Genomic DNA, 54686 nt, shown 5'->3' with positions numbered 1-54686 from the left:
GACGGCACGACGACCGCAACCGTTCTGGCCCAGGCGATCGTTCGCGAAGGCCACAAGGCCGTTGCCGCCGGCATGAACCCGATGGACCTGAAGCGCGGCATCGATCTCGCCGTTGCCGAAGTCGTCAAGGATCTCCAGGCCAAGGCCAAGAAGATCAACACCTCGGAAGAAGTCGCCCAGGTCGGCACGATCTCCGCAAACGGCGACAAGCAGGTCGGTCTCGACATTGCCGAAGCCATGCAGAAGGTCGGCAACGAAGGCGTCATCACGGTTGAAGAAGCCAAGACCGCCGAAACCGAACTCGAAGTCGTCGAAGGCATGCAGTTCGACCGCGGCTACCTGTCGCCCTACTTCGTGACCAACCCGGAAAAGATGGTCGCCGACCTCGAAGACGCGTTCATTCTCCTGCACGAGAAGAAGCTCTCGAACCTCCAGGCGATGCTGCCGGTTCTCGAAGCCGTCGTCCAGACCGGCAAGCCGCTGGTCATCATCGCTGAAGACGTCGAAGGCGAAGCGCTTGCGACCCTCGTCGTCAACAAGCTGCGTGGCGGCCTCAAGATCGCTGCCGTCAAGGCTCCGGGCTTCGGCGACCGCCGCAAGGCCATGCTGGAAGACATCGCCATCCTGACGGGCGGCACGGTCATCTCCGAAGACCTCGGCATCAAGCTCGAAAACGTCACGCTCGACATGCTCGGCCGTTCGAAGAAGGTTTCGATCTCCAAGGAAAACACGACGATCGTCGACGGTGCCGGCCAGAAGGCTGAAATCGAAGGCCGCGTCGCGCAGATCAAGGCCCAGATCGAGGAAACCACCTCCGACTACGACCGCGAGAAGCTGCAGGAACGTCTTGCCAAGCTCGCTGGCGGCGTTGCCGTGATCCGCGTCGGCGGCTCGACGGAAGTCGAAGTCAAGGAAAAGAAGGACCGCATCGACGACGCCCTCAACGCGACGCGCGCTGCCGTTCAGGAAGGCATCGTACCGGGCGGCGGCGTTGCCCTGCTGCGCTCCTCCGTCAAGATCACCTCCAAGGGTGAAAACGACGACCAGGAAGCCGGCATCAACATCGTTCGCAAGGCGCTTCAGTCGCTGGTTCGCCAGATCGCCGAGAACGCCGGTGACGAAGCTTCGATCGTCGTGGGCAAGATCCTCGAGAAGAACGAAGACAACTACGGCTACAACGCCCAGACCGGCGAATACGGCGACCTGATCGCACTCGGCATCGTCGACCCGGTCAAGGTTGTCCGCACGGCTCTGCAGAACGCGGCTTCGGTTGCTTCGCTGCTGATCACGACGGAAGCCATGATCGCCGAACTGCCGAAGAAGGATGCACCGGGCGGCATGCCTGGCGGCATGGGCGGCATGGGTGGAATGGACATGATGTAAGACCTTCGGGTCTTATATCTGAGCCATCCGGTTCAGTTCGGAAAGGGCGGTCTTCGGGCCGCCCTTTTTGTTTTTCCGGCAAAGCGGCGCATTTCAAAGAGGTTGACCGGACTGTATCGTTTCCGTGAAAAGAATTTTTCCATTTGTACAATAATTCTCAAAAAGCCGTTGCTGGCATCAAAAAACCAATTATAAAGACGCCCCAAGTGGACTGTAAGATTCACCCGGGGTTCAGGTGCTGGTTTTCGACAGAAGCATGTCGAACGACCGCGCGGCCAGTCGTCCCTGAAATATCGATAGAACTGCCGGAAGACTTGAAAGAGGGGTCAGCGGCGGTTTTTGCGCGTACGTCCGACCCGATACATACAGGTGGATCCGGACGAAGTTCAGTACATGGGAAAGTGGTTCGGCGAACTTCAACGGTTCTCGCCGGCGCTCTCTTTTAGCGTGTCGCGTGCCCGAAACGGGGCGCGACATGTCGGCCAAATTCGAGCAACTGCCTGAGGTCGTAGGTGTTCAAGATAATCAAGACTGATCTCTCGTCGCCCTTTCTTCCGGGCTCGATGGGGTTCGATGAGACGGACAACGAACTGCTGACGCAATATTGCGTGACGGAGCGCTGGACCGGCGATCTTTCCAATGGCCTTTTCACGCTTGGCGACAAGGCGACGCAGGCCCATGGCCTGCCGCAGCGCGCCTGCGGGCTGCTGAACCTCATCCGCTGCTACGAGCCGCTCGACCGCACGCGCGTGCTCGAGCTCTTCGAGCAGGCGGCCTCCTCCTCGTCGTCCTTCTGCTTTTCGACGACGATCCATCTCGACGGCGCGCCGCGCCAGCCGGTGTTCTGCGTCGGCGAATCGACGGGTCTCGAGGAGAAATATGCCGGCACCATCATCGGCGTCTTCATCTTCCCCCGCTTCCAGATCGACCTCGCCGGCCGCCGTTTCAAGCGGCAATAGGCCGCCTCAGGCGGCCTTGCTGGCCTCATTGCCGGTGCGGATGTTTTCCACCGGCATCGGGCGACCGAGGAAATAGCCCTGCGCTTCGTCGCAGCCTTCGTCGAGCAGGATGGCGAGCTGGGCGCTCGTTTCCACGCCTTCTGCCAAGACCGGCACGCGCAACGTCTGGCCGAGCGCCAGGATGGCGCGGATGATGGCCTTGGCCTGCGGGCTTGCCTCCACCTCGCTCATGAAGCTGCGGTCGAGCTTGATCTTGTCGAAGGGGAAGGCGCGCAGCGTTTCCAGCGACGAATAACCGGTGCCGAAATCGTCGATGGCGATGGTGACGCCGAAGGCCTTGATGCGGCGCAGCGTCTGGAGCGCCCGCTCCTTGTCGGCGATGATGGTCGATTCGGTGATTTCAAGCTCCAGACGGCGGGCGTTGAGACCCGTTTCCAGGAGCACCCGGTGCACGAGGTCCGCGACGTCGGCGTTGCCGAGCTGGATCGGCGACAGGTTGACGGCGATCTTGTGGTCGTTGTCCCAGGTCGCGGCCTCGCGGCAGGCCTCGCGCAGCACCCATTCGCCGATCGGCAGGATGGCGCCGCATTCCTCGGCGATCGGGATGAATTCCGACGGCGGGATGGTGCCGCGCAGCGGATGGTGCCAGCGCAAGAGCACCTCGTAGCCGATCGTATCGCCGGAGGTGACGGCCTTCTGGACCTGATAGTGCAGTTGCAGTTCGTTGCGCTCCACGGCCTGCCAGAGGTCGTTGGCGATGAGGCGGCGGCTGCGGGCGGCCTCGTCCATCGAGACCTCGTAGAAGCAGACCGTCTGGGTCAAGGCGTCCTTGGCGCGGTACATGGCAAGGTCGGCATTGTTGATGAGCGCCTCGACCGTGTCGGCATCCTGCGGATAGATCGCGACGCCGAGGCTGGCGCCCGGCTTGATATCGTAGCCATCGATGCGGATTTCCGCGTTGAGGCAGGTTTCCAGCCGCTGGATGAAGTCGGTGAGTTCAGCCACGTCCTCGAAACGCTTGGCGGCGGCAAACTCGTCGCCGCCGAAGCGGGCGACCGTCTCGTCGGCCTCCAGGCAGGCCTGCATGCGCTTCGACAGCGTCATCAGCACTTCGTCGCCGGCCGCGTGGCCGCGCGTATCGTTGATTTCCTTGAACTTGTCGAGGTCGATGCCGATCGCCGCGACCTTGCCGCCGGAGCGGCGCGCAAAATCGAGGTCTGCTTCGAGGCGGCTGTTGAAGTTCGAGCGGTTCGGCAGACCGGTCAGGCTGTCATGGCGGGCGAGGAAGGAAATCTGCTCCTCGGAGCGCAGGCGCTCGGAAATATCCTCGTAGGTCGCGACCCAGGCGCCATCCGGCAGCGTGCGATAGCGCAGTTGCACCGAGGTGCCGCTCGGCAGCTTCTCGACGATCGCGCCGCCGTCATTGGCGAGGATCGCGGCGCGGCGGCGCGCATAGACGTCGCGGGCCTTCTGCTTGCGGACTTCCGGATCGGCAAACAGGTGCATGACGCCCTCGTCGACGATTTCGCGCAGCGTCATGCCGGGCGTGATGCGGCCTTCCGGAAAACCGAAGATCTCGCTGTAGCGCTTGTTGGCGATGAGCAGCCGCTCGTCCTTGTCGAACAGGCAGAGGCCTTGCGACATGTTTTCCAGCGCGAGGTCGAGGTTCTTCGTCACCGCGGCGAGGCGGTCGGCATCGGCCTTTTCCTTCGTCACGTCCTTGGTGATCTTGGCATAGCCGACGAGCACGCCGCTCGTATCGTAGATGGCATCGATCATGACATTCGCCCAGAAGCGATCGCCGTTCTTCTTGTAGCGCCAGCCCTCGCTCTCGTGTTTACCCTCCTCGCGCGCAATGCGGAGCGCGCGCTCGGGCAGGCCGGCTGCGCGGTCCTCCTCGCTAGAGAACTGCGAGAAATGCCGGCCGACGATCTCGTGCGCCTTGTAGCCCTTGTTGCGCTCGGCGCCCTCGTTCCAGTTGGCGACGCGGCCTTCCGGATCGAGCATGTAGATGGCGTAATCCTTGACGCCCTGGACGAGCATGGCGAACCGGCGCGTGCTTTCGCTGGCGGCAAGCTCCGACTGCCGCGCGAAGACGGCCGCCGTCAAGCCGCCGAAGAGCAGCGAGAAGGCGACGACGGCGATCAAGGGCACCATCAGGCTGGCGGAGATCAGCGTGTCGTCGCTGACGGGCATCAGGCCCGGCTCGATCGTCACCGCCGTCATCGCGGTGAAATGCAGCGAGACGACGCCGAGCGCCATCAGCATGGTGGCAATTGCCCGGCCCCGCGCACCGAGCCACGGGCGCATGCAGACGTCGAGCGCCAGCGCACCGAAGAGGCCGGCGCAGACGACGGAAGCCGCCACATAGCTCTTGTCCCAGAGGATACGGCCCGGCAGCTCCAGCGCCGACATGCCGATATAGTGCATGGAGGTTATGCCCGCGCCGAGCAGCAGGCCGCCCGCCACGACCGCGCCGCGACCCGGAATGTAGCTCGCCACCGCAAGCCCGATCGCCGTGACGACGATGGCGACGGCGAGCGACAGCAGCGTCGGCTCCATGGCGAAACCCATGACGACGCCGGGATCGTAGGCCAGCATGGCAATGAAATGGGTGGCCCAGATGCCGAAACCGCTCGACGCGCCGGCAGCACTCAGCCAGAGGATGCGCGCCCTGCCCTTCGAGACCTGCGCCCTCTGCGTCAGCGAGACCGCCACATAGCAGGACAGGAAACATATCAATGCCGCGAGCAGGACGAGACGGAGGTCGTGCTCGACGGCAATGCAGGTCAGAATACGGAGCATCAGGGACACCGGGGTGAGAGCGAAGTGGCCCCACTCAGCCGGAGAACCTTAAAAAATGCGTGAATTCAGAAAGCTTAATGCCGAACCACTATATTTCACATCAGTTCATGCTTAACAAAAGTCAAAACAGCACAACTGTTTCATTCAGCAACGAAAATCCGGCTCAACTTTCGGGCTGTATGCGCGCTCACAGCGTCAAGGCCTTGAGGTCCGTCGCCGGGTCTTCCAGCGCCGCCCGTTCGGGCGTACGGCCCATTTCGATCAGCTTCTTGCCCACCACATAGGCCTTGGCATCGTTAACCGCATCGACCGCAATCAGCCGGCCCTCGCGAAAATACCAGACGGAGACGCTGCCCTCGCGCTGGCCGGGGCGCACGAACGTCTCGTCGAAACCCATGCAGAAGCCGGCGATCTGCAACTTCACGTCATACTGGTCGGACCAGAACCACGGCCGCGGCACATAGGGCGCATCGCCGCCGGCGATGACGGCGGCGACGGCCTCGGCCTGGTCCACGGCGTTCTGTACGGATTCGAGCCGCACGCGATTGCCCTCGAAGGGCAGCACGGCGCAATCGCCCATGGCGAAGATCGCTGGGTCGGAGGTGCGGGCATGGGTATCGACGACGATGCCATTGGTGACTTCGAGGCCGGCATCACGGGCGAGCCCGTCATTTGCCGCAACGCCGATGCCGGCGATCACCACGTCGACGGGCAGCACGAAGCCGTCGGAGAGTTCCGCGCCGGTGACGCGGCCGTTTTCGCCCAACAGGCGGACGAGGCCGGTCTTTTCGCGCACGTCGACGCCGCGCGCCGTGTGGATCGCCTTGAGGATGGTAGCGGTCGCCGGCGAGGCGACGCGGGCGAGGATGCGGTCGGCCATCTCGATGACCGTGACGTGCAGCCCCCGACCCCGCGCAACGGCCGCAGCCTCCAGGCCGATATAACCGCCGCCGACGACGAGCGCGCGGCGGCCTTCCTGCATTTCGGCGCCGAGGCGGTCGGCATCGCGGTAGTCGCGCACCGTGAACACGCCGTCGAGGTCGCCGCCGATCTCTGCCGGCAAGCGGCGCGGGGTGGCGCCGGTGGCAAGCGCCAGACAGGCGTAGTGCAACGCCGAGCCGTCGCTGAGCGTCACGGTCCTGGCCGTGCGGTCGATGGCGGTGACCTCGGTCGACAGGCGGATTTCGACATTGTTGTCCGGATACCAGCTTTCCGGGCGGAACTTCAGGCGTTCGAGATCGGCCTCGCCGAGCAGGTATTTTTTCGAGAGCGGCGGTCGTTGGTAGGGGTGGCTCGCCTCGGCGGCGATGATCGTGATCGGCCGCTCGTCCTTGAGCGCGCGCAATTTGGCAACGAGGGCAAATGCGGCCTGACCGCCGCCCACAACAACCAGTCTTCCCGTCACGATGTTTCCGTCCCCGTCTTGGTTTTAACGAGAGGTAGCGCGCCGGGACCGGCGGCGTCAACTCATCGCCGCGCCGCCGGATTTTTCGTTTGCGTCAGACTTTTGCGGGAATATCGAAGCCCTTCCGCGCCGCCGGGCGGGCGGACGCGCGTTCAACCCAGTCCACGACGGCCGGGAAGCTCGCATAGTCGAGCGCCTCGCGGCCGCCATAGAAGATGTCCGCGCCGCGGATCCACGGATAGGTCGTGATGTCGGCGATGGTGTATTCGTCGCCCATGATCCACGGGCGATCCTTGAGGCGGTCTTCGAGCACCGAAAGCAGGCGCTTCGATTCGTCCCGGTAGCGCTCCGTCGGATAGGAATTGTTGGCGACCTTGTCGGCGGCGAATTTGTAGAAATGGCCGAACTGGCCGAACATCGGCCCGACGCCGCTCATCTGGAACATCACCCAGGAGAGCGTCTCATAGCGCAGCGCCGGATCGGCGGGGATCAGTTTTCCCGTCTTTTCCGCAAGATAGACCAGGATCGCGCCCGATTCGAAAAGGCCGATCGGCTTGCCGCCCGGGCCGTCCGGATCGATGATCGCCGGGATGCGGCCATTGGGATTGAGCGAGATGAATTCCGGCGACTTCACGCCCTCCGGCCCGAACTCGATGCGGTGCGGCTCATAGGCGAGGCCGAGTTCTTCCAGCGCGATCGACACCTTCACGCCATTCGGCGTCGGCAGCGAATAAAGCTGGATGATATCGGGGTTCTTGGCGGGCCACTTCTTGGTGATGGGGAAGGACGACAGATCTGCCATGGAGGACTCCTTGCGATGGGAGTTCATAGATAGGCAGGCTGTCGGGCGATGTCAGGGTGGAGCGCTGGAATTTTCCCGTTGGAGCAAGTGGTCGCCCCTCATCCCGCTGCCGCGACCTTCTCCCCGCAAGCGGGGCGAAGGGGGATGCTGCATCGGCTTCGTTCCAATTCAACCGTGCGTTCCGGCAAAGCGCTTCGGCCCGGTTCCTTCTCCCCGCTTGCGGACAGAAGGTGGCCGGCAGGCCGGATGAGGGGCAATTCTGCCCCCTCACAGCGCCTTGCGCACCGCCTCGATGATTTCCGCCACCACCGTGTCACCCTCATGCTCCGGCTTGCGGGCGCGCACCAGGCAGGCTTCGGACTTCAGGATCACGCCGTCCGAAAGGATCTTCAGGTGGTTGGCGTGAAGCGTCGAACCCGTCGAGGTAATATCGACGATGATGTCGGCCGAACCGGAGGCGGGGGCGCCTTCCGTGGCGCCGAGGCTTTCGACGATGCGGTAGAGCTGGATGCCGTGGTTGCCGGAGAAGAACTGCTGGGTCAGCCGCCAGTATTTCGTGGCGATGGTGAGCCTGCGGCGGTGGCGGGCGCGGAAATCGGCGGCGACGTCGCCGAGATCGGCCATGGTATCGACGTCGAGCCAGATTTCCGGCACGGCGACCACGACATCCGCATGGCCGAAGCCGAGGCGGGCGCAGAATTCGACGCGGGCATCCGCCTCCGCCAGTCCCTCGCGCACGAGATCCTCGCCGGTCACCCCGAAATCGACGGTGCCGTTGGCGATCTCGCGGGAGATTTCGGAGGCCGACAGAAAGGCGATTTCGATATCGTCGCGCCCTTCGACGCGGCCGCGATAGGAGCGGTCGTTGCCGACGGCGACGACGGAAAAGCCGGCGCGGGCGAGCACGGCGGAGGAATCCTCCTTCATACGGCCCTTGGAGGGCAGGCCGATGGTGATGGTCATGCGGCGGCTCCCTTCACGCTCGCGATCCGGTCGAGCCAGAGCGAGAAGCCGACCGCCGGAATGCGTTCCCTCGCGCCGAGCAGCGTCAGCAGCCGGTCGAAACGGCCGCCGCCGGCGAGCACCAGCGCGTCACCGTCCGGCGTGATCTCGAAGACGAGGCCGGTGTAATAATCGAGCGGGCGCCCGAAGGCGGCGCGATAGGTGATCGTCGTCGGATCGACGCCGATATCGCGCAGGGCTGCCACGCGGCTTTCGAAGCGGGCGAGTGCCTCGCCGAGCGAAAGGCCGGCCTTTTGCGCGAAGGCGGCGAGCGCCTGGGGGGCTTCCGCAAGGCTGAGTTCGAGGGCCAGGAATTCGCGCAGCAGCGCCAGCGTGCGGTCGTCGAGCCGGGTGTTGGCGAGCTCCATTTTTTCGCGCAGGCGCCTGGCGATATCGGCGGGGCTGCGGCTGGCATTGGTGGAATAGCCGGTCGCTTCCATGGTCTGGTCGATATGGGCGACCAGCGTCGCCTCGTCGTCGAGTTTTCCCAGAATGGCGAGGCGCTCGACCTCCGGGCCGAAGACGCCGGAGGGGGCCGGGTCGGACAGATCGGCCATCAGCTTCTGCAATTGCGCCTGGTTACCGAAGGCGTGCACCAGCCGCTTCTGCCAGCCCACCGGCAGGCCGCAGGCGGCGACGACCGCCTCGAACACCGACTGGTCGCCGAGCACGACCGAAAGGCCGACGCCCGGCAGGCGGTTGTTCAGGACGGAAAGCGCATCGCAGACGGCGCGCGCGTCGGCGCGGGCGACATCCTGTTCGCCGAGGTCTTCGATGCCGGCCTGGTAGAACTCGTTCGAGCCCTCGCGGCGCTGGCGGAAGACTTCACCGAGATAGGCGTAGCGCTTCGGCGTGCCGGTCGCGGTCTCGATGTGGCGGAGGCAGACGGGAATGGTGAATTCGGGGCGCAGGCACAGACTCTTGCCCGTCTCGCTCTCCGTCATGAAGATGCGCCGCCGCAGATCCTCGCCCGCCATGTCGAGGAAGGGTTCGGCCGGCTGGATGACCGGCGTATCGACGCGCTCCGTGCCGAGCTTTTCCAGATCGGCGATGAGGTCGGGCGCGAAAGCCGGGAGGTTGATCAGGGGCATGAGACTTTACCCCCCTCTGTCCTGCCGGACATCTCCCCCTCAAGGGGGGAGATCGACAAGACGCAGGACCATTGCCCAGATCGCGCCGTCCATGATGGGCAAAGCGGTGCTCCATCCAATCTCCCCCATTGAGGGGGAGATGTCCGGCAGGACAGCGGGGGGTGCGGCAGAAAAACGCCCATCGCCGTCAGCCAGCCCGTGCCCGGTCTTCGGCCTGCGCCGCAAGAATCTCGCGGACCCTTGCCACCAGTTCGCTCTCCGGCACGGAGACCTGCGCGACGCGGGCCTCGCGCCAGGAGGTGTTGTCCTCGATCTCGCCGGACAGGCGCTTGCCTTCGATCAGGTCCTTGATCTGCACGAGGCCTTCGGCACGCTCGTCGCCGCCCTGGATGATCGCGACGGGCGCGCCGCGGCGGTCGGCATATTTCAGCTGGTTGCCGAACTTCTTCCAGTTGCCCTGGTACATTTCGGCGCGGATGCCAGCGGCGCGCAGTTCCTGCGTGAAACGCTGGTAGCGGCCCATGCTGTCGATATCGCCGTCCATGACGGTGACGAGCACGGGAGCGACCACTTCATTCTGGCCGAGCTTGCCGAGGTTCTTCAGCGCCGTCATCAGGCGCGAGACGCCGATGGAGAAACCCGTCGCCGGCACCGGCTGGCCCATGAAGCGGGAAACGAGGCCATCATAACGACCACCGCCGCCGACCGACCCGAAGACGACCTTTTCGCCTTTTTCGTTGGTGACGGAGAACTGCAACTCGGCTTCGAAGACGGGGCCGGTGTAGTATTCAAGACCGCGCACCACGGAGGGGTCAATCTTGATACGGTCCGGGCCGTAGCCGGCCGACGTGATCAGGTGGCCGATCTGGTTCAACTCCTCGACGCCCTCGCCGCCGCGGGTGCTGCCCTCGACGAGTTTTGCGAGGTCATCGGCGCTTTCGGCATAGTCCTTGATGCCGACGAAGAAGAGAACCTTTTCAATCTGCTCCGCATCAAGGCCGGCACCCTTGGTAAAGTCGCCGGACTCGTCCTTGCGGCCTGCGCCCAGCAGCAGTTCCACACCCTCGGGGCCAAACTTGTCGAGCTTGTCGATCGCGCGCAGCACGTTGAGGCGGGCGCCCGCCTTGTCCTCGCCGCCGAGGCCGATGGCCTCCAGCACACCATCCAGAACCTTGCGGTTGTTCACCCGGATGACGTAGTCGCCGCGGGCGATGCCGAGGGCTTCCATCGTGTCGGCCATCATCATGCACATTTCGGCATCCGCCTGCACGCCGGCAGCGCCGACCGTATCGGCGTCGAACTGCATGAACTGGCGGAAGCGGCCCGGGCCGGGCTTCTCGTTGCGGAAGACGTAGCCGGCGCGGTAGGTGCGGTAGGGAAGCTGGATCTCGTTGAAGTTTTCCGCGACATGGCGGGCGAGCGGCGCCGTCAGGTCGTAGCGCAGCGACATCCACTGCTCGTCGTCGTCCTGCAGCGAGAAGACGCCCTCGTTCGGGCGGTCGCTGTCCGGCAGGAACTTTCCGAGCGCGTCGGTATATTCGAAAAGCGGCGTTTCCACCGGATCGAAGCCGTAATGCTCGTAGACCGCGCGGATCTTCGCGGTCATCTCGCCCACGGCGCGGATATCCGCGGCATCACGATCGACGAAGCCGCGCGGCAGGCGGGCTTTCAGCTTCTGCGGTTTTTTCTGCTTTTCGCTCATCGGGATACCCGAAATTCCTGTATTTCCGTTGCGGTTTCCCTAGCGGATTGGACGGGCAGCGGCAAGGGCGAGATCACGGCCAAGGTCAAGGCCGGCGCAGCAGCGTATCCCAGCTGTGCACGATGACGGCGGAGGCCGTCGGGGCTTCGGTGGCCGGAATGAGCACCGAATGGGTATCGCCGCGGATGATGCCGCGCATCTCCGACTGGAAGGTGAGCCGCTTCATCTGCACGGTGCCGTCGGGGATCGACGTCGTGGAGAGCGCGGTGCCGCCGTAGATCTCGATGCTGGCGATCTCGCGGGCATAGAGGCTGGCGACCAGCGCGCGGTCCTCCAGGCAATCGCGATAGTGGCCGGTGAGATAGCCGCGGATGCCGGTGCCGACGAGGCCAGGCATTTCCGGGCTCTCGCGATATTCCTGCTGCGAACCGCCGAGATAGCGGATGTCGCGGCCTTCCCAGAGGTTGCGGCTGTCGCGCGCCGCCAGGATCGCCTTCAGGAGGCGCCGTTCGGTCTGCGCATCGGCGCGGCGCAGGAAATCGACGATTGCGCCGGTCGCGCGCAGGTCGGGTGCTGCAATGCCGCGCTCCCAGCGCGAGACGGTGGTGGGGGAAAAGCCGAGTTTCCAGGCGATGTCGTCCTGGGTCAGCCCGACCTTGAGGCGATAGGCCCGGAGCTGGTCGACGAGGTCGTGGCCGGTGGTGAGGACGAAATGGGACAAATTCAACCCTGAGGAATGATGAAATTCAATTCCACGCCCTATGGTCGAATAAACGACCAGTCGCCTCGCTTTCGGCCGCCCCCGATGTCGGCTACCTTTGAGCTCAGCTAACTTCGGATAGCTGTACTTGGATCAGCGGGAACGTAAACCCGTACTTTTACCGATTGGCGACAGCCGAAAATGGCTGATAATCATGCGCCGCGACCGTGCCGGGCAGGGTGTGGGTCTAACGCTCTCGGACACCACCGAATGGCATTGAAATCGACAATGACATCCAACCGTCTTGCCTCCGTCGCGCAGTTCATCGGCATCGACCCCCGCGAGTTGGAAAATCTTTTCGTCTGCGAGGAATGGAGCGCGGAACTGGCGACCGGCCTCGTCTGGCTGGGGCCGCAGGCGGCAAGCCTGCATGGCACGCCCTGCAAGCCCTGCGGCATCATGGACCTCATCCATCTCTACGACCCGGCCGACTGGCAGAAGGTGCTTCAGGCACTGGAGGATGCGGCAACCGCCTCCACCACCTTCAGCTTCTCCACGACCATCCGGCCGGGGCCGCGGCTGCACCGGCCGGTCTTCTGTTTCGGCCAGTCGGAGACGGTCGACGGTTCCGACGGCACGATCCACGGCACCTTCGCCATCGCCCGGGTGTGCATGGAGACGCTGCGGGATCGGCGCGGCTGGCTGAACTGACCCTTTTCTTTTCCGCTTCGAGCGCCTATCTCTCGGGGTATGAGACAGATGCTCTTCGTCTTCGCCATTCTGGGCGCCATTCTTTCCGGCTGGGTGCCGGTGATCGCGGCGACGCTGAGTGCCGGGCAAACGGCCGGCATGCATGCCATGCACCAGATGGCCGGAGAGGACGGCGGCAGCGAGCACGGCAAGGCGAAACCCGCCGCCCATCCGCTTGCCTGTTCGGCCTGTTTCGCGATCGAGGCCGCGCGGCTGGAGCCGATGAACCGCGCGCTCGACATTTCCGCCCGCGTCTCGGCCGCCACGCCGCAGCTTGCCGGCCTCGCCCTTCCCCCGCTCGATCCGCCTCCCCGGTCCTGACCGACGCTTGACTGAACAACCGGGCGCCCGGCGCCCGGCCATCAACCGTTTTCAGAACTGGAAAAGACAATGAACGCAAAAACCCTGTTTTTCGGCGCAGCGCTGGCGCTCGCCTTCACCCTGCCCGCTTTCGCCCAGGAGGCCGACCACTCCGCCCATCAGGCCATGACGATGAGCGGCCCCAAGGGCGACCAGAGTGCGCCCAGCAAGGCCTTCGTCGAGGCCAATGCGAAAATGCATGCGGGAATGGACATCGAGTTCACCGGCAATGCCGATGTGGACTTCGTGCGCGGCATGATCGCCCATCATCAGGGCGCCATCGACATGGCGAAGATCGAGCTGGAATATGGCAAGGATGACGGGATGCGCAAGGTCGCCGAAGACATCATCACCGCCCAGGAAGGCGAGATCAAGATGATGCAGGAATGGCTGGCGCAGAACGCCCAGTAAACAAAGAAGACCAGGAGGCCCGCCGGCTGCCCGGCGGGCCTTCGGCAAGCCTATTCGCCGGCCGACTGCGACCGGTGTGCGGCCGAGGCCTCGACCAGCGAGGCCGCGATGACACGGGCCATCAGGAGGCTCGTTTCGCGAATTTCGGTGTTGCTGCCGTTGCGGGCCGACCGGATGAGGCGAAAACCTTCCCGGAGCATGATCTCCTGAGCCTTGTCGCAGGCCCAGACTTCAAGTGGAGATTCGTCGAATGCAGGTGCGTTTGGCGTCATGTGTCCCCTCATGCCAAATCATTCAGCACAAAGCGGCACGCCGCGAATACGCCCGCGCCCGTTGACCCCAGAACTACCTATGTATGATTGTGCCGCTTGATATCAAGCTACATGATTCGTTGTAGAATCAAAGATATATTTGTGACCGCAATACCCGAATTATGGCCTTTCAAGGTGTTTTCTCTCGGCTTCGACTTCAGCGCGGCAGAAACATCCCTCGATATGATCGTTGACGAGGCCCATGGCCTGCATGAAGGCATAGACGGTTGTGGGGCCGACGAAGGTCCAGCCGCGCTTCTTCAGGTCCTTCGACAGGCGCACGGAGGTCGGCGTCGTCGGATTGGCGGCGATCGTCTCCCAGTCCACCAGCGCGGGGCGTTCGTCCGGCCCCGGCTCGAAACTCCAGAAATAGCGGGCAAGCGTGCCGAACTCGTCGCGCAGCGCCTGGGCGCGCCGCGCATTGTTGATCGTCGAGACGATCTTGCCGCAATGGCGCACGATGCCGGTGTCGGCGAGGCACCGGGCGATATCCTCCTCGCCGAACGCCGCAACCTTGTCGAAATCGAAGCCGGCGAACGCGGCGCGGAAGGCCTCGCGCTTGCGCAGGATGGTGAGCCAGGACAGGCCCGACTGAAAGCCTTCGAGGCAGATCTTCTCGAAGAGGCGCAGGTCGCTGACGACCGGATGGCCCCATTCGCCATCATGGTAGCGGCGATAGTCCTCCAGATTGCCATGCCACGCACAACGCACGCGCCCGTCGTCGCCTTCCACAAGTCCCCGTGCCGTCATCGCCGTCTCCGTTGCCTTTTTGTTCCGGTTTACCACTCATCAACCACATTTGGAAAGCCGGCAATAACCCTACTCAAAGCTTTATCGGCATCGTGCATATCGAATGAACGGCCGTTTACCATTCGCTTCATCGGACAGTGCAAGCATTCTTCCCGAACCGGCGCCGCATCCTTCAATCGTGGCGGCGCATCCCGGCGACGATCAGTAGCGAGTACGTCCGATGTTGATACGAACCCTTCTTGCAGCGACCCTTTTGTGCACCACGACGGTGGCGCAGGCGAATGACCGGTACATGAGCCGCCCGCCGATCGTCATCAGCCCCGATCTCACCGCGCCCTGGGTGATGCAGCTTACCGGCGAGGGCGTGCAGCCCGCCGTCAACACGCGCCGTATCCTCCAGCGCCAGAAGGTGCAGCAGCGCCGCGTCATCCGCCGCGATGGCGCCGCCCGCGTCGAGCAGGCTTCGGTGACGACGCAGGCGAAAAACCCGGTCCGCTCGAAACTCGACCCGATGTACCTGCCGCAGGTCGTCTCCTACGAGAGCGAGCACAAGGCGGGCACCATCGTCATCGATACCAACAACCGCTTCCTCTATCTCGTGATGGGCGACGGCAAGGCGCGGCGCTATGGCGTCGGCGTCGGCAAGCCGGGCTTCGAATGGGCCGGCGCCCACAAGATCACCCGCAAGGCCGAATGGCCGAGCTGGACGCCGCCGAAGGAGATGGTCGCCCGCGAGGCGGAAAAGGGCCATTACCTGCCGGCCTTCATGGAGGGCGGCCCGGAAAACCCGCTCGGCTCGCGCGCCATGTATCTCGGCTCGACGCTCTACCGCATCCACGGCACCAATGCGCCCTGGACGATCGGCTACGCGGTGTCCTCCGGCTGCATCCGCATGCGCAACGAGGACGTCGTCGACCTCTACGAGCGCGTGAATGTCGGCACCAAGGTCATCGTGATCTGAAGCGAGCCGCCGTAAAGACAGACGCCGATCGAGCATCTCCGGTCGCCCTGCGGCCGGAGATCTTTGCTTTTATGGCAGCACTTCGTGCAACAACCCGAAGAAATCCGCCTTCACAATCGTCTTACTGCGCATAGGCCGACTTGAAATCGTTCAGGACTCGGCTAGCCTTTGGGAATTAAGGATTGAGAGGGAATACACCATGCGGAAATACGCATCGATCTTGCTGGCGGCCGCCGTCGCGGCCACGGCGATCATGCCGGCCACCTCGGCGGGCGCCTTCCCCGCTGCCCGTCAGGGCGGCCAGGTCGAGACCACGTCGAACATCACGCTCGTACAGCAGTACCAGAGCAAGAAGCAGGTCGCGGCGAAATTCAAGCGCACCAAGGTGCGCTTCGTCACCGATCAGCCGCGCGGCACCGTGATCGTCGATACCAACAACAAGTTCCTCTACTATGTAGAGGGCAACAACAAGGCGACGCGCTACGGCATCGGCGTCGGGCGCGACGGTTTCGGCTGGTCGGGCGTGGTGAAGGTCGGTCGCAAGGCCGAATGGCCGAGCTGGACCCCGCCGGCCGAAATGCGCCGCCGCGAGGCCAAGAAAGGCCGCATCCTGCCCGTCACCCAGGCCGGCGGCGAAGACAACCCGCTCGGTGCGCGCGCGCTCTATCTCTTCAAGGGCGGCCGCGACACGATCTTCCGCATCCACGGCACGAACCAGCCCTGGACGATCGGCCAGAACATGTCGTCCGGCTGTATCCGCATGATGAACAAGGACGTGGAGCATCTCTATGCCCGCGCCGACATCGGCACCAAGGTCGTCGTCGTCGGCCCCGGCAACCGCCAGGGCAGCGTGAGCTACAACGACCGCGGCGTCGATTTCTTCGGCAACCTGTTCGGCTTCGGCGGCTGATCTCGCCACCCCGATTGAACGTCTCGATGCCGGCCTCGCGCCGGCATCGTCGTTTTACCCGACCGAGCAGGAGACCTTGCCGGTGCGCTCGACGCTGTCGGCGTCCGCCCGGTTGAGGATCAGCTTGTAATCGCCGTCATAGGTGGTCTCGTCATCCGTCATCGTCGTCCTGACGATGATATCGACCGAGCCGAACGGCAGGTCGCCTTCGGTTTCCGCGTGGAGGAGAAGGCGAAGTTCACCATCGTAGAGCCAGTCGTGCGCCAGATGCGACGGGGTGAGCGTCACACGCTCCAGCCCCTTCGGCGCAAGTTTCTTCGGCAGTTCGAAAGCGCCGCGGAAATTCAGGAGGCCGCCGCCGATGCTGTAGCTGAAGCCGGCTTCGGCATCGAGCGTCAGGTTCTTGTCCTTCACCGAACAGCTGAAGCCGCCGGTGGCGAAGGCGGGCGAGGACAGGGCCGCAAGGGCGGCGAACGAAAGCAGGAAGCGGCGCATGGCGATCTCCGGACGGTTTGCACGCGCTGTTCTAACCATTTGCCGGACGATTGGCTGTTTCGCGCGTGACAGGATCAGGAAAGCATAGCCGGCTTCTTCCCGCCATAGGCCCAGTCGAGCAATTCCACCGTGTGCAGGATGGGGATCTGCGTGCCCGTCGCGATCTGCGTGATGCAGCCGATATTGCCGGTGGCGATGAGGTCGGGCTTCGTCGCCTCGATGTTCTTTACCTTGCGCGCCTTCAGCTTGGCGGAGATTTCCGACTGGAGGATATTGTAGGTGCCGGCCGAACCGCAGCACAGGTGCCCCTCCGCCGGATCGCGCACGACAAAGCCCGCCTTCTTCAGCAGCGTCTTCGGCGCCATGGTGATCTTCTGGCCGTGCTGCATGGAGCAGGCGGAATGATAGGCGACGGTCAGCCCCCGCGCCTCCTGCTGCGGAAGGTCGAGGGTCGACAGATATTCCGTGACGTCCTTGGCAAGCGCCGAGACGCGCGCCGCCTTGTCCGCATAGGCGGGGTCGAGGCGCAGCATGAAACCGTAGTCCTTGATCGTCGTGCCGCAGCCGGACGCGGTGATGATGATGGCGTCGAGCCCGCCCTTCTCGACCTCGCCGAGCCAGATATCGACATTGCGCCGGGCGGCCTCCAGCGCCTGCGCCTCGCGGCCCATATGGTGGACGAGCGAGCCGCAGCAGACTTCGCCCGCCGGTGCCACGACCTCGAAGCCGAGGCGGGTGAGCAGGCGGATCGTCGCCTCGTTGATTTCCGGCTTCAGCACCGGCTGGGCGCAGCCCGACAGGATCGCCACCCGGCCACGGCGCGGGCCAGTGGCTGGATGCGTACCGGGCTTGGCGCTGTCGGAGGCTTTTGGCAGGGTGCGTGGTGCCAGTTCCAGCATGGCGCCGAAGGGTTCCAGCACCTTGACGCGCTTGAGGAGGCCCGCGAAAGGCCGGCCGAGCGCGGCGGCCTTCAACGCCAGGCGGAAACGGCCCGGATAGGGCAGCACGGCGGCGAGCACGCTGCGCGTCAGGCGGTTCCAGAACGGGCGCTTGTAGGTCTCCTCGATATGCACGCGCGCGTGATCGACGAGATGCATGTAGTCGACACCGGAGGGACAGGTGGTGGCGCAGGCCAGGCACGAGAGGCAGCGGTCGATATGGGTCACCACCTCCGCATCCGCCGGGCGGCCGTTTTCCAGCATGTCCTTGATGAGGTAGATGCGGCCGCGCGGGCTGTCGAGTTCGTTGCCGAGCGTCACATAGGTGGGACAGGTGGCGGTGCAGAAGCCGCAATGCACGCATTTGCGGAGGATCTTCTCAGACGTCGCGACATGCGGGTCGGCCAGCTGCTCGGCTGTGAAATTGGTCTGCACGTCGATACTCCCTAGCGCAGCATGCCGTTTTTGCGGGCTGCGATGATGTAGTTCTTCTCGGCTTCGGTGACATGAGCCGCCGCCAGCGCCTGTTGTCCGGCCGGCGTGATCGTCAGCACGTTGTCGCGCCGCAGGGGATTGGCGGGCATGTAGCTGCCGTGGCGCGCCAGCTTGAGGTAGCCCTTCCTGATCAGGACGCGCATATCCGGCGTCAAAGGCGGCATCCCTCGCGCGCCGACGGTCGCCGAGGGGCCGGTGTCGCCGCACAGCCACCAGAGCAGCGCCATCTGGCGCCGCGCCGCGCCGAGCACGGCGAGCGGCGCAGCCGGCAGGCTTCCCCAAGCGGCCTTGTCCTCGCGCGCCTGCCTGACGCGCTCCTTCCATGTCCGCCTCTGCTGCCGCGCAATCGAATCGCCTGCCAGCCGTCCCATGGTCATGCTCCCTGTTTGCGGTCGATCAAAGGAGAGACGTAGAGGCCAGCCGGATCAAAGCTCGCCTTCACACGTGCCGAAAGCGCGGCAACCGCATCGGCCTGCGGCTCGAAGGTTTCCGTCGCGGCCATCACCTCCGGCCGCGCGCGCAGCAGCGTCGCATGTCCGCCGCCGATGGCCTTGACGTAGCGGCGCAGCAGCGCGGCCTCGGGGTCAGCTTCCATGCGCAGCCAGACGAGACCTCCCTGCCAGTCGTAATAGGCATCGACGCCGGTTTCGAGACGGAGTGCTGCGACCAGCTGGTGGCCGGCGGTGGGGGCGACGGAGACGCGCCAGAGCGGGCGCGGCGTGCCATCGGCATAGGGCGCGGCGTCGCGGATTTCGCGCCAGAGGCGGGCGGTGAGGTCGGCATCGAGGCGCGCGACGGAGCCGAAGCTCGCCATGGCGGCGGCAAGCTTTTCCGCGCGCACGGCGACGGAGGCGGCGAGGCCTTCTAGGCGCAGCACGGTTGCCGCCCCATCCGGCAGGACGCCGCCGGCGAAACGGCCGCGCACGCTTTCCGGCAGGTGGGCAGCACCCGAAACTTCCACCGACATCGACATGGCGGTCGCCATGGCCGCGACGGCTTCGGCATCGTTGAGGTTCGAGACAACGATGGTGACGGCGGTTTCCGGCACCGGCAGGACGCGGAAAGTGACTTCCGTCATCAGCGCCAGCGAGCCGTGCGAGCCGGCGAGCACCTTTGCGAGGTCGAGGCCGGTGACGTTCTTCATCACCCGGCCGCCGGCCTTCACCACCTCGCCCTTGCCGTTGACGAAGCGCACGCCGAGCAGGCTGTCGCGCGCGGCACCGGCCACGAAACGGCGCGGGCCGGAAGCATTGGTGGCGAAGACGCCGCCGATGGTGGGGATGCCGGAGGAGCCGAGCGCACCGCGCAGGTCGCAGGGCTCGAAGGCGAGCATCTGGCGGTTTTCGGTGAGCGCCGCCTCAACCACTTCCAGCGGCGTGCCGGCGCGGGCGGTCATGGTCATCTCGGCCGGGTTATAGGCGACGATGCCGGTGAGGCCGCGGGTCGAGAGGATGTCGGCGCCATCGGGTGCAGCGTTGAGGCCCCGCGTGCCGCCGCCACGGATGGCAAGCGACGACCGCGACAGGGCGGCGACCTGGACGAGGCGGGCGGCGGCCTCTTCGGAGAGCGGTTCGTGGATCGGCGTCATGCGGCGGGGCGCCCTTCGAGCGGGAAGACTTTTGACGGGTTGAGCAGCCATTGCGCATCGAAGGCGGCGCGCACGGCCATCTGCTGGTCGAGGTCGACTTCGGCATATTGATGGCGCATCAGGTCGCGTTTCTCGATGCCCACACCATGTTCTCCCGTGAGACACCCGCCGGCATCGACGCAGAGCCGCAGGATATCGTTGCCGGCGGCTTCGGCGCGCGCGGCATCCTCCGGGTCGTTGGCGTTGAACAGGATCAGCGGATGCATGTTGCCGTCACCGGCGTGGAAGACATTGGCGACGCGCAACCCGTATTTCGCGACGATCTCCGCCGTGCCGCGCAGCACATGCGGCAATTGCCCGAGCGGTACGGTGCCGTCCATGCAGATATAGTCGGCGATGCGGCCGGTGGCGCCGAAGGCGGATTTGCGGCCCTTCCAGATCAGCGCCGCTTCCGTCGCCGACTGGCTTTCCTTGACGACCTTCACGCCGTGGCGGCCGGCGATCTCGATGATGCTGGCGAGCATCGCGTCCATCTCCGCCTCGGAGCCCTCGACCTCGACGATCAGGAGCGCCTCGACATCCATCGGATAGCCGGCATGCGCGAAGGCTTCGCAGATCTCGATCGCCGGCTTGTCCATGAATTCGATGGCGACGGGGATGATGCCGGCGCCGATGACGTCGGCGACGCAGGCGCCCGCCTCCTCCGACGTGTCGAAGCCGAAAAGCACGGGGCGCGCGCCCTCGGGCTTGGCGATCAGCCGCACCGTCGCCTCGGTGACGATGCCGAGCTGGCCCTCGCCGCCGCAGACGAGACCGATGAGATCCAACCCGCCGGCATCCAGCCCCTTGCCGCCGAGATCGACGATCGTGCCGTCGATCAGCACGAGTTTCACGCCCAGCAGGTTGTTGGTGGTGACGCCGTATTTCAGACAGTGCGCACCGCCGGAATTCATGCCGATATTGCCGCCGATCGTGCAGGCGAGCTGCGAACTCGGATCGGGCGCGTAGAAATAACCGTCGGCGGAGACGGCGTCGGAAATGTTGAGATTGGTGACGCCGGCCTGCACGGTCGCCGTGCGGTTGGCGTAATCGACCTCCAGAATACGCGACATCTTGGAAAGGCCGATGACGACGGCATCCTCCTGCGGGATCGCGCCGCCGGAGAGCGAGGTGCCCGCACCGCGCGGCACGACGGGCACGCCGTAGCGGTTACAATATTTCAGCACGGCGGCGACCTGCGCCGTCGTTTCCGGGAGCGCAACGGCGAGCGGCAGGCGGCGATAGGAAACGAAGGCATCCGTCTCGAAGGGCACGAGCTCGCGCGGCTCATGCACGAGGCAGCCCGGCGGCAGCAGATCGAGCAGATCGGCGACGATCTCCCGGCGGCGGGCGATCACCGCCGGCCGCGGCTCCAGAAACCCGATCTGATCCATGCGTCACCCCCCTTCGCGTCAAGTGGTCTGTTTTCTTTACCACTTCCTATTGCAAGGCGCAAATGCTAAGCATTTTCTCCGCTTCGGCAACAATGGAATGCGATGGAATGACCAATCTCGGCGACCTCGAAATCTTCTCCCGCGTCATTGCCATGGGCAGCATGTCGGCCGCGGGACGGGCCTTGGGACTGTCGCCGGCCGTGGTCTCCAAGCGCGTGAAAAGACTGGAAGAACGCCTCGGCACAAGGCTCTTCCAGCGTACCACGCGGCAGATATCGCTCACCGAGGCCGGCCAAGGCTTTTATGACCGCATCGTCGGCATCCTCGCCGGCATCGAGGAGGCGGAGGCCTTCGTCTCCGGCCGCTCCGGCGCCGTGCGCGGCACGCTCCGCATTTCCGCGCCCACCTCCTTCGGCCGCATGCATATCGCGCCCAATCTCAGGGGCTTCATGGACACCTATCCGGAGCTCGTCGTCAACCTGATGCTGACCGACGATTTTTCCGACATCGTCGGCGGCGGGTTCGATCTCGCCATCCGCATCGGCGAATTGTCGGATTCCTCGCTGGTCGCCCGCAGGCTCGCCTCGGTCCGGCGCGTGCTCTGCGCCTCGCCGGATTACATCGCCCGCCACGGCATGCCGACCTCGCTGGAAGACCTTGCCAACCATATCTGCCTGCCGCCGCATACGCAGGATGTCTGGCGGCTGGAGGGGCCGGAGGGCAGCGTCAACTATCGCCCGCAGGGGCCGCTCTACACCAATTCGAGCGAAGTGGTGCGCGAGGCGGTGTTTTCGGGCCTGGGGGTCGCGTTGCGCTCCACCTGGGATGTCGGGCTGGCACTGAAGAACGGCGAGTTGAAGCAGGTGCTGCCGGACTATGAGGGCTCGCGCAATGTCGTGCTCTCGGCGGTCTATCCAAGCCGGCAGTTCCTGCCGGTCAAGGTGCGGCTGTTCATCGATTATCTCGCCGATCTCTACGGCCCCCTGCCCTATTGGGAACGCTGATCGGGTGTTTGGGAATCGCTAGTGTTTGTCCTCTTCGGCATGGCGTTGCCGGATGGCGCGCACGAGCAGCCACATGCCGACGATGACGAAGGGCACCGCGATGCCGGTCAGCGTTTCCGGTTTGACCGGCACGCCGAGCCCATGCGCCGCCTTCGCCACATAACCGAACAGGCCCACGACATAATAGGAGATCGCCGCGACTGACAGGCCTTCGACGGTCTGCTGCAGGCGGAGCTGCAATTTCGCGCGCCGGTCCATGGAGTTGAGCAGCGTCGTGTTGAGCTGTTCCAGCTCCACGTCGATCCAGCTCCTGAGCAGCGCTGTGGCGCGGGCGAGCTTGCGCGAGAGGTTCGCCTGCCGCTCCTCGACGGACTGGCAGGTGCGCATGGCGGGTGCAAGCCGGCGTTCCAGGAAGAAGCCGAGCGTTTCGTAACCGGGCACAGCGGTCTCCGCCAGCGTTCGGATGCGCTCCTGCACGATGCCGTAATAGGCGCGGCTGGCGCCGAAACGGTAGAGGCTGAGGGCGGCGTTGGCCTCCAGCTCGGCGGCAAGGCGGGTGATCTCGGTCAGCAGTTCGTCCGCCTTGTCGCGGGCGTGCTGCTTCATGGCATTGGTGATGCCGGTCAGCCCGTCCTCGATGCGGCGGATATCCGGCGAGAGCGACTGGGCGAGCGGCAGGCCCATCATGGCGAGCGTGCGATAGGTCTCGATATCGAGCAGGCGCTGCACGACCGCACCGCGCCCGGCCTCGTTCATGCCGCGGTCGATGACGAGGATCTGCGTCAGCCCGTCGCCGTTCTGGCGGAAGTCGGTTAGGATCATCGCCTGGCCGTTCTTGATCTCGCTGTAACAGAGGCTCGTCGGGTCGAAGGCGGCAATCGCCTCGCGGGTTTCCGGCGAATCGGGCCGGATTTCCAGCCGGATTCCGGAGATCAGCGTGCCGGGCGGCGAAAAGCTGTCGCCGAAGGGATGCACCGCCACCTCGGCGCCGAACTTGTCCGGCACCGGCCCGTCCCAGAAATAGGTCGAGAATTCCGTGTGCCGCTCCCAGCGCAGCGTGCCCTGCCCCCAGCTCAGCGCGTGGTGGCTGGAATCGCGCCCCGGCGGCGAGATGCCGCGCGAACGCGAAAGCTCCGCCATCACGGCATGATCGACCGCCGAGCCGCCCTCCGTCAGGAAGGCGAGCTGGAAGATGACGCGCGGCACCGGCACCAGCGCGTATGGTCTTGCGTGAATTTCCCCGAGCGCCTGCGCACGCGCGGTCGCCTGCGGAAAGGCGAAGCTGCCATTTGCCATGTCTGCACCGTCCCCTCATGTGCAACAGTTCTTTCTTAACAAATGTCAGGGGCCGAGAGATAGGACGCATTGACGCAGGTTGAAGAACTCAAGCGTTGCGCAATTCCGGACGGAAAACCGTTCCCACTTTTCCTGGAATTGCTGCAGACTGGACAAGATTGTTGACCAGTTTCCGGCCGCGTTGATACTATCGCGGCCGTGACCGACACCGCCTTCGACCTTTTCGCCCGCATCAGCCACAGCCGCACCGCCGACGAGGTCGTGCGGCAGATCGAGCTGTTGCTGCTCGAAGGCATCCTGCGCGACGGCGACCGGCTGCCCGGCGAGCGCGAGCTTTCCAAGCGCCTCGACGTGTCGCGGCCGATCCTGCGCGAGGCGCTGAAAGAGCTTGAGAACCGCGGGCTGCTCATCAGCCAGCACGGCGGCGGCACCTATGTGGCCGACATTATCGGCCAGGTCTTTTCGCGTCCCGTCGTCGATCTCATCGCCCGCCACCAGCGGGCGACGGAAGATTACATCGAGTATCGCCGCGAGCTCGAAGGCATCACCGCCGATCTCGCCGCCCGCCGCGCCACCGCCTACGACCGGCAGATGCTGACGCGCATCATGCAGGCGATGCGCGCGGCGCATGCGACCGGCTCCTTCGATGCCGAACTCGAGACGGATGTGGAATTGCACAACGCCATCGGCGAGGCGGCGCACAATATCGTGCTGCTGCATACGCTGCGCGCCTGCTACCGGCTGCTGGCGCAAGGGATCTTTTTCCACCGCCATCTCGTTTTCTCGTCCGAAGAGGCACGCGGCCAGTTGCTCGCCCAGCACGAGGCGATCTACGCGGCCATCATGGCGGGTGACGGAAATGCAGCAAGACATGCCGCCCAGGCGCATATGGACTATATTGCCGTCGCAATCCGTGACGCCGAACGCAGCGGCGAATGGCAGAGGATTTCACAGCTTCGCATGCAAAAGCGCGGCCATTCCCCACAAGCCTGACTTGCGCCGTAAATCTCGCGCAAGCATGATAGAATATACCGACTCGATAAGCCGTTCCCCATGAAAGGAATCAGGAAGACCTTGAACATTCTCGACCGCATTGTCAGCGACGTCCATCTCATGTTCCGTCGGCCCGTCCGGGAGCAATATGGCGCGTTGTGCTATCGCGTGAAGAAGAAGCGTTCGGGTGTCGAGGTTCTTCTCATCACCAGCCGGGACACCGGCCGCTGGGTCATTCCCAAGGGCTGGCCGATGGACGGCAAGAGTGCCGCCGCCGCGGCCGAACGCGAGGCCTGGGAAGAGGCCGGCGTGAAGGGCAGGATCAGCCAGGAGCCGATCGGCAGCTACCGCTACATGAAGGGCCTTCCCGAGGGGCTCAAGGTCGATTGCCGGGTGCGCGTCTTCCCGCTCGTCGTCGACGACATCTGCAAGAACTTTCCGGAAAAGGGCGAACGGCGCGCCGAATGGGTCGATTGCATCGAGGCGGCAAACCGCGTGCAGGAGCCGGGCCTGAAGAGCCTCCTCCTCGCCTTCGAGGAAAAGATGCTCGCCGAACTCGCGCCCAAGCCGAAAAACGGCACGACGGGCGCCTGATCCATCATTGTCATATTGCCGCCGATGCCTTGAAGCGATAGTGCGTCTGGGCAAAACGGAGCAGCTTGAATGGCCAATTCACAGGTCCAGCGGGGCAAGCCCACGCTGGACAAGGACCTCGAAAAATTCACCTTCACCGAACAGGCGACGCACTTCGTGCTGAAGTCCTGGACGGGTGTCGGCATTTCGCTGGTCTTCCTGCTGATCACCATGGCCGTCGCCGATAGTTTCGCCACCGGCACGCCGGGCGTGCTGGTGATTGCGGTTACCGCCGCGCTCGCCGCCTACATGGCCATGAACATCGGCGCAAACGATGTGACGAACAATGTGGGTGCGGCCGTCGGCGCGCGCGCCATGAGCATGGGCACGGCGCTTGTCATCGCCGCCATCTTCGAGATCGCCGGCGCGCTTCTCGCCGGCCAGGGCGTGGCCGCGACGGTCGCCTCCGGCATCGTCGACCCCGCCATCTTCCCGAGCCCCGAGGTTTTCGCCTGGGCGATGATGGCGGCGCTGGTCTCCGCAGCCCTCTGGATCAATATCGCGACGCTCGCCAACGCGCCGATCTCCACCACCCACGCCATCATCGGCGGCGTCATCGGCGCGGGTGCGGCGGCAACCGGCTTCCACAGCGTGCAATGGGACGCGATCGCCGTCATCGTCGTCAGCTGGACCGTCTCGCCGATCCTCGGCGGCGTCATCGCGGCGCTGTTCCTCTATTTCATCAAGGAATTCATCATCTACCGCGAGGACAAGATCGCCGCGGCCAAGACCTGGGTTCCCGTGCTCGTCGCCCTCATGGCCGGCGCCTTCGCCGCCTTCATCGCCAATGGCGGCACCAACGGCTTCTATCATGTGCCGATCGGCCGGGCGCTCGTCGTCGGCCTCGTCTTCGGCATCATCACCTATGCGGTGACGCGGCCGATCATCCGCCGCCATGCGGAAGGCCTCGACAACCGCAACCAGTCGCTGCGCACGCTCTTTCGCCTGCCGCTGATCTGTTCCGCAGCCCTGCTCTCCTTCGCCCATGGCGCCAACGACGTGTCGAACGCCGTCGGCCCGCTCTATGGCGTGGTGTCGGCGCTGCGCTCCGGCAGCGCGGGCGCCAACGGGCTGATCCCGCTCTGGGTGATGGTGATCGGCGCCTTCGGCATTTCGCTCGGCCTGCTGCTCTTCGGACCGCGCCTCATCCGCATCGTCGGCAGCGAGATCACCAAGCTCAATCCGATGCGCGCCTTCTGCGTGGCGCTCTCCTCCGCCGTCGCGGTGCTGACGGCCTCGGCCTTCGCCATTCCGGTTTCGTCCACCCATATCGCCGTCGGCGCGGTGTTCGGTGTCGGGCTGTTTCGCGAATGGTACACCCGCAACTCCCAGCGCCGCATCGACTACATCCGCAATCGCGGCAACGGCATCGCGCCGGAAGAACCGCCGGCGAACCTCGATGAGACGCGCCGGCGCTATCTCGTGCGCCGCTCGCATTTCATGACGATCGTCTCGGCCTGGATCGTGACGCTGCCCGTCTCGGCGATCCTCTCCGCGGTCGTCTTTCTCATCCTCAACGCGCTTTTCACCTGAGAAACCACCATGCGTGCCAATTACCGGATGCAACGTCTCTTCGTCGGCGACGCCCTTGCACAGGGGCAGGCCATCGAGGCGTCGAAGGAGCATTTTCACTATCTGAGCACCGTGCTGCGCATGGCGGACGGCGATGCCGTGCTGCTGTTCAACGGGCGCGACGGCGAGTGGCAGGCGACGCTTTCGCTGCCGACGCGCAAGCGCCTGCTGCTGACGCCGGTGGAACAGACCCGGCCGCAGCCCGCACCGTCCGATCTGCACTATCTCTTTGCGCCTCTCAAGGTCGGCCGGCTGGATTATCTCGTGCAGAAGGCCGTGGAAATGGGTGCGGGCGTGCTTCAGCCTGTCATGACGCAGCATGTGCAGGGCAAGATCACCAGCATGGAGCGGCTGGAGGCCAATGCCGTCGAGGCGGCGGAACAGTGCGGCATTCTGGCGATCCCCACCGTCGCCGCCCCGCGCAAGCTGGAGGACCTGCTTTCCGACTGGCCGCGCGAGCGCCGCATCATCTTCTGCGACGAGGGCCACGGCAGCCAGAACCCGTTGCCGGCGCTGCAAAAGATCAAGGAGCGCAAGCTCGCTTTGCTGGTCGGCCCGGAAGGCGGATTTTCCGACGAGGAGCGCAGGCTGCTGCGCAGCCTCGATTTCGTGACGCCCATTCCGCTCGGGCCGCGCATCCTGCGCGCCGACACCGCGGCCGTCGCGGCGATGGCCGTCATCCAGGCCGCGATCGGCGACTGGACCTAAATCAGGGCGAAAAGTCGAATGGGTTTTTTTGAATCTGCCTTGAAAGGAATTCGCTTGCACCGCATCTAATTCCGGTCCAAGCACCCTCCCATGCCCGCGGCTCCGCCGGGCGCATCCGTTCAGAAGAAGACGCCCATGGCCCGTGATACCACCGACCAGACGCCGGTCCGCTCCGTTGCAGACCTGGCCGAATACCTCGCCGACGGCAACAAGCCGAAGGAGAAGTTCCGTATCGGCACCGAGCATGAGAAATTCGTCTTCTTTACGGCCGACAACAGTCCCGTGCCCTATTCCGGCGAGGCCAGCATTTCGGCGCTGCTCAACGGCATGCAGGCCAAGACCGGCTGGGAGCCGATCATGGACGCCGGCAACATCATCGGCCTTGCCGAACCCACCGGCATGGGCGCGATCTCGCTGGAGCCCGGCGGCCAGTTCGAGCTGTCCGGCGCCCCACTCGAAAACCTGCACCAGACCTGCAAGGAATCGAACCAGCACCTGGCAACCTTGCGCGAGATCGCCGAGCCGCTCGGCATCCGCTTCCTCGGCATGGGCGGCAGCCCGAAATGGACATCCGCTGAAACCCCGCGCATGCCAAAGAGCCGCTACGACATCATGACCCGCTACATGCCGAAGGTCGGCAGCCAGGGTCTCGACATGATGTACCGCACCTGTACCATCCAGGTGAACCTCGACTTCTCCTCCGAAGTCGACATGCGCCGCAAGATGCAGGTATCGCTGAAGCTGCAATCGATGGCGACCGCCCTCTTCGCCTCCTCGCCCTTCACCGAGGGCAAGCCGAACGGCTTGCTCTCCTGGCGCGGCGATATCTGGCGCGACACGGACAACAACCGCGCCGGCCTCATCCCCTTCGCCTTCAAGCCGGATTTCGGCTTTATCGACTATGTGGAATGGGCGCTCGACGTGCCGATGTATTTCATCGTACGCGACGGCAAGTACCGCGACTGCACCGATATCACCTTCCGCCAGTTCATGGCCGGCGCGCTGAAGGGCGCGGTCGCCGACTGGGAGCCGAACCTCGGCGACTGGACGAACCACCTTTCCACGCTCTTCCCGGATGTGCGGCTGAAGCGCTTCCTCGAAATGCGCGGTGCGGACGGCGGCCCGTGGCGGCGCATCTGTGCGCTGCCGGCCTTCTGGGTCGGCCTGCTCTATGACGACGGCGCGCTCGACGCCGCCGAAGCGCTGACGCGCGACTGGACGGTCGAGGAAGTCCAGGCGTTGCGCGACACCGTGCCGGCGCAGGGCCTCCGGGCCGATTTCCGCGGCAAGCCGCTCTTCGACGTTGCGCGCGAAGTGGTGTCCATCTCCCGCCAGGGTCTGAAGGCCCGCGCCCGCCTCAATGGCGACGGCGTCGACGAGACGATTTTCCTCGCACCGCTCGACGAGGTGCTGGCGAAGAAGGCGACGCTCGCGGAAGACATGCTGGCGCTCTACAACGGCCGCTGGAACGGCTCGGTCGAGCCGGTCTTCACCGACTACCAGTACTGAGCCCTGCGCCCTGAAAAAGCGGTTTGCGCGGCCGAAATTCCCGTTATAGTGCAGTCACATGCCTGCTAACGGGAAGGGGTCCGCCCATGCTTTCGCTCTACGACATGATGATGCAGGCGCAGAACGGCAATGCCGTGGAGACCATGGCGCGGCAGTTCGGCCTGGCGCAGGAACAGGCGGCCAAGGCCGTCGCCGCGCTGATGCCGGCCTTTTCCGAGGGCTTCAAGCGCAACGCCGCCAATCCCTATGATCTCGCCGCCTTCATGCAGGCGCTGACGACCGGCGAGCATGCCAAGTATTTCGAGGACATGAGCAAGGCCTTCACGCCTCAGGGCATGGCCGAGGGCAACGGCATTCTCGGCCACCTCTTCGGCAACAAGGAGGTGTCGCGCGCCATCGCCGCGCAGGCCGCGCAGATGACCGGCATCGGCCAGGAAATCTACAAGCAGATGCTGCCGGCCATGGCGAGCACGCTGATGGGCGGCATCTTCAAGCAGTCCTTCGCGCCGTTCTTTCCGGGCGGCACGGCGCAGGCCAATCCCTTTGCCGACATGATGCAGCAATGGGCGGAGGCGACGGGTTTCGCCAAGAAGCCGACGCCGGCCAATCCCTTCGACAATCCCTTCACCCAGGCCGCGCAGGAATTCTTCGGCGGCGGCCAGAAGAAGGATGCAACGGCGGCCAACCCCTTCACCGACAATCCTTTCGCCAAGGCCTTCCAGGACATGATGGCGAACATGGGCGGGCAGCCGGCGGCAACCGCCAAGCCGAGCGAGCCGGCAGCCTCGCCGGCGGATTCGCTGACGAGCTTCGTCAACACGATGTTCGATGCCGGCCTCGACATGCAGAAGGATTACCAGCGCAACATCGAATCCATCTTCGAGACCATGCGCAACGGCGTGGGCCCGGACGGCGGCAAGAAGCCCTGACATTTCGGCGGGAAAATTGAAAAAGCCCGACGCGGACCTTGGGAGTCGCACGTCGGGCAAGCGGCAGGGTTATTGGCTCTCACCCTGCGGGGAAGTTTGGCGCCATGCCGGGAGGTAGGCCGGCGCCGAGGGAAATCAATCCATGCGACCATTGCGCAGGTGACGGCGGGCGCGCTCGCGCGCCGCGATCGTCAGGTGCAAGCCGGCATCGGAGAAGAACGAGGAGGTCATGACCTCCCGGACGTCGCTGCGGCGCAGCCCCATATCGAGGAGCTGGTGGTCGTCGAGTTCGCTCAACCGGTTGATCACGCGGCGATTCTGCCAGGCGCGAGCAAAGCTGTAGACGGCATTGCGGACACGGACGAGGACGCTCGGAGCCGGGCGGCGGTTCGCGAGAATATCGATTTCCAGTCTACGTTCGATCATGCGCATGGCATTTCTCCTTTCCGGCTCGGCGATCCATCGTCCTTCGATGGGGTTTCGCACGGCGCCTGTAATCATTCACCGCCGGCAGGGGCCGGGCGGCGGTTCAACTATCCGGTTTCAAGAAGAGCCGCTTGCCGGGAGGTCGTGGCGAAAGCGGCAGATCCTGCCAAGCGACTGATCGGCTACGGCGTCAATCGTTCAACAATTGCTTTTTCGCAGAAAGCCATTGATCAGTCCAACGAATGTTTCTAATGGTATCAATCAAACAATCTTATGGGTGTATCCATGTCCGCTCCCTTAGACATCGACCAGCTCCAGACCTTCGTCGCGATTGCCGATACGGGAAGCTTTACCCGCGCCGCCGAGCGGGTGTTCAAGACGCAGTCGGCCGTCTCCATGCAGATGCGGCGTCTCGAAGAGCGCATCGGCAAACAGCTCTTCATGAAGGACGGCCGCGGCAACCGCTTGACGGCGGAAGGCGACCGGCTGCTCAACTTCGCGCGCCGCATGCTGCGCCTCAACAACGAGGCCATCGCCGCCTTCGACGACAACCGCCTGGAAGGCACGCTGCGCATCGGCACGCCCGACGATTATGCCGACCGCTACATGCCCGAAATCATCATGCGGTTCGCCAAGACGCATCCGAATGTCGAACTTTACATCGTCTGCGAACCCTCGGTGGACCTTGCGGAGAAGATGGCGAAGGGCGAACTCGACATCGCGCTCGTCACCCACAATCCGCGCCAGCGCCAGTCGGACGTGGTACGCACCGAGCCGCTCTGCTGGGTCATGTCGGCCAACCATCCGCTGCAGGAAAACGCGCCGGTGCCGCTCGCCGTCGGCCGGCGTGACTGCCAGTGGCGGCAGATCGCCTGCGCGGCGCTCGATTCCGTCGGGCGCGATTACCAGGTCCTGTTCACCAGCTGGTCGTCGACCGTCGTCGCCGCCGCCGTCATGGCGGGCATGTCCGTTTCGGTGCTACCGGAATCGGCATTGCGCCCCGGCATGAAGGTGCTGACGCAGGCGGACGGTTTCCCGCCGCTCGCCCCCGTGCAGATCGGCATCATGCGGCGGCCGGGCCTGTCGCCGTCGCTTTCCAATGCCATCACCAGCCATATCACCGCCTGTCTCGACAACATCACGCCGCTTTCCGCCGCCGATGATCTGCCCGAAGCCGAGGTCAAGCTCTTCCCGCGCGTGCCGCGGGCGCGGCAGGGGAATATCCTGCCCGGATGGTGACACAGCTTCCCCTCGACGGCATTCCCGCAGGCAAGGCCGGGCCGTCGAAGGTGACGATACGGCTTGCCCGCGCCGACGAGATCGAGACGCTCCGCCAGATCGAACGCTCGGCCGCGCAGGCCTTTCGGCTGATCGAGGCCTTCTCGTGGCTTGCCGTCGGCGACGTGCAGAGCGCTGAGCGGCACGAGGCGATGATCGCGCAGGGAACGAACTTCGTGGCCGCGGCCGATGGCGACTATCCCGTCGGCTTTCTGAGCGCGGAGGTGGCCGATGGCGAGCTGCATATCGAAGAGATTTCCGTCGACCACCTGCACCAGGGTTTCGGCATCGGCCGCAAGCTGATCCGGCGCGCCATCGACGAGGCGGTCGCACGCGGCCTCGCCGCGGTGACGCTCACCACCTTCCGCACCATCCCCTGGAACTGCCCCTATTACGAGCGGCTCGGTTTCCGCACGCTCGACGAGGCGGATCTTTCGCCGCGCCTCGATCGCGTGCTCGCGCTCGAAGCCGAACACGGACTGGCCCGCGACACACGCTGCGCCATGCGGCTCACGATCACCGAATAAGCCCCAACAAAAAGCCCCGGTGCGTTGCCTCACCGGGGCTGCCGTTCCTCACGATGCGCGAGCGATCAGTCGTAGGTGGCTTCCTTGCCATCGAAATAGATGGTGCTGGCCTCGCAGATATTGATCGTCGTCTCGTCACCCTTGATGCTGGAGCCGTCCTCGGCTTCCCAGGTCACGTAGAATTCGATGTCGCAGGGGCCGTCGTAGTTGAACTCCATGTTCGCCGTCTCGTTGGCGCTGAGCTTGAAGTTCATCCAGTTGGCGCTCCATTCGCCACCCTCGCCGGTGTAGAAACCGTCGATGATGTAGCCGGAGTCGTTCTTGATATCGAATTTCATGCCGGCGGCGAAGGCGACCGGCGCAGAGATGAACAGCACCGCCGCTGCAAGCGCGGCGATCGATTTGGTGGCGATAAATTTCACGGGAATGATCCTGTTCGTGTGATGATGAAACCGCTCACCTGATGCTGCAATATTTTGCTTGGCCGCATGCGCGCGATGGTTCTGTTGCCCCTCAAAGAAACGGGGCCGGGCTCGCTGGAGCCTGGCCCCGTTTTCTCAAACGGATCAGTCATTTGCTTTATTCGGGGCGAGCAACCGTCACGCGAGATTCTTCTTCAGCAAGTCAGGTCAAGGCGAGCCAGGTGGCGAGCCAGATCCACAGCAGGCCGACGACGGCCAGGCCCGCGATGAACAGCGGCCGGCGGTAGCGGATGCGGTTGCTGGTGACATGCACATAGGCATGCGCATAACGCAGCGCCACGAACAGCCAGCCGCCCGCCACGGTCACCGGATTATCGGCATCGACGAGGTAGAGCAGGATGCTGACCGCGTAGAACAGCACGGGCAGCTCGAACTGGTTGGCAAGGCAGTTCTTGACGATGAGGCTTTCGGCCGGCTCCTCGCGGTTCTCGCGGAACTGCGCGACGCTCGCGCGCCCTTCCTTGACTGCGCCGACGCGGCGGAGCGACAGCAGCACATAGAGGCAGAAGACGAGCGCGACATGCGCGATCATCGGCCAGATCGTGGCTTCCGTGGGAGACATGAGGATCCTTCGGCTTGTCGTTTCGACCGATGAATAGGGGTTTCCGGCCGAAGCCTCAACCGGAAAGGGCCGTCCCGGCAAGCCGAAGGGGAAAGCCTGTTATTGCGGGGTGAGGACTTCCGTACCCGAACCGTCCTTTCCGCTGATCGTCCAGGCACCGTGCAGCGACCCGTCGCCCTGGACGTCATAGACGATGAGGCCGACGGCATCGTCGAGCACATAGCCGGCGGCGAAGGCATCGCCATAGAGCATGCAGATGCCGTTCGAGGTGGTGGAGCCCGTATGCCATTCGATCGAGCAGGTCGTCTCGCTCGTCAGCTCGATCGTCGCCGTGCCGTTATAGGCCGAGCCGTCGAGGTTGGTGCCTTCCACATTGTAGGTGCCGGCATTGACGGTCTGCGCGTGTGCAGGCGCGACCAGCGCAAGGCCCAGAAGGGCGCCAGCCAGTATCTTCTTCATGATGTCCCCCAGATGAAACCGGCGAGATTGCCGGTGCGCGATCCTAGCAGGAATCATGCATCCGTGAAGACGGAAATGCCCGGCAAGGCCGGGCATTTTCAGGCTTATCAGCAAGTGCCGAATGATCAGACGGCGCCCGGATAGTTCGGGCTTTCGCGGGTGATCGTCACGTCATGGGCGTGGCTTTCGCGAAGCCCCGCGCCGGAGATGCGCACGAAGGTCGCCTTCTCCTGATAGTCCTTGATGTCATGACCGCCGACATAGCCCATCGAGGCCTTGAGGCCGCCGGCGAGCTGGTGCAGCACGCCCGAGACCGGTCCCTTGTAGGGCACCTGGCCTTCGATGCCTTCCGGCACCAGCTTCAGCGTGTCGCGCACTTCCGCCTGGAAGTAGCGGTCTGCCGAGCCGCGCGCCATGGCGCCGACGGAGCCCATGCCGCGATAGGCCTTGAAGGAGCGGCCCTGGTAGAGAAACACCTCGCCCGGGCTTTCATCCGTGCCGGCGAGCAGCGAGCCGATCATGACGGCCGAAGAGCCGGCGGCGATCGCCTTCGCAAGGTCGCCGGAGAACTTGATGCCGCCATCGGCGATGACCGGAATGTCCTGGGCATGCGCCGCCTCGACCGAGGCCATGATGGCGGCGAGCTGCGGCACGCCGACGCCGGCGACGATGCGGGTGGTGCAGATCGAGCCCGGGCCGATGCCGACCTTGACGGCGTCGGCGCCGGCATCGATCAGCGCCTTGGTGCCGCTCGACGTCGCGACGTTGCCGGCCATGATGCGCACCGAGTTCGACAGTTTTTTCACGCGGCCGACGGCATCGAGGACGCGCTGCGAATGGCCGTGCGCGGTATCCACGACGATGAGGTCGACGCCGGCATCGATGAGGCGCTCGGCGCGCTCGAAACCGTCGTCGCCGACGGAGATGGCGGCGGCGGCGCGCAGGCGGCCCTGTGCATCCTTGGAGGCATTGGGATTGAGCTGCGACTTCTCGATGTCCTTGACCGTGATGAGGCCGACACAGCGGCCGTCGCCGTCGACGACCAGCAGCTTTTCGATGCGGTGCGAGTGCAGCAGGCGCTTGGCTTCCTGCTGGTCGACGCTTTCCTTCACCGTGACGAGGTTCTCACGGGTCATCAGTTCGTAGATCTTCTGGTTCGGATCGGAGGCGAAGCGCACGTCGCGGTTCGTGAGAATGCCGACGAGGCGGCCGGCCTTGCCGTTACCGCCGTTTTCGACGACCGGGATGCCGGAAATACCATGCGCCTTCATCAGCGACAGCGCATCGGCGAGCGTGGCATCGGGGCCGATCGTCACCGGATTGACGACCATGCCGCTTTCGAACTTCTTGACCTGGCGGACTTCCTCGGCCTGTTCGGCGGGCGTCAGGTTGCGGTGGATGACGCCGAGGCCGCCCGCCTGCGCCATGGCGATGGCGAGACGGCTTTCCGTCACCGTGTCCATGGCGGAGGAGAGGATCGGCAGGTTGAGATCGAAGTCGTGGGCGATGCGGGTCGCGATGTTCGTCTGGCCCGGCATGACCTCGGAGTGACCGGGCTGCAGGAGAACGTCGTCGAAGGTCAGAGCTTCGAGACCGGTTGCGGTTTCAATAATGCGCGCCATGGGCCAAGTTCCTTTAAGGGTAAAGCTTACGCACCAAGGGGAACATTGGGAGTTGTCCGCCTCGGTCGCTTGCAAGAAATTCTTGGAAGTTGGCGAGGGCTGGTAACACGTTCATGACGGGTTGGGAATAGCAAAAGCGGCCGAGTGACCCGCATTGCCGCGTTGACGAAATCTTAGCCGTGCCTGCTGCCGTTCTTTTAAATCTTCGCATGTATAACCGTTTTCGTGGCCAGGACAGAAAGGCCAACAACAAGAAACAACCAGAGAAAACGGGGAATAACAATGTCTGCACTGAAGAAGAGAGCACGCGCACTCGAAGACGAATTCGCCCACCAGCAGGAATTTCAGTTCAAGGCTCAGGCCCGCCGCAATGCTCTGATCGGCCTGTGGGCCGCCAATACCATGCGCCGTCCCGATGGTGAGCAATATTCCCGCGAGTTGGCCGTGGCCGACGTTACTGCACCGGACGGAGCCTTCAACCGTATTCGCGCGGACTTGCGCTCCGCGGGCGTCAACTGTCCCGACGAAGAATTGCGCGACCGCATGGTCGTGATGCTGAAGGATGTGGCCCGCGAGATGCGCGGCGGCTACTGAACGATTTTTTGACGAAACGGCCCGCCCATAATGAGGCGGGCCGTTTTTGATTCAAAAGCAATTCCAGCAAAAGTGTGAAGCGGTTTTGCGTTCGGAATTGCGAGAAATAAATCAGATATCGAACTGGTAGCTGACCGGCACGAAGCGATAGCCCTCGCCGGCCTTCTCGACGAAACCGGCGGCCGGGAATGGCATGTGGTAGCCGATGAAGGCGAGCTTGTCGGTGGCGATCATGTCGAACACCTTCTTGCGGGTTGCCGCCGCCTGCGCCTTGTCCATATCGAAACGCACTTCCCAATCCGGCCGCTGGAGCGACAGCACGTAGTGGTTCGCCGTATCCGCGGTGAGGATGATCGCCCTGCCCTCCGATTCGACGCGGAAGATCATATGGCCCGGCGAATGGCCGAAGGCATCGAGCCCGGTAATGCCCGGCACGACCGCGCCGCCATCCTCGATGAAGGTGAGCTTTTCGGCAAGCGGCTGCACCTTGGCAAGCACGCCCTGGTGGCCCTGCTCGGCCGGCGTGCCCATGCGCTCGGGATTGACCCAGAAATCATATTCCGTGCGGCCGGCGACATAGCGCGCATTCGGAAAGGCCGGCTTGCCGCCCTCCATCAACCCGCCGATATGGTCGCCATGCATGTGGGTGATCACCACGACGGAAACCTGGTCCGGCGTGTAGCCGGCATATTTCAAGCCTTCGAGCAGACGGCCCATGCCGGCCTCCCGGCCACCCTCGCCCATGCCCGTATCGAACAGCACGACTTCGCTGCCGGTATCGACGAGCGTCGGCGCGAAGCTGTTGACGAACTGGTCGGCCGGCAGGAAGTTTTCCGTCAGCAGCGCGCCCACGGCATCGGCCGACTGGTTGACGCCGAAGGTTTCGTTGGGCGCGCCGGAGGGGCGCATGCCGTCGCGCACGACGAGCACGCGGAAGCTGCCGAGCTTGAAGCTGCGTGTTTCGAGGGGGCTCACTCTCATATCGGTGGCGTCCGTATCCGATTGGGCAAAGGCCGCCGCAGGGTTCAGCACCAGCGGCGCGGCCAATGTGCTGACGCCGGCGGCCAGAAACAAGGCTCGGCGCGAGATTGTCGAAACGTCTCCCATGGACTTTCCTCTTTTTGTGAAAAGCTGTTCGTGAAACACCTGCATCGCCAGCTGTAGAGCACGGCATCGGCATGAAGATGACATGCGTCCATCTAGGGCGCTGTCACGATCCGGGCACGCCGTATCACGGCCTTGTGAAGGCAAGGGTTTGACAGAATACGACAAGGGGCGCAGAAGACGCTCGGGCCCGCGCGAGGGCCTTAAACCCGATTGCCTGATGAACCGTATCGTCCCCCTCATCCTCGCCGTCGCGCTCTTCATGGAGCAGATGGACTCCACCGTCATCTCCACGTCGCTGCCGGCGATCGCCGCGGATCTGGGAGTCGGGCCGATCACGCTCAAGCTCGCGCTCACCTCCTACATGGTGTCGCTCGCGACCTTCATTCCGCTCAGCGGCTGGATGGCCGACCGGTTCGGCGCCAAGCGCATCTTCCGCCTGGCGATTCTCGTCTTCGTCGGCGGCTCCATCCTCTGTGCCGTCGCCGACAGCCTCGTCGCCTTCGTCGTCTCGCGCTTCCTGCAGGGCATGGGTGGGGCGATGATGACACCCGTCGCCCGCCTCGTGCTGGTGCGCAGCACGTCGCGCTCCGAACTCGTCTCGGCCATGGCGCTGCTCACCATTCCGGCTCTCGTCGGCCCGCTCGCCGGCCCGCCGCTCGGCGGCTTCATCACCACCTATTTCTCCTGGCACTGGATCTTTCTCATCAACGTGCCGGTCGGCATCGTCGGCTATATCCTTTCCGGCATCTACCTCCCTGAAATCCGCGCCGCAGCCCCGCCGCCACTCGACTGGCTCGGCTTCTTCCTCAGCGCCGTCGCCGCGTCGGGCACGATGTTCGGCCTGTCGGTGGTCAGCTTGCCCGCGCTGCCGCCGATCATCGGCATCGTCTCGACCGTGGTGGGTCTTCTCTGCGGCGTGCTCTATGTGCGCCATGCGCGGCGCCATCCAGCCCCGCTGCTCGACCTCAAACTCTTCCGCGACAGCGCGTTTCGCGCGGCCTCCGTCGGCGGCACGCTGTTTCGCATCTCCGTCGGCGCCGTGCCCTTCCTGATGCCGCTGATGTTGCAGGTTGGCTTCGGCCTGTCGCCGTTCCAGTCCGGCCTCGTCACCTTCACCGGCGCCGTCGGCGCACTCACCACGAAATTCCTCGCCAAGCGCGTGCTGACCTTCGCCGGCTTCCGCACGACCCTGATCATCGCCTGCCTCTGCGGAACCGCGCTGACCTTCGTCAACGGCCTGTTCACGCCCGCGACACCCTTCTGGTTCATGGCCCTGGTGCTTCTCGTCGCGGGCTTTGCGCGCTCCTTCTTCTTCACCAGCGTGAACGCGCTCTCCTTCGCCGACATCCCGGACGAGGACGCCAGCAAGGCGACCTCGATGAGCGCCGTGCTCCAGCAGATCAGCCTCGCCATGGGCGTCGCGGTGGCCGGCGCGATCCTCGAAATCGAGACCTCGCTCACCGGCTCGCCGCTGGAGCTGCGCGATTTCCAGATCGCCTTCATGGTGATATCGGCGATCACGCTCACCGCCGTCATCCCCTTCATCGCCATGGCCAAGAATGCCGGCGCCACGGTCTCCGGCCATCGGCTGGAGGCAGAGGAAACGGCGGCGGTGAAGTAGGGTTTATTCCGGCTGTTCGCAGACGGCGGCGAGCTTGTTGCCGTCGTGGTCGCGGATGAAGGCCGCGTAGAAACTCGCATGGAACGGGCGTAGGCCCGGTGCGCCCTCATCGGTGCCGCCCTGCGCGAGGGCCGCGGCATGAAAGGCATCGACCGCCGCGCGGGTCGGGGCAACGAGCGCGATGGTCACGCCGTTGCCGAAGGTTGCCGGCTCGCGGTTGAACGGTTCGACGACCCAGAAGCGGGCACGCACGTCTTCGTCGGCCGCGTAGCCGATCTCGTCCGCCCCTTCCTTCTGCCTGCGATAGCCGATGAGCGGCAGGATGGCGTCATAGAAGCGGCCGGCGCGTTGCAGGTCGTTGGTGCCGACGGTCGTGTAGAGCAGCATCAGGCGTCCTCTTGCGTCTCGGCCGCCTCATCCCTCGCCTTGCGGCCTTTGAAGCCCTTGGCGAGCAGGAACATTTCCACCGATTCAGTGCGCGAGGCGCCGGGCTTCACATGGATGACCTGTTTGAAATTCTGTTTCAGCAGGTTGAGCAGATCACGCTCGGTGCCGCCCTGGAAGGTCTTTGCCAGGAAGTGCCCGCCCTCGGCCAGAACCTCGATCGCGAAGTGAGCTGCGACCTCACAGAGATGCATGGTGCGGATGTGGTCCGTCTGGCGATGGCCGGTCGTCGGCGCCGCCATGTCGGACATGACCAGATCCGGCGTACCGCCGACCGCCTCGATCAGCTTTTCCGGCGCGTCGGGCTCCAGAAAGTCCATATGGAGGATGCGCACGCCCGGAAGCGGGTCCACCTCCAGAAAGTCGATCGCCGCGACGCGCGGGTCGGCATCGGTCGAATCCGTCACCTTGGCGGCGATCTGCGACCAGCTGCCGGGGGCCGCACCCAAGTCGATGATACGCCTGGCGCCGGCGAGGATATGGTGCTTCTCGTCGATCTCCAGCAGCTTGAAGGCCGCGCGCGCGCGGTAGCCTTCGAGCTTGGCACGCTGCACATAGGGGTCGTTGATGTGGCGCTCGAGCCAGCGGCGGGACGACGCCTTGAGCTTGCCCTTCTTGACCTTCTGGCCGAGCTTGCGGCCGATGGGGGGCTTGGTCATGACGGCTGTCCTTCGGGCTTTGCCGGATTGCGGGGGCCGCCGCGGTGGTTGCGGCGGTGGCGGCCGCGGCGCCAGACGCCGTCATCGGCCATCATGTCGGTGAGCAGGCCCTCGCGCAGGCCGCGGTCGGCGACGCGCATGCGGCGCGACGGCCAGCGGTTGCGGATCGCCTCCAGAATGGCGCAGCCGGCAAGCACCAGATCCGCCCGGTCCGGGCCGATGCAGGGATTGGCCGCGCGGGCGGAGAAATCCCACGAGAGCAGCCGCGCCTGCATGGCCGTCACTTCGTCGTCCGACAGCCAGACGCCATCCACCCGGCGGCGATCATAGCGCGGCAGGTCGAGATGCACGCCGGCAAGCGTCGTCACCGTGCCCGACGTGCCGATGAGGTGGAAATCCTCCGGCGCGGGGCGCACGGCTTCACCCGGGCAGTCGAAATTCGCCAGCATGTTCTCGACTTCCGAGACCATGCCCGCAAAACTCTCGGGCGTCACGTCGCGCCCGCCATGGCGTTCGGAGAGCGTGACGACGCCGACCGGCAGCGAGGTCCAGTGCGTGATGTGATTGGCAAGCCGGCTGGAGCGGTTGTCGCCGATGCGGATGACCGCGATTTCGGAAGACCCGCCGCCGATGTCGAAGAGCACGACCGACTTCGCTTCCCGCCCGACGAGCGAGGAGCAGCCGGACACGGCCAGCCGTGCCTCAGTCTCGCGGTTGATGATCTCGAGATCGAGCCCGGTCTCTTCCAGCACCCGCTCCAGGAAGGCTTCGCCGTTCGTCGCCGCCCGGCAGGCTTCCGTGGCGATGAGGCGCGCACGGCGGATGTTGCGGTTCTTCAGCTTGGCGGCGCAGATCTTCAGCGCCTCGACGGAACGATCCATCGCCTCGTCGGACAGCCGGCCGCTCGCCGCCAGCCCCTCGCCGAGCCGCACGATGCGCGAAAAGGCATCGACGACGCGGAACTGGCCGGGCCGCGTCGGTTGGGCGATGAGCAGACGGCAATTGTTGGTGCCGAGGTCGAGCGCCGCATAAAGCGGCGCGTCGTAGACGTCGCGATCGGCCGGCCGCTGGGCCGCTGCGTCGCGCCGCGATTCCGGCGCATGGAAGGCGGGCCGTTCTCCGTTGACCGGCTCGGCGGCCGGGTGCACGACGGCCGCCTCGGCCACGAGCGGCACGGCGCGCGGCGCCTTCTTGCCACGGTTCTTGCGGCGGTTCCGGCGGCCTTCGGACTGGACCTGATCGGGAAGTTCCCGCTGGCCGACGGGCGCAAGCGGGCGCACGTTTTCGCTGCCGGCAGTTTTACTGCGTCGGCGGCGCTTGTTCCTGCGCGTGGAATCACCGGCCTCATTGGCCTTGGGGCGCTCAGCCGATCCGGACAAACCGGTCGCCTGGCCTGCGGACGGGGAAACGGCAGAGGGACTTGTTGCGCCCTTCTGTTTTCCCTTGCGACGGCGCGACCGCTTCGGACGCCCCGTATCTTCCGCATCTCGCGCCCCGGAAACGGACGGCTTCACGCCGCTGTCGGGGTCGTTCACGTTGCTGCCTATGGCGCCGCGCAAGCTGATAAAGCTGCAAGCAGGCGCTCTCTCGATCTTCGTTGGCGCGACATTACCAGTGCCCGGCCCGTTCGCCAAATTCTTTTTATGACGGACCGACGACACGTGCGGCCCCGAACCCGCCCAGGAAAGCCCGGCGACGATTTTCCCAAAAAAACCATTTGCATCTCCCCGCCGTTTGTTTATAAGCCCGCCTCACAGGCGCCGGCCCAGCCGGAACCGTTGCTGGGGAATAGTTCAACGGTAGAACGACGGACTCTGACTCCGTTAATCTTGGTTCGAATCCAGGTTCCCCAGCCAAACTTTTCCTTAATTATATCATTGGCTTAGGCCGGTACGCCGTCTCGCTTCTTGCCGCATCAGGCACTGCCACATGTTGCAGTTGGAGACGCTGCATTTCCAGCTATTCACGTCGGGCCACGGCGAATCCGTGCAACATGGCTTGCGACATGCTCCAAGGAGCATATCCTGCACGGATGGCGCATGCCGAAAATGGCAGCACTATTGTGTAGGAGCAGACATGACCATCGATGATGCCTTCCGTGATCAGATAATCAGTCACGCCGCTGCGGCTTCAAAGATGGACGAAATAGCAGGCTATCTGAGACGTGGACGCGAGCATGAGCACTTACCGCTTGTCAACTTGCAGGCGGCCTACGAGGCGGCGTTGCATGCGTGGGCAGCCGGGCCGCACTATGCCCCATCCGAGCAGTACCTGGATTTAAGCGCTGAATTTGAACTGCGCGGCCTTGAACCGGACTACGCCGGCTTAAAGAGCGACATGGATCTGCTCTCCTCCAAGATACAGACGCTCAAGGGGCGTGAAGATGCAGTCGACATCGTCGGTGGTAAAATTATTGATACCTATCTCCGGGATCAGAAGCATCGGAATTGAATGCTGGCGTTTCCAGGGTGGATGCGTTCATTTGCATTCATTGGGGTAGATGCCAGGTCGTCCGGCTGGGATGGGACATCTGCCAATGAAGATCAGGAAATAGGCAGCAGTTACCCCAAGGTATGTGCGTGATACACGCAAGGTGTGGTCATGATTCCATACCTTTGGGGTGCCTGAATGATGCAGGTGCCTTTGATCGGATCATCGTAAAAGAGACAGTTTCTGCCCCTTTTGCCGGGTCTCTTTCCCCCTACCCCGAGCCGCATCAGGGAATACCTTGGCTACCGCCATTGCCCGCCGCGACTACGACAGATGGCGCCGATGCGGCAGACGCATTCGAGTTTAGATTGATCCTCTGCGCTTCGATTTTGCGGAGGACTTTTCCGTCTGGCTGACGTCATTTCGGAGATGAAGAACGTCCGCGACCGACATGGGTGGGTCGCTCCAGTTTTCCTCATCCCGCGCGCCAATCTCCGCAGACAGTGGCTTATGAGACCTGCCGCTGTACGCTCGGGTCAAAGAGGCAATGTATTTCCCCTCTTTCGTCCCTTCACGTGCTGCACCCGTTCGCGCCAGGTCTTCGAATGACCCCACGTCAATTTTGTTGATTGGCCGGAGGCGATAATTCGGCCCATATCCGGTTCCTATTAGGCCGATGCTGATCGTGCACTCGCCCAGATCGCGGTGCAGTTCTTTGTGCCGGTCGAGAATTGCATCAAGATATTTCAGCGCGCCGCTCAACTGCTTTCGATTCCATAAGTCACGAAGCGTCACATTTCTCTCAAGCATCAAGTCCCCCCCTTTGAACGTGGCCGTTAACCGGACACGGTTGCCTCCAGCGTACACAATAAACATCGCATAGACGAGGCTTCTCCCGCGCACCTTCTATCCGCGTCTTGTTATTTAGCCAGCAGCGTGGCCGTTGCTGACTAGCAGCCGCCATAGTTCTTATTGCCACTGGCGGTAATGGTGTACGTCCCCCCGCGAGGTCCGACAAAGCACTGGCTGCTTGCTACAAAGCTGCGCGGCCGAGATTGGACCACCATGGGCTTCCGATGCCGGGCCACACTGGCTCGCAACACGTTGCCGAACTCGCAGGCGATTCCGTCTCCGTCACGGTCAAGTGCGTGACGATCGGAATATGGGCCGCCCTCTGCCAGGAAGAAGCGTTGGGCCCCTGCGGCTGATGCGAAGCTCGAACAGTCTCGATCTCCGGCGACGACGCTATTACGGATGTAGAACGATGACCCTATCAGGCCGCTTGTGTGGCGGCCGAGGTACTCGTCTCCAGACGAGGTTGCCCCCCGCATAGCCAGCTCAGCCTCAATGGCGAAAATCGCCGGGATCGACTGCGAGGTGGCAAGCTCACGCCAAAGGACATCGACAGGCACGGTTGACCGGTCCCTAAACGAGCCCTCGTGCTTTACCGCTGGTGGCGTGCTCGTGCACCCATATAGCGGTATGAGCACCGCGATTGCTCGCAGGCTCCCTTGTGTCGTACGCATTAATCAGCTCCCACCCGTCGAAGGCGACGATTGCCCATTGGCACGATAACGTCAAGTTGCATAATCAGCGACTACGTACCTTTCGCGGGGCCGGTCAGAGCATGGCGCCGCTTGGGCCACGCTTGTATGAAGCGGGCGGCTTTGCAATTTCCGTGAACACAATTTCTCGCTGTCCGCCCGAGGCCGTCCCGCGTGACTTTACCGTGACAACCCGAGCCGCAGATGGTGTTGGGCGGCACACACCTCCGACCGTGCCGATTGACTCCGGCGAAATAATTTACGTCAACTGTCTAGCAAGTATCACCGCGAGGTTGGGAGATGCTCGATATAACGGTTAACGTGTACGCATCAGGGGAGAAACGCCTCTTGGCGCTCGTCCCGATATTTAGCTGGCGCTTAGCGCGCGACAGCGACGCACCTCTTGGTGCCGATGAGATTATAACATTCGCTATGACCATCCTTCGAGATAGCCGGGGCTTTTCAGATACTGAGGTTAAATCGTTTGGTTACGAGGTGCACCGCCAGCGACCGCTTGAGGCACGCGAACAATCGGGCATTGAGATATCGAACAGCAGTCTCGACATCACAGAACGCGCTTAGTCAAGTTGCAGTGCATCCGGGGAGACGCATGAGCGAGACGAAATTTAAGATCGGAGACCGTGTGGTGTACGACACCCAGGTCATGACGGTTGTCGGGACCGATGAGGATTTGCTGACCTGTGTATGGCAGGGACCGCACGGAACCCGGCGTATGGACTACCGAGCGTCGGCGGTGAAGCTATTCGTAACGAAGAAACCTCTTTCGAAGCGGAGGCCTTGAAAGAAGAGTATCCTCGGCGGCTAAGGCCGAGGAACAACCGACCGGGTTCGCAGTTCGATAGTGCGGTAATGAGGGATAGGCTTGGCCGTTAGACTATCTCCGAGCTGAAGGAAATCGGCCCGGCGGCATGCCCCTGTGAGGGCCTCCGTTTCCGCGCGGCCCCGCCCCGTGCTAGATCCTCCAGCTTCAGGCAAGTTTCGCATGGAAAACGGCTTGCGGCCCGCCGCCTCATCGCGGATTCGCCGCCCATCGTTGCATGAAGCACCTTGGAGGTTACCTGTGGTCTATGAATGGGACCCCGTCCGCGCCGCGCGCGTGAGAAAGCTCAAGCTAGCGGCCCGCCTGGCGATTACGTTGTCCGTCTTTGCCGTACCTGCCGCATTCCTGGCTGCAACAATCCCCATTTAGCCGCGGAGGTTCGCTCTTAGCGCCAGGAATCCAAAAGATAAATTCCTTAGAAAAGAAAATCTGCCTCAACAAAGGACGCCTTATCGAAGTCCTTGAGCACAATTTTGATCCCGCTGCCCGCAGCGATCTGTACGTCGTCATTGACCTGCCGAACGTGATTGCTCATCAGGTCCTCAAAACTCGTAATCGACTTGACTCCTCGCAAGTTCAGTATGTCATCGCCGTTTCCGAAGTCGGTGACGACATCGCTGCCGGAACTTTTTCTAAAAACGAAGGTGTCGGCACCCTCACCGCCGGTTAGCTTGTCTCGTCCCTTGCCACCCTCAACCAGGTCGTCACCAGCGCCGCCGTCAACCGCGTCGTTTCCTCCGAAGCCAAACAACCTGTCCGCGCCGTCGCCTGCAAACATTTGATCGGCGAATTTCGTTCCGGAGATGGTTCCGCTTTCAGCCAAAATTAGCTCGAGAGCCGCTTTGGGGCTACCAGAAGAGATGGCGTCGTACATTGCCTCGGCAGAAGCCGAAAGTTCCGAGAGGTCGATGACGACTTTCCCCTGAATAACGACCTTGAGTGCCGTGATTTCGCCAGCGGCTACGTCAATAATTTCGCCGTTCTCGTCCAGAGCGACCTCCAGACCCGCCCCGTCGAATTCGATGAAGGTTTTCTTGCTTGAAAACACGACTAGATGATCGGCATCGGCCTCTATGTCCCGCACTTTCGCAAGTTTGTTGAAGCCGGTTTTAAGGCCGTTCATTTTGGCAAGGCTTGTCATAGGTTTCTCCGTCACCCAAATTCGACTCACGCTCTAGCACCACGCCATTTTACCGGCTGCTAAAGAGGTCGCTCAAGTCTTAACGAAGGCACGGCTGAGGTTGCGCAATGTCATGAACAGCGCCGCACGCTGCTACGCTTATTTACCCGCATCGCGGCGCTAGCTGATTGAGCAGGAGTGACCAATTTTCGGCCTCCGATTTTGGCATTTCCCACAGCAGATATAGCTTTTCACTCACATGTATTTCAGCCGGGCCTTCCGTCTTGGCATCGATCACATGCCAAGTGCCGTTCTGGTGTTGACCAAGATGAAAGCGGGATAGGCTTTCCATGATGGAAGCATACACCCGCTGTATTGGCTGTTGAAGGCCGCGGCACAAAACCTTTAGCGGTAGCCCGAGAACGGAGCGTTTGTGGGAAGAGAGGCAACGGGCTCTTGGAGATCTGGCGTATCCGGGTTCTCGACCCACGCCAGCCAGGCGTCAACTTCCTTCAGGTCTTTGCTGCGCACACATCCGCTTCGCAAGAGATCCCGACGGCGCAAGGCAATCTTTTCCGCTTCCTCAGCGTTCGGCCAGTGGCCTATCGCGTTCAAGACGGCCCGTGCTGCCCGAAGGGATATGCCCTCGGGGATCGGGAATTCGTGGAACCGGTCTTCTTGCGTTTCGATAACGTTGCGCACAGCTGACGTGCTGAGGCCGATTTCGGCTGCGATGGCGGGGATTGACATGCCCTGCCTCTTGAGCGCGACGATCCGATTGTTTCGTTCTATCTTTTCCATGGGCGCAAAATAGACAAACTGCGGCGCTGCGCAATTCCAGGATTCACGGGTCCTGCCATCGGCACCTACCGCGCGTTCGCGGCACGTTGGTGAAAAAACGGCACGATTTCGAAAGCCGTCTCGCGTTCCGCACTGCAATCTCCAATCCGCCTTCCCCAATATTGCAAGCAAGGAAGGCTCTGCGCAGACCCGCGCGGGCGTCGCCGCTGAATTTTGAAGTAGGAGGCGACGCTTGCAAGGCGCTGGGTTCGCCTACCTTGGGGCCTGGGTCACGCGTACACGATTTGCGCCGGTGAACTCGATACGCCTCGGATATTCTAAGCTGTCGAGAGTGTTGACGATCTGGCGCTCGGTGAAGCCAGCGGCAACGAGGGTCGGTCCGATGAGGTAGAGATCAATTGGAATGGCTGGGGTTGCGCCGGCAGCGACCAACTCGGCCATTACCGCGTCCTTGCAGGATTGAATGACAGGCTTGCTAGGGTTGTTCATCGCGCGCTCCCTGTTTGGTTGTGATGGATATTTAGGGCGATCACCGGGTCGAGCCAAGCTAGCGAAATTGACAGCTTGCAGGCCCCAAGCTACCGCCCTATCCTTCACTGATGGCTATCCGCGCGCCCCAACCGACAGAGCAAGCGGAAGACCGCTTCTTGCGATGCGAGGAAGCCCTCGAAGCCGAGTTTCAGGCGCTGGTCTGGAAAGCCGTCGCGGCAGAGTGGGATGAAGGCGAAGCCTGCGTAGCTATAGCCTCCTTGGCGGACCATCACATGGCGATGCATTTTGGAGAACAGACCAGCGCCGCAATAAGGAAGCTGAAGGGGTGAGGGGGAAGGTATGTGTGGGCGGTTCACGCAAATGATGTCATGGCGCGAACTCGTCGCGCTCTATCGGCTGACCGACAATATCAAGAGCCGAAACACGGAGGCGAGATACAATATCGCGCCGACGCAGACCGTCCCGTTCGTCCGCCTGGACGAGAACGGCGAACAGATCGTTGAGGATGGCCGCTGGTGGCTCGTGCCACACTGGGCAAAGGAAATGCCGAAGGCGGCCATGTTCAACGCCCGGATCGAGACCGTCGACACTTCGCCAGCCTTTCGAGACGCATTCAAGGGCCGCCGCTGCCTGATTCCAGCCGACGGCTTCTACGAATGGACCAAGGCGGACGACGGAGGGAAGGATCCGTGGCTTATCCAGATGCCTGGCGGCGCCCCCTACGCTTTTGCTGGGCTCTGGGCGCACAACAGCAAACTCGATGTCACAAGCTGCACCATCATCACGGCGCCGTCGATAGCGCCCATAAGCCAGATCCATGACCGCATGCCTGTCATTCTCGACCCAGGTGTGTTCGACGCTTGGCTAAGCCCTACCACGCCCGTGGAAAACCTCAAGGGCATGCTGCTGGGTCGGAATATCGACGCGGATGTGCGGATGCATCGCGTCGGCCGCGAGGTCAATAGTTCACGCTTCACCGGACAGCCGGCGCCGATTGTTAACTCCCTGTAGGGAACAATTCCGAGGCCGGGGAGTTACCCCAGCGCCAACCCCACTTCTGTTTCAGCACTCGCCCCGCTTCGCGCGGGGCATTTTCTTCCATGGTAACCCAGTTGAAGGCAATTTCGGACGTCGTCGCAGAACTGGTTCACGCCGCAAACATCGCGGGGAAGCTAACTGACTCCGAGAAACTCATGCTGCTGACCCGCGCCTACATCACCATTCAGGAGGGTGGCGAGGCGCTCGGTGATGTCGAGGCAGCCGCAGACTCTGATGTCGCGGTCAATATCATCACCTCGACTGGGATGGTCGCCCAACTGTCCAATGAGGAGTTCAAAACTCTGCTCCTTGAAGCGGCCGACCAGATCCGGGATATCAAAATCGCGTTGGATCGCAAGAGAGCCCGATTCTCGTCTCGGTAAAACGATCGAAAAAGCGAGCTAGTCGGAACTTATAGGCAAGGATGCCGTTGGAACATTGCGGTCAAGCAGTCTGCACTCCGTCATGGTCCCCAACCAGTTGACCGCGAATTACAGGCCGCTTCAGGAGAACTGAGGCGGCCTCTTTGTTTGTCCCAACCAGAATTTCACATTGTGAAACTCGGCCATCGTGACCGGATGAAAGCCAAGGAGCCCCCATATTCCAGGTCGGAACAACCGAGGCTTCGTCTTTGTTCGGGCTCTACCGGAATGGAGGTAACAATGACCGAAAAGAAAGCAGACCAAACCAGTGACGCGGCACGCACCGGTGACGACGCGGATAAGAACCGCGACGAACTTGTGAAGAAGGCAGAACAGGGCGTCAAGGACGCGGTCCGAAAAGATAAACGTAAGACCGAGGCGTCTCAGTCTTAGCTCGGCACGTAGGATAGCGTGTTCGATTAATTCCCGATGCGCGCGCCGTGGTCACGGCTGATGCCCACGTCGAGCCACGATCTGGTTGAGAAGAAGCGACCAGTTCTCAGCTTCATCCTTCGGCATCCCCCAAAGAAGATAGAATTTCCCTTCAATTTGAAGCTCAGCCGGGCCGCCCGTCTTGGCATCCATTACATGCCAAGTTCCGTTCTCGTGCCTGCCAAGATGAAAGCGAGATAAGCTTTCCATCGCTCCACCATACACCCGCCGCGCAGCCTATAGAAGGATGGCCCCCTCCACCGTTCGCCGTAGATCAGCATGACAAGCCTTCGGGCTGAGCGGCCCGGGACGCGCATGGAACAAATTGGGCTGATGGAACGACCCGCTCCTGTACGGGTTGGATCGGCCCGATTGATGTCGACCGTCTCGACGACGAGGGGCGCTCGATTGTCCAGGGGAGTTGCGATGCCGCCTGTCGTTATTGTGAAGGTCTACACCGGTGATCGCACCCTCTTGGCCGTTGTCCCGGTTAGATGCGAGGCTCTTGCATCGGAAAGCGACGAAGAGATAATCGCCCTTGTGCTAACACACCTGGTCGAGCAGAGGCGCGCGAGCAAGGCGGAGGCGAGCGCTTTCCTCTACCGAATAGAGCGCTAGAAGGTGCCGACAGGCGAATGGAACAAGGTTCGCTGTACGCGGCTCGGTACGAGCGGCCAAGCAAGGCTAGTTCCTCAGCCGATGGTCTTGCTGGTATCCCAGCCGCGGCCGCATCGGGGGTCGCTTAACGCTCGTCGGCGGCCCCTTTTCTCTTTACCGCGTCAGCCGCACCCGATTTCCGCCAGCATATTCGATCCGCTTGTCGTACACGAGGCTATCCAGCGCATTGACTATTTGCTGCTCTGTGAAGCCCGCCAGAACCAGCGTCGGCCCGATGAGGTAGAGATCGATCGGCTTGTCCAGGGTCGCGCCCATGGTGGCCAACTCTTTGAGGACGGCTTCCTTGCACCGCTGATGGTCGCTCTTGCCCTGTCCCGTCATCGCACGACCTCACCTTCTCAAGCGCTCGGTGTCGATGCGGTGACCCAATTGGGATCGTCAGCCGGGTCGGGGTCTTCGCCATAAGCGTCACGCTGGTTTCCGACCAAGCTTCGGAGCGCAGCGAATACCTCTCTTGGCGCCCAACCCGCAACGACGGCGTCATCGACCAGTTGCCTCATCGCGTCCTCCAGCGCCAGTTCGCATTCGAGTTGACGGTCGCCAAGCTCTGGGGGATTCTTGGGGGAATCTATCCGCGTCATGTCATCTCCGTGACAGCGACGTTCATGCGATCGATCACGTTGCGTCGATCCGGTGCCGCTCGCGCACAGAACCGGACGCGTGTTGGTTTGTTCCAGTTGCACCAGGCGAATATTGCACCTACGTCTGGACCACTTAGAGGGGTGTCGCATGACAAGTTTTGGGACCGGCCGCGGGATATATCAGCCAGAAGAGCTTGATGCCATGAAGGAGGTATTCGAGGAGATTGCTTCCGAGCCGTGGTTCAGCAAGTCGCCTGACGCGCGCAAATCGTTCGCAAAGTACCTGCTTGAGAACTTCCCAGATGGTTCGTACGAACCGATAAAGCACCGATCGGTGATAGAAGACGCGGCCAGAAAATATTTCTCAGGGGGGCCAGTGCCGCGGCGCTAGACCTGTACGCAGCCGCATTTGGTACGGTAACGCACCAAAAAACAGATTAGACTCTGTTGCCGGGTAGGCATAAGCTGTTGGTATCGATGGCCTACACTACGGGCGCCGTCGCTGTTTGCTACCAAGCTTTCGCCCAGGACAGGAAGGGGGCGGCTATGCAGTCGAGCTCCATCGATCTTTTCCAGGACGGCGACGAATGGGTTGTCGTGCTTACGGAAAACGGCATCCGGACAAGGACAGCTTTCTCGGTCAAAAGCCACGCGATGAACTGGCTTAACAGTCAGCGTATGCGTCTGGGCTTGCCGAAGGTGGTGGACACCGAACAGGAAGGGATCACTGATGAATGACAGGCTAAGACGCGCGCCGAACAAGTCGCTGTGGGGAAATCTTGACGAGAGTGCACGAGTTGCGCGCGAACATGCGGAAGCGGAGCGCGTCGCGCGGGACGAAAAGACACGTCGACTGCGCGAGCTTCGTCTATCTGTACCACATGAGGTTCCGGCCCACGCGGATCGACCAGAGTAGCTGAGCGGCGCCCCCTGCGCGTGACGGCGATGTGGAGGAACAAATCGCTTTCGTCTGCAGTTTAATCAGCGCCACTTCTTGTTCAGCTCCTCTGCCCCGCTTCCGCGCGGGGCACTTGAGGTGCAAAATGGAAACGGGAACGTGGAGAGATCCGATAACGTTTGTAACGCCGAAGGTCGGCCAATACCTGACCATATCGAACACGGCCGAGGCCGCGCGCGTCTTGCTGGACCATTGGCCCGTCGAACACGGCAAGGCACTGAAGCGAGCAAAGGCGGCATGCCTTGCTGTCCTTCACGGCGACGAAAATCCCGAAACTGCGCGCGAGGCCTTTCTCAAAGCCGCCGAAGAGGCGGGGGTGCTTGTCAGGCCCGACGACTCCAATTGAGCCAGGGGCGTTGCTATAGGCCCGCTCCAGCAGTGTGAGCGAGAGCGTCGCGGCATCGGAGTTTTGCTTGTTTTCTCCCCTGCTTTAGCAGGCGATCGAGGACCGCCGAAAGCTCCCTGTCGCAAGATGCCGGACGCCCCATTATTGCCCCATCCACGACTCCTCCCAGCCCCATATCGATGATACTTCGCTTACGCGGCTGAAGCCGCAGGTCCATGCATTGTCATCCTTGGTCTTGCGTAGACAATGAGCGTCACCTCGCGCTCGACAGCGAGCGCCGCATTCACGCCGCCTCGGCGGCCGACGCGACCAGCTCAAAATCCGGTCTGTTATGAGGAGACGGCAATGGCCAATCTGTTATCGATTATCCGTGCGCGTACGGGAGACGATCTATCCCCCGGTCAGATGCAGTGGCGTGCAGGAGTTGAGAAAGCGGACTTAAAAGGACACGAAGCAGGTAAGGATAGTCGAACGAAAGAAGATGATTGCCCGTACATTAAGACGCCTCATCGCGACGTATGGCTCCAGGCCTTTAGGAACGAGCGAGGTATCGACGACACGGCAGAAGCTTTGAATGAGTTTGGCGTGCCAGTTTGCGAGTGGATCGCAATGGATGAGTCTGACAGACAGCGCATCCGACTGCGAGGCTGGTATCGACGAATGAAAACGAACCCGGTGCTACATGCGCGGCACAAGGACCGTGAAGCAAATAACCGCGTACGTCTCAGAGAGCGCTGGAGAGAGAACCCTGAGCCCTTTCGTGCCAAGATGCGAGAAATCTACTGGGACGATGTGGAGGCCACAAGGGCGAAAGCGCGAGAAAAGTACCACAGAAACAGAGACAAAGAGTTGGCTCGCAAGCATCGCAATGCAATGGCAAGGAAGGCAAAGCGAGAAATTAGTCGATCGCCTGATGAGATATTCAAGATGATCGACAAGGCGGTTTCAAAATCTCTACCCGGCTTTGCACGAGACGAAGTTGTATCAACGATGTGCCTGGCGGTGCTCGAAGGAAAGTTGTTCATCGAAAATATTGGTAAAGAAGCGGCGGCATACCTACGGGCTTACAATCGCGAGTTCGATAACTTCAAGACGGCATCGCTTGATGCGCCTGTAAATGGTCGGGACGGAACTACTTTTCTTGACATGTTGGCAGACGACAGGGACGTCGATGATTACTAGCAGTTAGTGCCGAAGCAGAGCCGGGCGCGGCTCTCACGCGCCCGTTACGGTTCCGAGGGAACGAAACGACACGAAGGCTCATTCGCGCTTCAGGTTAAACGCATAGAGGTGCAGATTTGCAGAAGCGACATCGTATTTCCGCGGGCAGGCAGGTTTCGATCGCACTCGCAGTCACCATGATCGGCCTGTTGGTGCTGATGAACGTGGCTGTAGTCGCCGCAGCACTTCGGGGTTTCGGCTGAAACGGTGTCTGCCGAACTCTCGATCGAGGCACAGAATTTGCGACGTCATGACTCGACTCCTGCTTGAATAAATGCTTCCTTTTCCCGAAATGGGGGAGAGGGAGACATGGGGATGTCTTTGGGCCGGGGGCTATCAGCCGCCGTGTTATCGCTTGCGCTTAGCGCATGCACGACGACGAAATCAGAAATGAGCAAACATCCGCAAAAAGTGGGCCAAGCTGCTCTTTGCAGATCCTACGTCGAGAGCAAAGACGAGACACTTCGCTATCAAATCCACGTTGAGCTAGGCCGGCGCGGTATCGACCCAGCCACGTGCTTCCAAGTCGTCCAAAATCAAAATCAAGCTGCGGCAGCCCTTGTAGCCGTAGCACTCGTTGGCGGCGCCGTTGCGTACTGTGCCAATCACAATTGCGGCAGCGGCGGCGCTTATCGACCCGCTCCAGTTTATCGGGGAAACTGCCGTTATGACTGGCAATACGATGCCGTGGGAAATCGATGTGGAAGACGAAGCGCTTGGTCTCGCCCGGGCGGTTGGTAGTATAGCGCCTTAAGCAAAGGTTTCGTCAAAAGGCCTCCCCACCTTTGTTGATAGGGAGATAGTCGGCGGATGCCACTCGAATGATGGCCCCAAAGTATCCAATGCTAAAGAGCGAATTATCAAGCGTTTAAACGCGTTCCTGTATTGCCGCCGCCGTAGTCAAAGGCGCCGGCTCCTCAAGCCATATCGGCCGGGGAAAGCGGGTGGGAACCCGAGGGGGTTTGTCTTGAAAAAACTAGTGATGTTGGCGCTTGCCGCAGGTTTGTTCTCTGGCGGCAGCGTAGTCGCGCACGCGCAGACCGTTGGCGATTGGGTGCTTGGGAATTGGCAGGGCGCTGGTTATTGGTATCCAGGCGTTGTTTCCAAGATTGGCGGCGGTAAAATCACCATTCGCTACGACGACGGCGACAAAGAAACGGTCTCGATTGGCGACGTCCGACCCTACGACTGGATGATCGGAATGAAGGTCGAATGCAATTACAAGAATGCTGGTGAGTGGTATCCAGGCAAGATTGCCTCGCTGGCGGGTGAAAAAATCGGCATCGCTTATGATGATGGCGACAAGGAAACGACCCGTACAGGCCGCTGCCGCACAAACTAGCTTTCCAACAAGGGGCAGGTTTCGTGCCTGCCCCTCCGCGCTCTATCCGTTCGCTACAATTAGCGGGATGATAACTTTCTCGTCAAGCGCCAATTCCTCCCGCGAGATACGCCTCATTCGGCTCCCTTTCGTCGATCGCTTCGCGCTCTATATTGCCAAATACTGGGATGGCCTGCAGCTATTCCTGATCGACGGCCGCGTCGAGATCGACAATAACAGCGTTGAGCGAACTATCCGGCCGATTGCGCTGAACCGGAAGAACGCGCTCTTCGCGGGCCATGATGCCGGAGCAGAGAACTGGGCAATCATCGCTTCGCTGATCGAGACGTGCAAACTCAATGCTGTCGATCCCAGTGCGTACCTTACCCGCACGCTCACCGCGCTTGTAAATGGTCATAAGCAGCGTCAGGTCGCGCGCCTCCTGCCTTGGACTTAGGCGACTGACTAGACTTGCCCGTAAGCCGACGGGCGTCTGCGCCCTTCCCATTGGCTTGCCGCCGCTTCACCCTCTTCCACAACGTATCTGAGACGATACGCAGTTGCGGAATCTCTTGGACGATGTGCTGCTCTGGCGCGTTTAGCCGGGATACCCGGCGTTCGCTCACCGGGTTCTTTCGGTATGCGTGCAAATTCCGAGGCAATCCGCCCCCTGATTCCGAAATGATCTCGCCCCCCGGTTCCGAGAATTAGCCGCCCCCTTGTTCCGAGATGATGCCGCCCCCTTCGGAAGGGATGTGGCGTGGGTGTTCTGCCGGTGTGAAGTT

General features: G+C 62.8%; 59 protein-coding genes, 1 tRNA gene and 1 pseudogene (1 of these 61 running past the window's edge). 29 read left to right on the top strand and 32 right to left on the bottom strand.

All coding sequences use genetic code 11. The features are described from left to right. Together groL and VGN93_RS01885 are read left to right on the top strand one after the other, a co-directional pair. Nucleotides 1-1383 carry the 3' portion of a chaperonin GroEL gene (gene groL / locus VGN93_RS01890; protein ID WP_327506117.1) on the top strand. It extends 258 nt beyond the left edge of the window, so 1383 of the gene's 1641 nt are visible here — the last part of the coding sequence; its start codon lies beyond the left edge, outside the window; its stop codon occupies nucleotides 1381-1383. A gap of 512 nt (nucleotides 1384-1895) precedes the next feature. Further along, nucleotides 1896-2342 (top strand): hypothetical protein, encoded by a 447-nt coding sequence (locus tag VGN93_RS01885; protein WP_319310379.1) that lies wholly within the window; start codon nucleotides 1896-1898, stop codon nucleotides 2340-2342. A gap of 6 nt (nucleotides 2343-2348) precedes the next feature. Here VGN93_RS01885 and VGN93_RS01880 read toward each other — a convergent pair whose 3' ends face one another. From VGN93_RS01880 to VGN93_RS01850, 7 genes are all read right to left on the bottom strand, one after another. Then, nucleotides 2349-5147, bottom strand: a complete 2799-nt coding sequence (locus VGN93_RS01880; RefSeq protein WP_327506116.1) for a bifunctional diguanylate cyclase/phosphodiesterase — start codon at nucleotides 5145-5147, stop codon at nucleotides 2349-2351. A 187-nt stretch (nucleotides 5148-5334) separates the two neighbouring features. Continuing rightward, complete coding sequence (locus VGN93_RS01875; protein ID WP_327506115.1) at nucleotides 5335-6552, bottom strand: NAD(P)/FAD-dependent oxidoreductase; 1218 nt, start codon at nucleotides 6550-6552, stop codon at nucleotides 5335-5337. A 94-nt stretch (nucleotides 6553-6646) separates the two neighbouring features. Beyond that, a complete protein-coding gene (locus VGN93_RS01870) occupies nucleotides 6647-7354 on the bottom strand; it encodes a glutathione binding-like protein (protein WP_319310373.1) in 708 nt (235 codons plus the stop codon). Between the two features lie 267 nt (nucleotides 7355-7621). Next, on the bottom strand, nucleotides 7622-8317 hold the full coding sequence (gene hisG / locus VGN93_RS01865) for an ATP phosphoribosyltransferase (protein ID WP_319310372.1): 696 nt from the start codon (nucleotides 8315-8317) through the stop codon (nucleotides 7622-7624). Further along, a complete protein-coding gene (locus VGN93_RS01860) occupies nucleotides 8314-9447 on the bottom strand; it encodes an ATP phosphoribosyltransferase regulatory subunit (RefSeq protein WP_327506114.1) in 1134 nt (377 codons plus the stop codon). The genes hisG and VGN93_RS01860 overlap by 4 nt, the downstream gene beginning before the upstream one ends. A 187-nt stretch (nucleotides 9448-9634) precedes the next feature. After that, on the bottom strand, nucleotides 9635-11149 hold the full coding sequence (gene hisS / locus VGN93_RS01855; RefSeq protein WP_327506113.1) for a histidine--tRNA ligase: 1515 nt from the start codon (nucleotides 11147-11149) through the stop codon (nucleotides 9635-9637). Nucleotides 11150-11234: 85 nt separating this feature from the next. Beyond that, nucleotides 11235-11870 carry a helix-turn-helix transcriptional regulator gene (locus VGN93_RS01850; protein ID WP_319310366.1) on the bottom strand — a complete coding sequence of 212 codons (636 nt, stop codon included), beginning with the start codon at nucleotides 11868-11870 and terminating at the stop codon, nucleotides 11235-11237. A gap of 267 nt (nucleotides 11871-12137) precedes the next feature. On the opposite strand from VGN93_RS01850, the gene VGN93_RS01845 reads away from it, so the two are divergent. The 3 genes from VGN93_RS01845 (at nucleotide 12138) to copM (ending at nucleotide 13370) form a co-directional block, all read left to right on the top strand. Next, nucleotides 12138-12560, top strand: a complete 423-nt coding sequence (locus VGN93_RS01845; RefSeq protein ID WP_327506112.1) for a hypothetical protein — start codon at nucleotides 12138-12140, stop codon at nucleotides 12558-12560. A 48-nt stretch (nucleotides 12561-12608) separates the two neighbouring features. Further along, complete coding sequence (locus tag VGN93_RS01840; RefSeq protein WP_327506111.1) at nucleotides 12609-12920, top strand: hypothetical protein; 312 nt, start codon at nucleotides 12609-12611, stop codon at nucleotides 12918-12920. Nucleotides 12921-12989: 69 nt separating this feature from the next. Then, nucleotides 12990-13370, top strand: a complete 381-nt coding sequence (gene copM, locus VGN93_RS01835; protein WP_327506110.1) for a CopM family metallochaperone — start codon at nucleotides 12990-12992, stop codon at nucleotides 13368-13370. Nucleotides 13371-13420: 50 nt separating this feature from the next. Here copM and VGN93_RS01830 read toward each other — a convergent pair whose 3' ends face one another. Beyond that, nucleotides 13421-13642, bottom strand: coding sequence for a hypothetical protein (locus VGN93_RS01830; RefSeq protein WP_319310360.1), 222 nt, complete (start codon nucleotides 13640-13642; stop codon nucleotides 13421-13423). A gap of 159 nt (nucleotides 13643-13801) precedes the next feature. Beyond that, the gene (locus tag VGN93_RS01825) at nucleotides 13802-14431 is read right to left on the bottom strand and encodes a DNA-3-methyladenine glycosylase I (protein ID WP_327506109.1); all 630 of its coding nucleotides are present in this window, start codon (nucleotides 14429-14431) and stop codon (nucleotides 13802-13804) included. Nucleotides 14432-14651: 220 nt separating this feature from the next. Here VGN93_RS01825 and VGN93_RS01820 point away from each other — a divergent pair, with 220 nt between their 5' ends. Both VGN93_RS01820 and VGN93_RS01815 read left to right on the top strand, forming a co-directional pair. Then, complete coding sequence (locus VGN93_RS01820; RefSeq protein WP_327506108.1) at nucleotides 14652-15392, top strand: L,D-transpeptidase; 741 nt, start codon at nucleotides 14652-14654, stop codon at nucleotides 15390-15392. A gap of 199 nt (nucleotides 15393-15591) precedes the next feature. Beyond that, nucleotides 15592-16302, top strand: coding sequence for a L,D-transpeptidase (locus VGN93_RS01815; protein WP_319310354.1), 711 nt, complete (start codon nucleotides 15592-15594; stop codon nucleotides 16300-16302). 54 nt (nucleotides 16303-16356) lie between these two features. On the opposite strand, the gene VGN93_RS01810 is transcribed toward VGN93_RS01815, so the two are convergent. The 5 genes from VGN93_RS01810 to VGN93_RS01790 form a co-directional block, all read right to left on the bottom strand. Further along, a complete protein-coding gene (locus VGN93_RS01810; protein ID WP_327506107.1) occupies nucleotides 16357-16797 on the bottom strand; it encodes a hypothetical protein in 441 nt (146 codons plus the stop codon). A gap of 74 nt (nucleotides 16798-16871) precedes the next feature. Beyond that, the gene (gene glcF / locus VGN93_RS01805) at nucleotides 16872-18170 is read right to left on the bottom strand and encodes a glycolate oxidase subunit GlcF (protein WP_327506106.1); all 1299 of its coding nucleotides are present in this window, start codon (nucleotides 18168-18170) and stop codon (nucleotides 16872-16874) included. An 11-nt stretch (nucleotides 18171-18181) separates the two neighbouring features. Next, nucleotides 18182-18601: a hypothetical protein gene (locus tag VGN93_RS01800; protein ID WP_327506105.1), complete on the bottom strand. Its 420-nt coding sequence runs from the start codon at nucleotides 18599-18601 to the stop codon at nucleotides 18182-18184. Nucleotides 18602-18603: 2 nt separating this feature from the next. After that, entirely contained in the window at nucleotides 18604-19818 is a 1215-nt protein-coding gene (locus VGN93_RS01795) for an FAD-binding protein (protein ID WP_327506104.1), read from the bottom strand. After that, nucleotides 19815-21251 carry an FAD-linked oxidase C-terminal domain-containing protein gene (locus VGN93_RS01790; protein WP_327506103.1) on the bottom strand — a complete coding sequence of 479 codons (1437 nt, stop codon included), beginning with the start codon at nucleotides 21249-21251 and terminating at the stop codon, nucleotides 19815-19817. The genes VGN93_RS01795 and VGN93_RS01790 overlap by 4 nt, the downstream gene beginning before the upstream one ends. Nucleotides 21252-21358: 107 nt before the next feature. Between VGN93_RS01790 and VGN93_RS01785 the strand changes: the two genes are divergently transcribed. Beyond that, nucleotides 21359-22255, top strand: coding sequence for a LysR family transcriptional regulator (locus VGN93_RS01785; protein WP_327506102.1), 897 nt, complete (start codon nucleotides 21359-21361; stop codon nucleotides 22253-22255). Between the two features lie 18 nt (nucleotides 22256-22273). On the opposite strand, the gene VGN93_RS01780 is transcribed toward VGN93_RS01785, so the two are convergent. Next, nucleotides 22274-23551, bottom strand: a complete 1278-nt coding sequence (locus VGN93_RS01780; protein ID WP_327506101.1) for a DUF3422 family protein — start codon at nucleotides 23549-23551, stop codon at nucleotides 22274-22276. Nucleotides 23552-23749: 198 nt separating this feature from the next. On the opposite strand from VGN93_RS01780, the gene VGN93_RS01775 reads away from it, so the two are divergent. The 6 genes from VGN93_RS01775 to VGN93_RS01750 all read left to right on the top strand — a co-directional run bounded on the left by VGN93_RS01775 (nucleotide 23750) and on the right by VGN93_RS01750 (nucleotide 29895). Then, nucleotides 23750-24544 carry a FadR/GntR family transcriptional regulator gene (locus VGN93_RS01775; RefSeq protein ID WP_327506100.1) on the top strand — a complete coding sequence of 265 codons (795 nt, stop codon included), beginning with the start codon at nucleotides 23750-23752 and terminating at the stop codon, nucleotides 24542-24544. A gap of 81 nt (nucleotides 24545-24625) precedes the next feature. After that, complete coding sequence (locus VGN93_RS01770) at nucleotides 24626-25138, top strand: NUDIX hydrolase (protein ID WP_327506099.1); 513 nt, start codon at nucleotides 24626-24628, stop codon at nucleotides 25136-25138. Between the two features lie 69 nt (nucleotides 25139-25207). Further along, nucleotides 25208-26710, top strand: a complete 1503-nt coding sequence (locus VGN93_RS01765) for an inorganic phosphate transporter (RefSeq protein ID WP_319310333.1) — start codon at nucleotides 25208-25210, stop codon at nucleotides 26708-26710. A gap of 9 nt (nucleotides 26711-26719) precedes the next feature. Then, complete coding sequence (locus VGN93_RS01760) at nucleotides 26720-27457, top strand: 16S rRNA (uracil(1498)-N(3))-methyltransferase (RefSeq protein WP_327506098.1); 738 nt, start codon at nucleotides 26720-26722, stop codon at nucleotides 27455-27457. A 135-nt stretch (nucleotides 27458-27592) separates the two neighbouring features. After that, nucleotides 27593-28966: a glutamate--cysteine ligase gene (locus VGN93_RS01755; protein WP_327506097.1), complete on the top strand. Its 1374-nt coding sequence runs from the start codon at nucleotides 27593-27595 to the stop codon at nucleotides 28964-28966. Nucleotides 28967-29052: 86 nt separating this feature from the next. After that, the gene (locus VGN93_RS01750; protein WP_327506096.1) at nucleotides 29053-29895 is read left to right on the top strand and encodes a DUF937 domain-containing protein; all 843 of its coding nucleotides are present in this window, start codon (nucleotides 29053-29055) and stop codon (nucleotides 29893-29895) included. A 135-nt stretch (nucleotides 29896-30030) separates the two neighbouring features. Here VGN93_RS01750 and VGN93_RS01745 read toward each other — a convergent pair whose 3' ends face one another. Continuing rightward, a complete protein-coding gene (locus tag VGN93_RS01745; RefSeq protein WP_319310325.1) occupies nucleotides 30031-30327 on the bottom strand; it encodes a DUF1127 domain-containing protein in 297 nt (98 codons plus the stop codon). Nucleotides 30328-30606: 279 nt separating this feature from the next. Here VGN93_RS01745 and VGN93_RS01740 point away from each other — a divergent pair, with 279 nt between their 5' ends. Together VGN93_RS01740 and VGN93_RS01735 are read left to right on the top strand one after the other, a co-directional pair. After that, complete coding sequence (locus VGN93_RS01740) at nucleotides 30607-31560, top strand: LysR substrate-binding domain-containing protein (protein WP_319310323.1); 954 nt, start codon at nucleotides 30607-30609, stop codon at nucleotides 31558-31560. Further along, entirely contained in the window at nucleotides 31554-32126 is a 573-nt protein-coding gene (locus VGN93_RS01735) for a GNAT family N-acetyltransferase (RefSeq protein WP_327506095.1), read from the top strand. The genes VGN93_RS01740 and VGN93_RS01735 overlap by 7 nt, the downstream gene beginning before the upstream one ends. A gap of 65 nt (nucleotides 32127-32191) precedes the next feature. Here the strand turns inward: VGN93_RS01735 and VGN93_RS01730 are convergent, their stop codons facing one another. The 4 genes from VGN93_RS01730 to guaB form a co-directional block, all read right to left on the bottom strand. After that, entirely contained in the window at nucleotides 32192-32548 is a 357-nt protein-coding gene (locus VGN93_RS01730) for a hypothetical protein (RefSeq protein WP_319310319.1), read from the bottom strand. A 202-nt stretch (nucleotides 32549-32750) separates the two neighbouring features. Continuing rightward, complete coding sequence (locus tag VGN93_RS01725) at nucleotides 32751-33170, bottom strand: MAPEG family protein (protein WP_327506094.1); 420 nt, start codon at nucleotides 33168-33170, stop codon at nucleotides 32751-32753. A 99-nt stretch (nucleotides 33171-33269) separates the two neighbouring features. Next, the gene (locus tag VGN93_RS01720) at nucleotides 33270-33629 is read right to left on the bottom strand and encodes a hypothetical protein (protein ID WP_414713982.1); all 360 of its coding nucleotides are present in this window, start codon (nucleotides 33627-33629) and stop codon (nucleotides 33270-33272) included. Nucleotides 33630-33754: 125 nt separating this feature from the next. Further along, complete coding sequence (guaB, locus tag VGN93_RS01715; RefSeq protein ID WP_327506093.1) at nucleotides 33755-35251, bottom strand: IMP dehydrogenase; 1497 nt, start codon at nucleotides 35249-35251, stop codon at nucleotides 33755-33757. A gap of 282 nt (nucleotides 35252-35533) precedes the next feature. Between guaB and VGN93_RS01710 the strand changes: the two genes are divergently transcribed. Continuing rightward, nucleotides 35534-35845, top strand: a complete 312-nt coding sequence (locus VGN93_RS01710; RefSeq protein ID WP_319310310.1) for a DUF1476 domain-containing protein — start codon at nucleotides 35534-35536, stop codon at nucleotides 35843-35845. Between the two features lie 111 nt (nucleotides 35846-35956). Here VGN93_RS01710 and VGN93_RS01705 read toward each other — a convergent pair whose 3' ends face one another. Next, complete coding sequence (locus VGN93_RS01705) at nucleotides 35957-36952, bottom strand: MBL fold metallo-hydrolase (protein WP_327506092.1); 996 nt, start codon at nucleotides 36950-36952, stop codon at nucleotides 35957-35959. A gap of 217 nt (nucleotides 36953-37169) precedes the next feature. Here VGN93_RS01705 and VGN93_RS01700 point away from each other — a divergent pair, with 217 nt between their 5' ends. Continuing rightward, nucleotides 37170-38573, top strand: coding sequence for a DHA2 family efflux MFS transporter permease subunit (locus tag VGN93_RS01700; protein WP_327506091.1), 1404 nt, complete (start codon nucleotides 37170-37172; stop codon nucleotides 38571-38573). A 3-nt stretch (nucleotides 38574-38576) separates the two neighbouring features. Here the strand turns inward: VGN93_RS01700 and VGN93_RS01695 are convergent, their stop codons facing one another. The 3 genes from VGN93_RS01695 to VGN93_RS01685 are packed head-to-tail and all read right to left on the bottom strand — an operon-like array spanning nucleotide 38577 to nucleotide 41211. Then, nucleotides 38577-38960, bottom strand: a complete 384-nt coding sequence (locus VGN93_RS01695) for a VOC family protein (protein ID WP_327506090.1) — start codon at nucleotides 38958-38960, stop codon at nucleotides 38577-38579. Next, nucleotides 38960-39676 (bottom strand): RlmE family RNA methyltransferase, encoded by a 717-nt coding sequence (locus tag VGN93_RS01690; protein WP_327506089.1) that lies wholly within the window; start codon nucleotides 39674-39676, stop codon nucleotides 38960-38962. The genes VGN93_RS01695 and VGN93_RS01690 overlap by 1 nt, the downstream gene beginning before the upstream one ends. Beyond that, a complete protein-coding gene (locus VGN93_RS01685; protein ID WP_327506088.1) occupies nucleotides 39673-41211 on the bottom strand; it encodes an exopolyphosphatase in 1539 nt (512 codons plus the stop codon). The genes VGN93_RS01690 and VGN93_RS01685 overlap by 4 nt, the downstream gene beginning before the upstream one ends. 247 nt (nucleotides 41212-41458) lie before the next feature. On the opposite strand from VGN93_RS01685, the gene VGN93_RS01680 reads away from it, so the two are divergent. Further along, nucleotides 41459-41532 (top strand) — tRNA-Gln (locus VGN93_RS01680). 220 nt (nucleotides 41533-41752) lie between these two features. Further along, nucleotides 41753-42127 (top strand): hypothetical protein, encoded by a 375-nt coding sequence (locus VGN93_RS01675; protein WP_327506087.1) that lies wholly within the window; start codon nucleotides 41753-41755, stop codon nucleotides 42125-42127. 342 nt (nucleotides 42128-42469) lie between these two features. On the opposite strand, the gene VGN93_RS01670 is transcribed toward VGN93_RS01675, so the two are convergent. From VGN93_RS01670 to VGN93_RS01655, 5 genes are all read right to left on the bottom strand, one after another. After that, complete coding sequence (locus tag VGN93_RS01670; protein ID WP_327506086.1) at nucleotides 42470-42916, bottom strand: hypothetical protein; 447 nt, start codon at nucleotides 42914-42916, stop codon at nucleotides 42470-42472. Nucleotides 42917-43056: 140 nt separating this feature from the next. Then, complete coding sequence (locus VGN93_RS31265) at nucleotides 43057-43437, bottom strand: excalibur calcium-binding domain-containing protein (protein ID WP_414713995.1); 381 nt, start codon at nucleotides 43435-43437, stop codon at nucleotides 43057-43059. 1469 nt (nucleotides 43438-44906) lie between these two features. After that, entirely contained in the window at nucleotides 44907-45632 is a 726-nt protein-coding gene (locus VGN93_RS01665; RefSeq protein WP_327506085.1) for a hypothetical protein, read from the bottom strand. Between the two features lie 384 nt (nucleotides 45633-46016). Then, on the bottom strand, nucleotides 46017-46361 hold the full coding sequence (locus tag VGN93_RS01660) for a hypothetical protein (RefSeq protein ID WP_327506084.1): 345 nt from the start codon (nucleotides 46359-46361) through the stop codon (nucleotides 46017-46019). Nucleotides 46362-46664: 303 nt separating this feature from the next. Beyond that, a complete protein-coding gene (locus VGN93_RS01655; protein WP_327506083.1) occupies nucleotides 46665-46901 on the bottom strand; it encodes a hypothetical protein in 237 nt (78 codons plus the stop codon). A gap of 342 nt (nucleotides 46902-47243) precedes the next feature. On the opposite strand from VGN93_RS01655, the gene VGN93_RS01650 reads away from it, so the two are divergent. From VGN93_RS01650 to VGN93_RS01640, 3 genes are all read left to right on the top strand, one after another. Further along, the gene (locus VGN93_RS01650; RefSeq protein WP_327506082.1) at nucleotides 47244-47915 is read left to right on the top strand and encodes an SOS response-associated peptidase; all 672 of its coding nucleotides are present in this window, start codon (nucleotides 47244-47246) and stop codon (nucleotides 47913-47915) included. An 89-nt stretch (nucleotides 47916-48004) separates the two neighbouring features. Beyond that, nucleotides 48005-48325: a hypothetical protein gene (locus VGN93_RS01645; protein WP_327506081.1), complete on the top strand. Its 321-nt coding sequence runs from the start codon at nucleotides 48005-48007 to the stop codon at nucleotides 48323-48325. A 279-nt stretch (nucleotides 48326-48604) separates the two neighbouring features. After that, complete coding sequence (locus tag VGN93_RS01640; RefSeq protein ID WP_327506080.1) at nucleotides 48605-48757, top strand: hypothetical protein; 153 nt, start codon at nucleotides 48605-48607, stop codon at nucleotides 48755-48757. A 51-nt stretch (nucleotides 48758-48808) separates the two neighbouring features. Here VGN93_RS01640 and VGN93_RS01635 read toward each other — a convergent pair whose 3' ends face one another. The 3 genes from VGN93_RS01635 to VGN93_RS01625 form a co-directional block, all read right to left on the bottom strand. Continuing rightward, entirely contained in the window at nucleotides 48809-48949 is a 141-nt protein-coding gene (locus VGN93_RS01635) for a hypothetical protein (RefSeq protein ID WP_327506078.1), read from the bottom strand. Nucleotides 48950-49567: 618 nt separating this feature from the next. Beyond that, nucleotides 49568-49795, bottom strand: a complete 228-nt coding sequence (locus VGN93_RS01630; protein ID WP_327506077.1) for a hypothetical protein — start codon at nucleotides 49793-49795, stop codon at nucleotides 49568-49570. 17 nt (nucleotides 49796-49812) lie between these two features. Beyond that, nucleotides 49813-50055 carry a hypothetical protein gene (locus VGN93_RS01625; protein ID WP_327506076.1) on the bottom strand — a complete coding sequence of 81 codons (243 nt, stop codon included), beginning with the start codon at nucleotides 50053-50055 and terminating at the stop codon, nucleotides 49813-49815. Nucleotides 50056-50601: 546 nt separating this feature from the next. On the opposite strand from VGN93_RS01625, the gene VGN93_RS01620 reads away from it, so the two are divergent. The 6 genes and pseudogenes from VGN93_RS01620 to VGN93_RS01595 form a co-directional block, all read left to right on the top strand. Beyond that, complete coding sequence (locus tag VGN93_RS01620) at nucleotides 50602-50793, top strand: hypothetical protein (RefSeq protein WP_327506075.1); 192 nt, start codon at nucleotides 50602-50604, stop codon at nucleotides 50791-50793. A 305-nt stretch (nucleotides 50794-51098) separates the two neighbouring features. Beyond that, nucleotides 51099-51359 carry a DUF982 domain-containing protein gene (locus VGN93_RS01615; protein WP_327506074.1) on the top strand — a complete coding sequence of 87 codons (261 nt, stop codon included), beginning with the start codon at nucleotides 51099-51101 and terminating at the stop codon, nucleotides 51357-51359. Between the two features lie 345 nt (nucleotides 51360-51704). Continuing rightward, the gene (locus VGN93_RS01610; RefSeq protein WP_327506073.1) at nucleotides 51705-52541 is read left to right on the top strand and encodes a hypothetical protein; all 837 of its coding nucleotides are present in this window, start codon (nucleotides 51705-51707) and stop codon (nucleotides 52539-52541) included. A gap of 116 nt (nucleotides 52542-52657) precedes the next feature. Further along, complete coding sequence (locus VGN93_RS01605; protein WP_327506072.1) at nucleotides 52658-52783, top strand: hypothetical protein; 126 nt, start codon at nucleotides 52658-52660, stop codon at nucleotides 52781-52783. A gap of 764 nt (nucleotides 52784-53547) precedes the next feature. Beyond that, entirely contained in the window at nucleotides 53548-53922 is a 375-nt protein-coding gene (locus VGN93_RS01600) for a tudor domain-containing protein (RefSeq protein ID WP_327506071.1), read from the top strand. Nucleotides 53923-54070: 148 nt separating this feature from the next. Continuing rightward, nucleotides 54071-54358: pseudogene (locus tag VGN93_RS01595) on the top strand (IS66 family transposase); the annotation flags it as partial. Between the last annotated feature and the right edge of the window lie 328 nt (nucleotides 54359-54686).

Source organism: Shinella sp., from assembly GCF_035998705.1.
Lineage (GTDB): Bacteria > Pseudomonadota > Alphaproteobacteria > Rhizobiales > Rhizobiaceae > Shinella.
Note: the sequence above shows the minus strand (reverse complement) of the source record. Positions and strands in the feature narration are given on the sequence as shown.

Excerpts from the sequence above, each read along its gene's own strand:
- VGN93_RS01720 (WP_414713982.1), bottom strand. The coding sequence starts at position 33,629 with ATGAAGAAGATACTGGCTGGCGCCCTTCTGGGCCTTGCGCTGGTCGCG.
- VGN93_RS01705 (WP_327506092.1), bottom strand. The coding sequence starts at position 36,952 with ATGGGAGACGTTTCGACAATCTCGCGCCGAGCCTTGTTTCTGGCCGCC.
- VGN93_RS01860 (WP_327506114.1), bottom strand. The coding sequence starts at position 9,447 with ATGCCCCTGATCAACCTCCCGGCTTTCGCGCCCGACCTCATCGCCGAT.
- VGN93_RS01665 (WP_327506085.1), bottom strand. The coding sequence starts at position 45,632 with ATGACAAGCCTTGCCAAAATGAACGGCCTTAAAACCGGCTTCAACAAA.
- VGN93_RS31265 (WP_414713995.1), bottom strand. The coding sequence starts at position 43,437 with ATGCGGGGGGCAACCTCGTCTGGAGACGAGTACCTCGGCCGCCACACA.
- VGN93_RS01840 (WP_327506111.1), top strand. The coding sequence starts at position 12,609 with ATGCTCTTCGTCTTCGCCATTCTGGGCGCCATTCTTTCCGGCTGGGTG.
- VGN93_RS01625 (WP_327506076.1), bottom strand. The coding sequence starts at position 50,055 with ATGACGCGGATAGATTCCCCCAAGAATCCCCCAGAGCTTGGCGACCGT.
- VGN93_RS01815 (WP_319310354.1), top strand. The coding sequence starts at position 15,592 with ATGCGGAAATACGCATCGATCTTGCTGGCGGCCGCCGTCGCGGCCACG.
- VGN93_RS01690 (WP_327506089.1), bottom strand. The coding sequence starts at position 39,676 with ATGACCAAGCCCCCCATCGGCCGCAAGCTCGGCCAGAAGGTCAAGAAG.
- VGN93_RS01780 (WP_327506101.1), bottom strand. The coding sequence starts at position 23,551 with ATGGCAAATGGCAGCTTCGCCTTTCCGCAGGCGACCGCGCGTGCGCAG.
- VGN93_RS01645 (WP_327506081.1), top strand. The coding sequence starts at position 48,005 with ATGGTAACCCAGTTGAAGGCAATTTCGGACGTCGTCGCAGAACTGGTT.
- VGN93_RS01650 (WP_327506082.1), top strand. The coding sequence starts at position 47,244 with ATGTGTGGGCGGTTCACGCAAATGATGTCATGGCGCGAACTCGTCGCG.
- VGN93_RS01635 (WP_327506078.1), bottom strand. The coding sequence starts at position 48,949 with ATGGATGCCAAGACGGGCGGCCCGGCTGAGCTTCAAATTGAAGGGAAA.
- hisS (WP_327506113.1), bottom strand. The coding sequence starts at position 11,149 with ATGAGCGAAAAGCAGAAAAAACCGCAGAAGCTGAAAGCCCGCCTGCCG.
- VGN93_RS01620 (WP_327506075.1), top strand. The coding sequence starts at position 50,602 with ATGCAGTCGAGCTCCATCGATCTTTTCCAGGACGGCGACGAATGGGTT.
- VGN93_RS01810 (WP_327506107.1), bottom strand. The coding sequence starts at position 16,797 with ATGCGCCGCTTCCTGCTTTCGTTCGCCGCCCTTGCGGCCCTGTCCTCG.
- VGN93_RS01745 (WP_319310325.1), bottom strand. The coding sequence starts at position 30,327 with ATGCGCATGATCGAACGTAGACTGGAAATCGATATTCTCGCGAACCGC.
- VGN93_RS01610 (WP_327506073.1), top strand. The coding sequence starts at position 51,705 with ATGGCCAATCTGTTATCGATTATCCGTGCGCGTACGGGAGACGATCTA.
- VGN93_RS01735 (WP_327506095.1), top strand. The coding sequence starts at position 31,554 with ATGGTGACACAGCTTCCCCTCGACGGCATTCCCGCAGGCAAGGCCGGG.
- VGN93_RS01795 (WP_327506104.1), bottom strand. The coding sequence starts at position 19,818 with ATGACGCCGATCCACGAACCGCTCTCCGAAGAGGCCGCCGCCCGCCTC.
- VGN93_RS01830 (WP_319310360.1), bottom strand. The coding sequence starts at position 13,642 with ATGACGCCAAACGCACCTGCATTCGACGAATCTCCACTTGAAGTCTGG.
- VGN93_RS01845 (WP_327506112.1), top strand. The coding sequence starts at position 12,138 with ATGACATCCAACCGTCTTGCCTCCGTCGCGCAGTTCATCGGCATCGAC.
- VGN93_RS01825 (WP_327506109.1), bottom strand. The coding sequence starts at position 14,431 with ATGACGGCACGGGGACTTGTGGAAGGCGACGACGGGCGCGTGCGTTGT.
- VGN93_RS01740 (WP_319310323.1), top strand. The coding sequence starts at position 30,607 with ATGTCCGCTCCCTTAGACATCGACCAGCTCCAGACCTTCGTCGCGATT.
- copM (WP_327506110.1), top strand. The coding sequence starts at position 12,990 with ATGAACGCAAAAACCCTGTTTTTCGGCGCAGCGCTGGCGCTCGCCTTC.
- VGN93_RS01760 (WP_327506098.1), top strand. The coding sequence starts at position 26,720 with ATGCGTGCCAATTACCGGATGCAACGTCTCTTCGTCGGCGACGCCCTT.
- VGN93_RS01880 (WP_327506116.1), bottom strand. The coding sequence starts at position 5,147 with ATGCTCCGTATTCTGACCTGCATTGCCGTCGAGCACGACCTCCGTCTC.
- VGN93_RS01725 (WP_327506094.1), bottom strand. The coding sequence starts at position 33,170 with ATGTCTCCCACGGAAGCCACGATCTGGCCGATGATCGCGCATGTCGCG.
- VGN93_RS01800 (WP_327506105.1), bottom strand. The coding sequence starts at position 18,601 with ATGGGACGGCTGGCAGGCGATTCGATTGCGCGGCAGCAGAGGCGGACA.
- VGN93_RS01755 (WP_327506097.1), top strand. The coding sequence starts at position 27,593 with ATGGCCCGTGATACCACCGACCAGACGCCGGTCCGCTCCGTTGCAGAC.
- VGN93_RS01660 (WP_327506084.1), bottom strand. The coding sequence starts at position 46,361 with ATGTCAATCCCCGCCATCGCAGCCGAAATCGGCCTCAGCACGTCAGCT.
- VGN93_RS01640 (WP_327506080.1), top strand. The coding sequence starts at position 48,605 with ATGACCGAAAAGAAAGCAGACCAAACCAGTGACGCGGCACGCACCGGT.
- VGN93_RS01615 (WP_327506074.1), top strand. The coding sequence starts at position 51,099 with ATGGAAACGGGAACGTGGAGAGATCCGATAACGTTTGTAACGCCGAAG.
- VGN93_RS01870 (WP_319310373.1), bottom strand. The coding sequence starts at position 7,354 with ATGGCAGATCTGTCGTCCTTCCCCATCACCAAGAAGTGGCCCGCCAAG.
- VGN93_RS01695 (WP_327506090.1), bottom strand. The coding sequence starts at position 38,960 with ATGCTGCTCTACACGACCGTCGGCACCAACGACCTGCAACGCGCCGGC.
- VGN93_RS01675 (WP_327506087.1), top strand. The coding sequence starts at position 41,753 with ATGACCATCGATGATGCCTTCCGTGATCAGATAATCAGTCACGCCGCT.
- VGN93_RS01790 (WP_327506103.1), bottom strand. The coding sequence starts at position 21,251 with ATGGATCAGATCGGGTTTCTGGAGCCGCGGCCGGCGGTGATCGCCCGC.
- VGN93_RS01710 (WP_319310310.1), top strand. The coding sequence starts at position 35,534 with ATGTCTGCACTGAAGAAGAGAGCACGCGCACTCGAAGACGAATTCGCC.
- VGN93_RS01765 (WP_319310333.1), top strand. The coding sequence starts at position 25,208 with ATGGCCAATTCACAGGTCCAGCGGGGCAAGCCCACGCTGGACAAGGAC.
- VGN93_RS01700 (WP_327506091.1), top strand. The coding sequence starts at position 37,170 with ATGAACCGTATCGTCCCCCTCATCCTCGCCGTCGCGCTCTTCATGGAG.
- VGN93_RS01655 (WP_327506083.1), bottom strand. The coding sequence starts at position 46,901 with ATGAACAACCCTAGCAAGCCTGTCATTCAATCCTGCAAGGACGCGGTA.
- VGN93_RS01670 (WP_327506086.1), bottom strand. The coding sequence starts at position 42,916 with ATGCTTGAGAGAAATGTGACGCTTCGTGACTTATGGAATCGAAAGCAG.
- guaB (WP_327506093.1), bottom strand. The coding sequence starts at position 35,251 with ATGGCGCGCATTATTGAAACCGCAACCGGTCTCGAAGCTCTGACCTTC.
- VGN93_RS01750 (WP_327506096.1), top strand. The coding sequence starts at position 29,053 with ATGCTTTCGCTCTACGACATGATGATGCAGGCGCAGAACGGCAATGCC.
- VGN93_RS01820 (WP_327506108.1), top strand. The coding sequence starts at position 14,652 with ATGTTGATACGAACCCTTCTTGCAGCGACCCTTTTGTGCACCACGACG.
- VGN93_RS01785 (WP_327506102.1), top strand. The coding sequence starts at position 21,359 with ATGACCAATCTCGGCGACCTCGAAATCTTCTCCCGCGTCATTGCCATG.
- hisG (WP_319310372.1), bottom strand. The coding sequence starts at position 8,317 with ATGACCATCACCATCGGCCTGCCCTCCAAGGGCCGTATGAAGGAGGAT.
- VGN93_RS01630 (WP_327506077.1), bottom strand. The coding sequence starts at position 49,795 with ATGACGGGACAGGGCAAGAGCGACCATCAGCGGTGCAAGGAAGCCGTC.